At 39.6% G+C, this 57,671-nt stretch carries 52 protein-coding genes, 1 tRNA gene and 1 pseudogene (1 of these 54 running past the window's edge); 23 read left to right on the forward strand and 31 right to left on the reverse strand.

Going from position 1 to position 57,671, the window contains the following annotated elements; genetic code table 11:
* Window positions 1-217: 217 nt before the first annotated feature.
* Together ribH and ytxJ are read left to right on the forward strand one after the other, a co-directional pair.
* On the forward strand, window positions 218-712 hold the full coding sequence (gene ribH / locus Q8S11_RS06465; RefSeq protein ID WP_305661265.1) for a 6,7-dimethyl-8-ribityllumazine synthase: 495 nt from the start codon (window positions 218-220) through the stop codon (window positions 710-712).
* A gap of 265 nt (window positions 713-977) precedes the next feature.
* On the forward strand, window positions 978-1,307 hold the full coding sequence (gene ytxJ, locus Q8S11_RS06470; RefSeq protein ID WP_305661266.1) for a bacillithiol system redox-active protein YtxJ: 330 nt from the start codon (window positions 978-980) through the stop codon (window positions 1,305-1,307).
* A gap of 57 nt (window positions 1,308-1,364) precedes the next feature.
* On the opposite strand, the gene Q8S11_RS06475 is transcribed toward ytxJ, so the two are convergent.
* Window positions 1,365-1,775: an OsmC family protein gene (locus Q8S11_RS06475; RefSeq protein WP_305661267.1), complete on the reverse strand. Its 411-nt coding sequence runs from the start codon at window positions 1,773-1,775 to the stop codon at window positions 1,365-1,367.
* Between the two features lie 150 nt (window positions 1,776-1,925).
* Here Q8S11_RS06475 and lipA point away from each other — a divergent pair, with 150 nt between their 5' ends.
* Window positions 1,926-2,804: a lipoyl synthase gene (gene lipA, locus Q8S11_RS06480; protein WP_305661268.1), complete on the forward strand. Its 879-nt coding sequence runs from the start codon at window positions 1,926-1,928 to the stop codon at window positions 2,802-2,804.
* Between the two features lie 24 nt (window positions 2,805-2,828).
* Here the strand turns inward: lipA and Q8S11_RS06485 are convergent, their stop codons facing one another.
* The 3 genes from Q8S11_RS06485 to Q8S11_RS06495 form a co-directional block, all read right to left on the reverse strand.
* Window positions 2,829-4,334: an NAD(P)H-hydrate dehydratase gene (locus Q8S11_RS06485; protein WP_305661269.1), complete on the reverse strand. Its 1,506-nt coding sequence runs from the start codon at window positions 4,332-4,334 to the stop codon at window positions 2,829-2,831.
* A gap of 314 nt (window positions 4,335-4,648) precedes the next feature.
* Complete coding sequence (uvrA, locus tag Q8S11_RS06490) at window positions 4,649-7,498, reverse strand: excinuclease ABC subunit UvrA (protein ID WP_305661270.1); 2,850 nt, start codon at window positions 7,496-7,498, stop codon at window positions 4,649-4,651.
* A gap of 250 nt (window positions 7,499-7,748) precedes the next feature.
* Entirely contained in the window at window positions 7,749-8,573 is an 825-nt protein-coding gene (locus tag Q8S11_RS06495) for a lytic transglycosylase domain-containing protein (RefSeq protein ID WP_305661271.1), read from the reverse strand.
* A 219-nt stretch (window positions 8,574-8,792) separates the two neighbouring features.
* Between Q8S11_RS06495 and Q8S11_RS06500 the strand changes: the two genes are divergently transcribed.
* The 7 genes from Q8S11_RS06500 to Q8S11_RS06530 all read left to right on the forward strand — a co-directional run bounded on the left by Q8S11_RS06500 (window position 8,793) and on the right by Q8S11_RS06530 (window position 17,248).
* A complete protein-coding gene (locus Q8S11_RS06500) occupies window positions 8,793-10,193 on the forward strand; it encodes a pseudouridine synthase (protein WP_305661272.1) in 1,401 nt (466 codons plus the stop codon).
* A gap of 49 nt (window positions 10,194-10,242) precedes the next feature.
* Window positions 10,243-11,010 carry a TatD family hydrolase gene (locus Q8S11_RS06505; protein WP_305661273.1) on the forward strand — a complete coding sequence of 256 codons (768 nt, stop codon included), beginning with the start codon at window positions 10,243-10,245 and terminating at the stop codon, window positions 11,008-11,010.
* Window positions 11,011-11,099: 89 nt separating this feature from the next.
* On the forward strand, window positions 11,100-12,119 hold the full coding sequence (locus tag Q8S11_RS06510) for an asparaginase (RefSeq protein WP_305661274.1): 1,020 nt from the start codon (window positions 11,100-11,102) through the stop codon (window positions 12,117-12,119).
* An 87-nt stretch (window positions 12,120-12,206) separates the two neighbouring features.
* Window positions 12,207-13,862 (forward strand): sodium/sugar symporter, encoded by a 1,656-nt coding sequence (locus tag Q8S11_RS06515; RefSeq protein ID WP_305661275.1) that lies wholly within the window; start codon window positions 12,207-12,209, stop codon window positions 13,860-13,862.
* Between the two features lie 52 nt (window positions 13,863-13,914).
* Complete coding sequence (locus tag Q8S11_RS06520; protein ID WP_305661276.1) at window positions 13,915-14,889, forward strand: phosphotransferase family protein; 975 nt, start codon at window positions 13,915-13,917, stop codon at window positions 14,887-14,889.
* Window positions 14,890-14,946: 57 nt separating this feature from the next.
* Window positions 14,947-16,251 (forward strand): phosphopyruvate hydratase, encoded by a 1,305-nt coding sequence (gene eno / locus Q8S11_RS06525; RefSeq protein WP_305661277.1) that lies wholly within the window; start codon window positions 14,947-14,949, stop codon window positions 16,249-16,251.
* 55 nt (window positions 16,252-16,306) lie between these two features.
* Entirely contained in the window at window positions 16,307-17,248 is a 942-nt protein-coding gene (locus Q8S11_RS06530; RefSeq protein WP_305661278.1) for a sugar phosphate isomerase/epimerase, read from the forward strand.
* A gap of 415 nt (window positions 17,249-17,663) precedes the next feature.
* Here the strand turns inward: Q8S11_RS06530 and Q8S11_RS06535 are convergent, their stop codons facing one another.
* From Q8S11_RS06535 to Q8S11_RS06555, 5 genes are all read right to left on the reverse strand, one after another.
* Window positions 17,664-18,218, reverse strand: a complete 555-nt coding sequence (locus tag Q8S11_RS06535) for a RidA family protein (RefSeq protein ID WP_305661279.1) — start codon at window positions 18,216-18,218, stop codon at window positions 17,664-17,666.
* A gap of 34 nt (window positions 18,219-18,252) precedes the next feature.
* Entirely contained in the window at window positions 18,253-18,750 is a 498-nt protein-coding gene (locus Q8S11_RS06540) for a RidA family protein (protein WP_305661280.1), read from the reverse strand.
* Window positions 18,751-18,819: 69 nt separating this feature from the next.
* A complete protein-coding gene (locus Q8S11_RS06545; RefSeq protein WP_305661281.1) occupies window positions 18,820-20,202 on the reverse strand; it encodes a neutral/alkaline non-lysosomal ceramidase N-terminal domain-containing protein in 1,383 nt (460 codons plus the stop codon).
* 86 nt (window positions 20,203-20,288) lie between these two features.
* Complete coding sequence (locus Q8S11_RS06550) at window positions 20,289-22,019, reverse strand: FAD-dependent oxidoreductase (protein WP_305661282.1); 1,731 nt, start codon at window positions 22,017-22,019, stop codon at window positions 20,289-20,291.
* Between the two features lie 601 nt (window positions 22,020-22,620).
* Window positions 22,621-22,707: transfer RNA gene (locus Q8S11_RS06555), tRNA-Ser, on the reverse strand.
* Between the two features lie 177 nt (window positions 22,708-22,884).
* On the opposite strand from Q8S11_RS06555, the gene Q8S11_RS06560 reads away from it, so the two are divergent.
* Both Q8S11_RS06560 and Q8S11_RS06565 read left to right on the forward strand, forming a co-directional pair.
* Window positions 22,885-23,856 carry a polyprenyl synthetase family protein gene (locus Q8S11_RS06560; RefSeq protein ID WP_305661324.1) on the forward strand — a complete coding sequence of 324 codons (972 nt, stop codon included), beginning with the start codon at window positions 22,885-22,887 and terminating at the stop codon, window positions 23,854-23,856.
* Between the two features lie 2 nt (window positions 23,857-23,858).
* Complete coding sequence (locus tag Q8S11_RS06565) at window positions 23,859-24,908, forward strand: TerC family protein (RefSeq protein ID WP_305661283.1); 1,050 nt, start codon at window positions 23,859-23,861, stop codon at window positions 24,906-24,908.
* A gap of 365 nt (window positions 24,909-25,273) precedes the next feature.
* Here Q8S11_RS06565 and Q8S11_RS06570 read toward each other — a convergent pair whose 3' ends face one another.
* The 3 genes from Q8S11_RS06570 to recJ are packed head-to-tail and all read right to left on the reverse strand — an operon-like array spanning window position 25,274 to window position 29,256.
* On the reverse strand, window positions 25,274-26,782 hold the full coding sequence (locus Q8S11_RS06570) for a GH3 auxin-responsive promoter family protein (RefSeq protein ID WP_305661284.1): 1,509 nt from the start codon (window positions 26,780-26,782) through the stop codon (window positions 25,274-25,276).
* A gap of 24 nt (window positions 26,783-26,806) precedes the next feature.
* Window positions 26,807-27,541 carry an LPS export ABC transporter ATP-binding protein gene (gene lptB, locus Q8S11_RS06575; RefSeq protein WP_305661285.1) on the reverse strand — a complete coding sequence of 245 codons (735 nt, stop codon included), beginning with the start codon at window positions 27,539-27,541 and terminating at the stop codon, window positions 26,807-26,809.
* A complete protein-coding gene (recJ, locus tag Q8S11_RS06580) occupies window positions 27,538-29,256 on the reverse strand; it encodes a single-stranded-DNA-specific exonuclease RecJ (RefSeq protein ID WP_305661286.1) in 1,719 nt (572 codons plus the stop codon). The genes lptB and recJ overlap by 4 nt, the downstream gene beginning before the upstream one ends.
* A 57-nt stretch (window positions 29,257-29,313) precedes the next feature.
* Between recJ and Q8S11_RS06585 the strand changes: the two genes are divergently transcribed.
* The gene (locus tag Q8S11_RS06585; protein ID WP_305661287.1) at window positions 29,314-30,078 is read left to right on the forward strand and encodes an MBL fold metallo-hydrolase; all 765 of its coding nucleotides are present in this window, start codon (window positions 29,314-29,316) and stop codon (window positions 30,076-30,078) included.
* Between the two features lie 90 nt (window positions 30,079-30,168).
* On the opposite strand, the gene Q8S11_RS06590 is transcribed toward Q8S11_RS06585, so the two are convergent.
* The 7 genes from Q8S11_RS06590 to Q8S11_RS06620 all read right to left on the reverse strand — a co-directional run bounded on the left by Q8S11_RS06590 (window position 30,169) and on the right by Q8S11_RS06620 (window position 40,001).
* Window positions 30,169-30,750, reverse strand: coding sequence for a YceI family protein (locus Q8S11_RS06590; protein WP_305661288.1), 582 nt, complete (start codon window positions 30,748-30,750; stop codon window positions 30,169-30,171).
* A gap of 99 nt (window positions 30,751-30,849) precedes the next feature.
* Window positions 30,850-33,075, reverse strand: a complete 2,226-nt coding sequence (locus tag Q8S11_RS06595) for an ABC transporter substrate-binding protein (RefSeq protein WP_305661289.1) — start codon at window positions 33,073-33,075, stop codon at window positions 30,850-30,852.
* Between the two features lie 272 nt (window positions 33,076-33,347).
* Window positions 33,348-36,230: an aminomethyl-transferring glycine dehydrogenase gene (gene gcvP / locus Q8S11_RS06600; protein ID WP_305661290.1), complete on the reverse strand. Its 2,883-nt coding sequence runs from the start codon at window positions 36,228-36,230 to the stop codon at window positions 33,348-33,350.
* 158 nt (window positions 36,231-36,388) lie between these two features.
* Window positions 36,389-36,961: a hypothetical protein gene (locus Q8S11_RS06605; RefSeq protein WP_305661291.1), complete on the reverse strand. Its 573-nt coding sequence runs from the start codon at window positions 36,959-36,961 to the stop codon at window positions 36,389-36,391.
* A gap of 90 nt (window positions 36,962-37,051) precedes the next feature.
* A complete protein-coding gene (gene selD, locus Q8S11_RS06610) occupies window positions 37,052-38,110 on the reverse strand; it encodes a selenide, water dikinase SelD (RefSeq protein ID WP_305661292.1) in 1,059 nt (352 codons plus the stop codon).
* 83 nt (window positions 38,111-38,193) lie between these two features.
* Entirely contained in the window at window positions 38,194-39,216 is a 1,023-nt protein-coding gene (gene mnmH / locus Q8S11_RS06615) for a tRNA 2-selenouridine(34) synthase MnmH (RefSeq protein WP_305661293.1), read from the reverse strand.
* A 62-nt stretch (window positions 39,217-39,278) separates the two neighbouring features.
* Window positions 39,279-40,001 carry a pyridoxine 5'-phosphate synthase gene (locus Q8S11_RS06620; RefSeq protein ID WP_305661294.1) on the reverse strand — a complete coding sequence of 241 codons (723 nt, stop codon included), beginning with the start codon at window positions 39,999-40,001 and terminating at the stop codon, window positions 39,279-39,281.
* A gap of 99 nt (window positions 40,002-40,100) precedes the next feature.
* Between Q8S11_RS06620 and Q8S11_RS06625 the strand changes: the two genes are divergently transcribed.
* From Q8S11_RS06625 to Q8S11_RS06645, 5 genes and pseudogenes are all read left to right on the forward strand, one after another.
* Complete coding sequence (locus Q8S11_RS06625) at window positions 40,101-42,032, forward strand: ATP-binding protein (RefSeq protein WP_305661295.1); 1,932 nt, start codon at window positions 40,101-40,103, stop codon at window positions 42,030-42,032.
* A 93-nt stretch (window positions 42,033-42,125) separates the two neighbouring features.
* The gene (locus Q8S11_RS06630; RefSeq protein WP_305661296.1) at window positions 42,126-42,578 is read left to right on the forward strand and encodes a thioredoxin fold domain-containing protein; all 453 of its coding nucleotides are present in this window, start codon (window positions 42,126-42,128) and stop codon (window positions 42,576-42,578) included.
* A 100-nt stretch (window positions 42,579-42,678) separates the two neighbouring features.
* Window positions 42,679-43,182 carry a hypothetical protein gene (locus Q8S11_RS06635; RefSeq protein ID WP_305661297.1) on the forward strand — a complete coding sequence of 168 codons (504 nt, stop codon included), beginning with the start codon at window positions 42,679-42,681 and terminating at the stop codon, window positions 43,180-43,182.
* On the forward strand, window positions 43,170-43,907 hold the full coding sequence (locus tag Q8S11_RS06640; protein ID WP_305661298.1) for an NRDE family protein: 738 nt from the start codon (window positions 43,170-43,172) through the stop codon (window positions 43,905-43,907). Before Q8S11_RS06635 ends, Q8S11_RS06640 begins: the two co-directional genes overlap by 13 nt.
* Window positions 43,886-44,824: pseudogene (locus Q8S11_RS06645) on the forward strand (DUF6695 family protein). Before Q8S11_RS06640 ends, Q8S11_RS06645 begins: the two are co-directional and overlap by 22 nt.
* Window positions 44,825-44,961: 137 nt before the next feature.
* On the opposite strand, the gene ahcY reads toward Q8S11_RS06645, so the two are convergent.
* A complete protein-coding gene (gene ahcY / locus Q8S11_RS06655) occupies window positions 44,962-46,278 on the reverse strand; it encodes an adenosylhomocysteinase (RefSeq protein ID WP_305661301.1) in 1,317 nt (438 codons plus the stop codon).
* A 514-nt stretch (window positions 46,279-46,792) separates the two neighbouring features.
* Between ahcY and Q8S11_RS06660 the strand changes: the two genes are divergently transcribed.
* Window positions 46,793-47,203 carry a BrxA/BrxB family bacilliredoxin gene (locus Q8S11_RS06660; protein ID WP_305661302.1) on the forward strand — a complete coding sequence of 137 codons (411 nt, stop codon included), beginning with the start codon at window positions 46,793-46,795 and terminating at the stop codon, window positions 47,201-47,203.
* A gap of 61 nt (window positions 47,204-47,264) precedes the next feature.
* On the opposite strand, the gene cdaA is transcribed toward Q8S11_RS06660, so the two are convergent.
* Together cdaA and folP are read right to left on the reverse strand one after the other, a co-directional pair.
* Window positions 47,265-48,056 (reverse strand): diadenylate cyclase CdaA, encoded by a 792-nt coding sequence (gene cdaA / locus Q8S11_RS06665; protein ID WP_305661303.1) that lies wholly within the window; start codon window positions 48,054-48,056, stop codon window positions 47,265-47,267.
* Window positions 48,057-48,158: 102 nt separating this feature from the next.
* Window positions 48,159-49,025 carry a dihydropteroate synthase gene (folP, locus tag Q8S11_RS06670; protein WP_305661304.1) on the reverse strand — a complete coding sequence of 289 codons (867 nt, stop codon included), beginning with the start codon at window positions 49,023-49,025 and terminating at the stop codon, window positions 48,159-48,161.
* 54 nt (window positions 49,026-49,079) lie between these two features.
* Between folP and Q8S11_RS06675 the strand changes: the two genes are divergently transcribed.
* From Q8S11_RS06675 to Q8S11_RS06685, 4 genes are all read left to right on the forward strand, one after another.
* Window positions 49,080-49,619, forward strand: coding sequence for a DUF1599 domain-containing protein (locus tag Q8S11_RS06675; protein WP_305661305.1), 540 nt, complete (start codon window positions 49,080-49,082; stop codon window positions 49,617-49,619).
* Window positions 49,620-49,688: 69 nt separating this feature from the next.
* Window positions 49,689-50,504: a BT_3928 family protein gene (locus Q8S11_RS06680; protein ID WP_371135132.1), complete on the forward strand. Its 816-nt coding sequence runs from the start codon at window positions 49,689-49,691 to the stop codon at window positions 50,502-50,504.
* 24 nt (window positions 50,505-50,528) lie between these two features.
* On the forward strand, window positions 50,529-50,843 hold the full coding sequence (locus tag Q8S11_RS17815) for a hypothetical protein (protein WP_371135133.1): 315 nt from the start codon (window positions 50,529-50,531) through the stop codon (window positions 50,841-50,843).
* Window positions 50,844-50,947: 104 nt separating this feature from the next.
* Window positions 50,948-51,451, forward strand: a complete 504-nt coding sequence (locus Q8S11_RS06685; protein WP_305661306.1) for a shikimate kinase — start codon at window positions 50,948-50,950, stop codon at window positions 51,449-51,451.
* A gap of 70 nt (window positions 51,452-51,521) precedes the next feature.
* Here the strand turns inward: Q8S11_RS06685 and Q8S11_RS06690 are convergent, their stop codons facing one another.
* From Q8S11_RS06690 to pheS, 9 genes are all read right to left on the reverse strand, one after another.
* Window positions 51,522-51,824, reverse strand: a complete 303-nt coding sequence (locus Q8S11_RS06690) for a type II toxin-antitoxin system RelE/ParE family toxin (RefSeq protein WP_305661307.1) — start codon at window positions 51,822-51,824, stop codon at window positions 51,522-51,524.
* Entirely contained in the window at window positions 51,824-52,090 is a 267-nt protein-coding gene (locus tag Q8S11_RS06695) for a type II toxin-antitoxin system ParD family antitoxin (RefSeq protein ID WP_305661308.1), read from the reverse strand. Before Q8S11_RS06695 ends, Q8S11_RS06690 begins: the two co-directional genes overlap by 1 nt.
* A gap of 270 nt (window positions 52,091-52,360) precedes the next feature.
* Complete coding sequence (locus Q8S11_RS06700) at window positions 52,361-53,440, reverse strand: hypothetical protein (RefSeq protein WP_305661309.1); 1,080 nt, start codon at window positions 53,438-53,440, stop codon at window positions 52,361-52,363.
* A gap of 243 nt (window positions 53,441-53,683) precedes the next feature.
* Window positions 53,684-54,193 carry a phosphoribosyltransferase family protein gene (locus Q8S11_RS06705; RefSeq protein WP_305661310.1) on the reverse strand — a complete coding sequence of 170 codons (510 nt, stop codon included), beginning with the start codon at window positions 54,191-54,193 and terminating at the stop codon, window positions 53,684-53,686.
* A gap of 98 nt (window positions 54,194-54,291) precedes the next feature.
* Window positions 54,292-54,690 carry a hypothetical protein gene (locus Q8S11_RS06710; RefSeq protein ID WP_305661311.1) on the reverse strand — a complete coding sequence of 133 codons (399 nt, stop codon included), beginning with the start codon at window positions 54,688-54,690 and terminating at the stop codon, window positions 54,292-54,294.
* Window positions 54,691-54,735: 45 nt separating this feature from the next.
* Complete coding sequence (gene rlmD, locus Q8S11_RS06715; RefSeq protein WP_305661312.1) at window positions 54,736-56,145, reverse strand: 23S rRNA (uracil(1939)-C(5))-methyltransferase RlmD; 1,410 nt, start codon at window positions 56,143-56,145, stop codon at window positions 54,736-54,738.
* 321 nt (window positions 56,146-56,466) lie between these two features.
* On the reverse strand, window positions 56,467-57,042 hold the full coding sequence (locus Q8S11_RS06720) for a TetR/AcrR family transcriptional regulator (RefSeq protein ID WP_305661313.1): 576 nt from the start codon (window positions 57,040-57,042) through the stop codon (window positions 56,467-56,469).
* Between the two features lies 1 nt (window position 57,043).
* The gene (locus Q8S11_RS06725) at window positions 57,044-57,460 is read right to left on the reverse strand and encodes a hypothetical protein (protein WP_305661314.1); all 417 of its coding nucleotides are present in this window, start codon (window positions 57,458-57,460) and stop codon (window positions 57,044-57,046) included.
* A protein-coding gene (gene pheS, locus Q8S11_RS06730; protein WP_305661315.1) for a phenylalanine--tRNA ligase subunit alpha crosses the window boundary here: on the reverse strand, window positions 57,460-57,671 show its end. The gene runs 823 nt beyond the window's last position; 212 of the gene's 1,035 nt are visible here — the last part of the coding sequence; the start codon falls outside the window, past its right edge; its stop codon occupies window positions 57,460-57,462. Before pheS ends, Q8S11_RS06725 begins: the two co-directional genes overlap by 1 nt.

A 57,671-nucleotide genomic window follows, 5' to 3' on the forward strand; every position in this document is an offset into this window, starting at 1 on the left:
CTTTTTCTTAAAAAGTTAGGTTTGGTTTATGAAGAGAAAAAGGAATTAAAATCTGCACTGGATACTTACAAGAAAATCAAAACTGATTATCCGGAAAGTGTTGAAGCAGCCTCAGTGGATGCCTTTATTGCAAGGGCTGAAGCAAGATTATAATTAAAAACATTTATAATGGTTGTTACCGTATATTACAGGTAACAGCCATTTATTATTTAGAAGCATGGCCAGCATATTAAAAAATCTGTCGGATTTTTCACATATAGAGATACCCACCGGTAAAGATTATCGGATTGGTATTGTGGTCGCACAATGGAATGCAGAGATTACAGGTGCCTTATATAATGGCGCGTGTTCCTCACTGTTAAAAAACGGCGTGATTGAAGAAAATATTACTACGGTTCAGGTTCCGGGAAGTTTCGAATTATGCAGCGGCGCTGATATTTTGCTTTCTTCAAAAAAACTGGATGCGGTAATATGTTTAGGTTGTGTGATACAAGGTGAAACTCCACACTTTACCTTTATTTGTAATGCTGTGGCAAACGGGCTTGTAAATATTTCAATTAAACACAACAAACCTGTGATATTTGGCGTATTAACGACAGATAATCAGCAGCAGGCGAAGGATAGAGCCGGCGGAAAGCATGGGAATAAGGGTGAAGAGGCAGCAGTTACTGCAATTATGATGGCAGAGGTTCAGGCCAATGCCACTCTGTAAATATTTTGTTTGATTATTGAATTAAATTCAATAATTTTAAAAAACCTAAAGCATGAAAAGAGTAATTATAGGTGTAATAGCCTTATTTATAGCCACAACTGTATTACAGGCATGTTCTTCCAGACTATGCCCGGCTTATGGTACCTATCCTAAATCAAGGCGCTAATCCTTCTTTTTCCTGAAATCTTCAATTTGACCCGATGCTGACGGCTTGTCCGCGATTTTGTGGTATTTTTGCAGGCCAATCAAAATAGTATTTTCAATCATGAAATGGATCGATCTAAATAGTCAGGAACAACTACAGAATATCATTAATGCCGAAGGTTACAGCGTAATATTTAAGCATAGTACCCGTTGCTCGGTCAGCATGATGGCGAAAAGGAGGTTTGAACACGATTGGAGTGAAATTCCTGAAGGAACTCCATTGTATTATCTCGATCTGATCAGTCACAGGGATATTTCAAATGCTATTGCGAATACATTTAATGTGCATCATGAATCTCCGCAGCTTCTACTGATCAAAGGGGGTGAATGTATCTATGAAACCTCGCATAGCGAGATATCTGCAGAAGATTTAGCAGAACAGATCATTTAAGCTGATAGCCTATTACAAGCTAAAAGCCCAAAGGTTAAAGCTGAAAGCTGAATTCGTTTAATCTTTAAAATTAAAGACAATATTCTGAATCAGATCCGGGTGCAGACTCTTTGCAACAGGACAGTTTCTTGCTGATCTTTCCAGGATTGCCCGTTGTTTTTCGGTATAAATTATTTCAGGGAAATTGAAAGTTATTTGTATTTCACTTACCCTTCTCGGATCTGCTGCCATGATCTTGGTGATTGAACATGTGCTGCCATCAATATTAATCCCATGCTCTGTTGCGGCAATTCCCATAATGGTGAACATACAACTTCCCAAAGAAGCAGACATCAGGTCTGTTGGTGAAAATGCTTCTGCCTTACCCTGATTATCGAGTGGTGCATCAGTAATGATCGTGTTGCCCGAATAAACATGTTTTGCCTGGGTTCTCAGGTCTCCCTGGTAAGTAGTTTCTATAGTTGCCATTTTGCGGATTCTTATGCCCAAAAATAAATAAATTGTTGATTATCGCTGTAAAAGATTGGATAGCATCCGGTTTAAATACAGGTTATTGTCAAAAAATCGGATCTGGTCCATCCTGCCACAATTCTTGTTAAAATTCTTTACTTTTGCATCATGATCGAACTACCGGTTATTCCAGTAAATCAAATGCAGCGCAAACCTGATTGGTTGCGTGTAAAGCTTCCGGTTGGGAAGGAGTATGCACATGTAAGAGGTTTAGTAGATACCCATAAACTTCATACTATTTGCGAAAGCGGAAATTGCCCTAATATGGGTGAATGCTGGGGTGCCGGGACGGCTACTTTTATGATTCTGGGAAATATCTGTACCCGTTCCTGCTCTTTTTGTGCAGTTGCAACAGGGAGGCCTCTGGCCGTGGATACAGATGAGCCAAATCGCGTGGCCAATTCGGTCCGCTTGATGCAGGTAAAGCATTGTGTGATCACTTCAGTAGATCGTGATGACCTTAAGGATGGAGGTTCAACAATTTGGGCCGAAACCATTAATACAATTCGTAAAGAGAGCCCTGAAACTACCCTTGAAACCCTGATACCTGATTTTAGAGGGATCTGGGAAAATCTGGACAGAGTACTTTTAACAAGACCAGAAGTAGTTTCACATAATCTGGAAACAGTTCGCCGCTTAACAAAAGAGGTTAGAATTCAGGCTAAATATGATCGCAGTTTAGAATGTCTTCGCAGAATCAATGCAGCAGGCTTACGGACTAAATCAGGCATTATGCTTGGTTTGGGAGAAACTGAAGAAGATGTTTATGAAGCTATGGCCGACCTTTTGGAAGCCGGAGTACATATTCTTACCCTTGGTCAATACCTTCAGCCGAGCAGAAATCATCATCCTGTTGTAGACTGGATCACTCCAGAACAATTTGCGAAATACAAAGTTCGCGGACTTGAGATGGGTTTCAAATACATAGAAAGCGGCCCGCTGGTGCGCTCTTCATACCATGCTGAAAAGCATCTTTTTGAGTTCTAAGCAAAGAACAGTCGCGATTTAACTCTAATAAGCCTCACAGAAACCCTGAATCATTTCTGGCAGCAAGAGTGTAAGTTCCCCGGGCGGAATACTATACATTCCCATTTCCTGATTTAATACATCACCGGTTTTTCCATGGATATAAGTAGCCAGTATTGCCGATTCTTTTGCGTTATATCCCTGTGCTAAGAATGCCGCGATCATCCCGCTTAATACATCTCCCATTCCACCAACAGCCATAGCCGGGTTACCCGTAGGATTGATCAGGATATCGCCCTCAGGCAAGGCAATAAAGGTGTATTGGTTTTTTAAAAGGATGATCAGGTTTAGTTCTTTCGCTTTTTTTTCTGCTAATGCTACCCGATCCCACCAGGTTGATGAAGTGCCAAACAAACGGTCAAACTCTTTCATATGCGGACAAAGAATAGTCTGCTCCGGTAATTTATGCAGTAGTTCAGGATTCGCTGCAAGAATATTCAAAGCATCTGCATCAATAAGCATTGGAATTTTAAACTCCAAAGCCTGTTTTACAAGTTCTATTTCGCCCCGATTCGTTCCTAATCCGGGCCCAATGGCTATGGAATTAAATTTGCCGGAATTTACTTCAGATTTCAATTCTGTTCTTTGCAGGGTCATCACTTCGGGCGCATAGGCATTTAAAGCCGACATGCCATTTTCAGGGATACAGGCGGTAGTTAATCCAGCCCCGGAATGCAGGCAGGCATCTGCGCAGAGCAGCGCAGCTCCCATTGTTTTGGTATTACCTGCAATTATGAGTGCATGGCCATAGCTGCCTTTATGACTGAATGGTTTTCGGGTTTTGATCAATCCTATCAGGTCTTTTTCTTCAATGAGTTTCCATGGACCAGGCAGGGATTGAATATAGGCCTCATCCAGGCCAATGTCCGCTACAATAAAGCGTTCAGTAGCATTTACTGATTCAGGAAAGAAGAAATTGATCTTTGGGCGCTGGAATGTGATGGTCAGTGTTGCTTTCAGTATTGTGGCGCCCGGGTCAATTATTCCCTCTGCTGGGAAGCCAGTGGGAACATCAACTGCAATTTTATTTTTCTTTAATTTATTGAGATGATTTATAAGCGTCTTAAGGTCACCTTCCAAAGCTTTATTGAGCCCTGAGCCAATTAATGCATCAATAATAACTGAAGCATTTTCTGTAGGAAGATTAGTGGCATTTGATAGTTCAGAAAGAGGTATTCCTGTTAATTTCAGACGATCCAGGTTTACTTTAAAATCGGGACTTTCATTCGGACTGAATCGTACGATTTTTACCGAAATACGATCATAGCCTTTTTCTTTTAAGAGGCGTGCAATGGCTAATCCATCGCCTCCGTTATTTCCTGTTCCGCAATAAATACTGATCAGGGTATCCCTGTCTGGTACTTCCTCCATAAAGACTTTAACAAATGCCACCGAAGCTGATTCCATCAGATCAATTGAGCTGATGGGTTTGTTTTTAATCGTATAGGCATCCGCTTCGCGGATTTGGGGAGATGTAAGTAATTGGAGCATGTATAAATTTAGGAAAAGGAGGTGGTATTTTATGAGAAGTTCCTGGAAATGGAATTTCAAGTGGTCGGTGATAACACCGACCACAGGGAAATTATAACTCAGCTTTATACTCAATACTATGTCATTGCGAGGCACGACGAAGCAATCTTATGACATTTAGTAATCTTATTGATGAGATTGCTTCGCTGCGCTCGCAATGACAGGTCCTCCTCGCAATTGTGAAAGTTTAATAATTCGCGGACAAAACGTTTGTCATTGCTCTTCCAGAGTTCTTAAATTTTACCACTCGGAAATAACGGGTCGTTAATGACGGGCTATTTAGCAGCTGCCATCTCTAAGGCAAGAAATTGCCCTGTATGGCTATTCTTTACTTTGATCAAATCTTCAGGACTACCTTCAAACAGAATTAGTCCACCTCCTGAACCACCCTCCGGTCCGAGATCGATTACCCAGTCGGCTACTTTAATTACATCCAGATTGTGTTCAATAACCAGAATAGTATTTCCATGATCAACCAGGCGGTTCAATACACCCAGGAGCACATTGATATCTTCAAAATGGAGACCTGTTGTAGGCTCATCCAGAATGTAAAATGTATTTCCTGTATCTTTTTTGGAAAGTTCGGTTGCTAATTTAACACGTTGTGCTTCTCCCCCCGATAAGGTAGTGGAAGATTGACCAAGGCGGATATATCCCAGTCCGACTTCCTGTAATGTTTTGATTTTGCGATAGATAGCCGGAATCGGTTCAAAAAAAGCAACTGCATCCTCAATACTCATATCCAGCACATCGCTGATTGATTTGCCCCTGTATCGAACTTCTAGCGTTTCACGGTTATAGCGTTTGCCATTACATTCCTCACAAGGCACCTGAACATCAGGCAGAAAATTCATTTCAATCAGCTTCATGCCGGCACCCTGACAGGTTTCGCAGCGTCCGCCCTTTACGTTGAAAGAAAAACGACCCGGTTTATAGCCTCTTATCTTAGCTTCCGGAAGCATCACATACAGGTTTCGTATGTCTGAAAATACACCGGTATAGGTTGATGGATTAGATCTTGGAGTACGTCCGATAGGTGTTTGATCGATCTCAATTACCTTATCAATATGCTCAAGGCCTTCAATCTTTTTATAGGGCATTGGTTTTTTCTTTGCCCTGAAAAAATGATGATTAAGGATTGGATAGAGTGTTTCTGCAATTAATGTTGATTTTCCGCTGCCAGAAACCCCGCTCACACAAATTAGTTTTCCAAGTGGAAATTCGACAGAAACATCTTTCAGGTTATTACCACTGGCATTCCTGATGAACAGAGATTTTCCATTTCCCTTTCTTCGTTCGGCCGGTATAGCAATCTCTTTTCTCCCGCTGAGGTAATCATTTGTTAGAGTTTTAGCTTTTGAGAAATTTTCCGGACTTCCCTCGCCAACAACTTCCCCTCCATGTTCTCCAGCTGCCGGTCCCATATCAATAACATGGTCGGCATGCATGATCATGTCTTTATCATGTTCAACGACCAGAACGGTATTACCTATATCCCTCAGGTTTTTTAATGCTGAAATCAGGCGTGCATTATCACGTTGGTGTAAACCAATACTGGGTTCATCAAGAATATAAAGAACATTCACCAATTGTGATCCGATCTGGGTAGCCAGTCGGATGCGCTGTGCCTCACCGCCTGATAATGTTTTGGCAGTACGATCCAGCGTCAGGTAATTTAATCCGACATCTAATAGGAAACCTATTCTTGAACGAATCTCCTTTAATATTTCACGGGCAATGGTATTCTGGCGTTCATTCAATCGGGATTCCAGATTGTCAAACCATTCAAAAAGCTGTGAAATATCCATACAGGCCAGCTCATAAATATTCTTTTCATTTACCTTGATGTGAAGTGACTCTTTTTTAAGTCGTGCACCATGACATTCAGGACAGGTTTTCAGTACCCTGTAATTTTCCAGGTCTGCGCCAACCTCATCTCCTCGGCGCTCAGTTTGCTCCTCCAGCATTTTGATGATTCCATCAAACGAAATCTGATAATTCTGAACGTTCCATTTATTGTATTCAACCGGTACGGTAATGATATCATGTGAGCCATTTAAAATAATATCCAGAATTTCTTCCGGAAATTTTTCCAACGGAGTGGATAAGGAAAAATTATATTTTTTTGCGAGTGCTTTTAATATCTGGAAAACCCAGGTCTCGCGGTATTCGCCAAGCGGAGCCAGTCCGCCCTGCATAATGCTTAATTTCGGATTCGGGATGACGGAGTGCCTGTCGACTTCAAATATATAACCCAAGCCATTGCATCGCTCACATGCTCCATAAGGTGAATTAAAGGAAAAGGTGTTAGGTTGTGGTTCATCATAGGAAATCCCTGAAACTGGATCCATCAGGAATTTGCTGTAGAAGAATTCCTTGTTTTCCTTATCACTGATTTTTATAATTCCTTTTGAAACTTTTAAAGCTGATTGAATAGAGTCATAAAGCCTTTTTTTATCGTCTGAACTGACCATAAGCCTGTCGATCACCATCTCAATATCATGGATCTTATAACGATCGAGCTGCATTTTAGGGCTGATATCCAGAATTTCACCATCAACCCTTACTTTAAGATAGCCCTGTTTGCGGATCTGTTCAAAAAGCTCACGGTAATGTCCCTTACGGCCTTTTACTACAGGAGCCAGAATATTTACTGCCTGACCTTCAAATTTTTCAAGGATATTTTTCAGAATCTGATCCTCTGTCATGCGTTCCATTTTCTCGCCGCTGACATAAGAATAGGCTTCACCTGTTCTGGCAAATAGTAGACGCATGAAATCATAGATTTCAGTGATGGTTCCTACTGTTGAGCGGGGATTTTTGCTCGTGGTTTTTTGTTCAATTGCAATTACCGGACTTAATCCGGAGATTTTATCCACATCGGGGCGCTCCATGCCTCCAAGAAACTGTCGGGAATAAGCGCTGAAAGTTTCCATGTATCGGCGCTGTCCTTCGGCATAAATCGTGTCGAAAGCAAGCGATGATTTTCCGCTGCCACTCAGTCCGGTTATTACAACCAGCTTATTCCGGGGGAAAGAAACATCAATATTTTTTAAATTATGAACCCTGGCACCGAAAACTTCAACTTCACTTTGCTCTCCAAGGTCAGGATTAGATTTATTCATAAATTGAATATGCGCTCAAAAATTTATGCAAATATGCGATTTTTTCTGCTGTGATATGACTTACGAATTTACCTGAGCGTCATGCAAGATAAATTCGTCATTCGCCCTTCATAGCATGTGACTGTCGAAATCAACTTTCCGCTCTCCTAGGTGATTTTGCAAGTCAGTGATTTCGCAACCCGATTGCTATCGGGTCTTTAAACAGAAAAAGGCCGGATAAATCCGACCCTCTCTGATTGGTTTATTATGGTTAGTTCTTTAAAATTTGGGGATAAGACGTGTTTTTCCTTCCTGCATTGGCATCAAAAAGTGATTTACTTTCTGCATTCGCATTAGCTAAAAGCCTGCTTGCTCTGTTATTGTATCCGTAACGTATAGGGTTTTCAATAATCTCCTTCATTGAAATCAGTTTGTAAACATAAGAAGCTGTTTCTCTGTTGAGCTTCATTTTATAGTAGTTATCTTGTCTTTGCTTAAGCATCTGGCGTTTAAGACTGCCCTCGCCAATATTATAGGCAGCGGCAGCCAATGTCCAGCTATCAAACTCACGATACAAAGATTTAATGTATTTGGCAGCAGCAATACTTGATTTACGAATATTTTGCCTTTCATCAAGTTCATCGTTTACCTTAAGACCAAAATCCCTGGCAGTTTGTGGCATAAATTGCCAGTAACCTGATGCCCCTTTCGGTGAAGTTCCCCCCTGAAGTCCGCTTTCAACTAAAGGCACGTATTTAAAATCAGAAGGAATTCCGTATTGTTTTAATATTGGTTCAATAATTGGGAACCATTTTTCTGCCTGACGGTGAAGTTTTGAAGTCTGCAAGGCCTCATAAGAATGAGCCTTTAAACTAGCATTCATTTTCAGCTTGATCCGCTGATCACCTAAGGGTAGGGTTTCATTTGCGAAACTCAGTGTATTGAAATAAGGTTCTATCGAAATTTCTTCGTTTTGAGCCTCCTGGATCGCTTTTAAGTAATTATTAAAAGGAGCAGGGGTATTAAATATAAACATCTTGGCAGTTAACAGCAAGCCCAACATCACAGAACACGTTATCAAGTGTTTCTTTATCATTTTTATCTCTTTTTTTAGTTTCAAATAAGCATATTTTGGTCAAAGGTATATAATATATATCTAATTATCAAATAGTTATGAAATTGCCCTTGAAATGGAGGATTTTTTACAGCAATTTTTAGCTCTGTTTTACTGTCTGATTTTCAATATATAATCAGCTCTGTTTCCGTATTTTTGCTTACATTTGTGGTTCTCTTTTAAGGAGATAAAAAGCGTATCATGCCATTCAAAAGTAAAAGGAACAGTCGAGACGACAAATCCGAAAAGTCTAAGCGTCCTGCAAAACCGGCTTCAGGCTCTGGTCAGAAAAGTAACACTTACAAATCTGACCGTCAGGAAAGTACAAGCAACACAAAAAAGAAATTATTTTCTGAAGATCCAAAGAAGCCATTTAAAAGTAGTTTCAGGAGTTCTGATGATAAATCTGGTCCCAGCTTCTCCTCAGAAAAGAGAAGCCCGAAAAGTTTCGGACGCTCGGATGACCGCCGCCCAGCTTCGGATCGTTCAGAGAGGAAACCTTTCGGCGATAAAAAGCCATTCGGCGACAGACCCCAGACCGGAGACAGAAAACCTTTTTCTGACAGATCTCAGACTGAAAAAAGACCATATTCAGATAGAAGCGAGAGTGGTAAAAGATCTTTTACCGAAAAACCCCAGGGAGATAGAAAACCCTATTCAGGATCTAAGGATACAGATAGAAAACCGTTCCAATCCCGCGATAATAAATATGCAGACAAAAATGCACCCGTAAAAAGGTTCAATGATAAGCCGTTCAAATCGCGGCAGCCCAGTGAGCCTACCGCATTCGAACGTCCTAAATACAGAACTGATGATAGAAAGTGGAGCTCAGAAGAGCATTTAGGTAATAAGCGCAGTAAAAAGCCTGCACCAGTAAAAGATGACGGACTAATCCGTCTGAATCGTTTTATTGCCAATGCCGGTATTTGCTCCAGAAGAAAGGCCGATGAACTGATCGCAGCGGGAGTAGTATCCGTAAACGGGGTTCCAGTTACTGAGCTCGGATTTAAAGTTGATCCTGCAAAGGATTTAATCCGTTACAACGGAGAGAACCTGAAAAGGGAGAAAATGGTTTATGTATTATTAAACAAGCCTAAAGATTATATCACTACCACAGATGATCCTCAGGAACGTAAAACGGTAATGAGTCTGGTTGAGAAAGCTTCACGTGAGCGTATCTATCCGGTAGGACGTCTTGATAGAAATACAACCGGATTATTACTGATGACCAACGATGGGGATCTTGCTGAGAAATTATCCCACCCCCGAAATAATATTACAAAACTTTATCAGGTTGAATTGAACAAAAGTCTATCTCAAGGTGATTTGAATAAAATCCAATTTGGGGTTGAACTTGAAGATGGCCTGATTAAACCTGATCAAGTTAGTTATGTTGCCGGAGGAAGTAAAAAGGAAGTTGGGATTCAAATCCATAGTGGTAAGAACAGGGTAGTCCGGAGAATCTTCGAGAGCCTGGGCTATGAAGTAGTCAAACTTGACCGTGTTGTCTATTCTCAGTTGACTAAAAAAGACCTCCCAAGAGGTCGCTGGAGATATCTCGAAGAAAAAGAAATCATTCAGCTTAAACACCTGATTAAATAAGATTTAAAGCCTTTGGGATTACCTGAAGGCTTTTTTGTTAATTTGCAGCATGATTCTGACAGATACCCATACCCATTTATATTACGAAACAGATCCCGCAAAACTGACAGAACTGATGCAAAGGAGTCTGGATAATCAGGTTAGCCGACTCTTTTTGCCCAATGTTGATTCCAAATCAATACCCTTGGTTTTCGGACTGGCAGAACAATTTCCGAAGAATTGTTACCCTATGCTGGGTTTGCATCCCTGTGATGTGAAGGAAGGTTTCAGGGAGGAATTAGCCCATATTTATAAAGAAGCAAACATCAGAAAGATCTATGCCATTGGTGAAATAGGAATCGACCTTTACTGGGATAAAACTAGCTTAAGCATACAACAGGAGGCTTTTCGGACTCAGATCGCCTGGGCAAAACAAATGAGCCTTCCCATCGTGATCCATTGCCGTGATGCATTTGATGAGATCTTTGCGATCCTTGATGAATTAAAGGATGATAAACTCAGGGGGATATTCCATTGTTTTACTGGTGATGCGGCGCAGGCAGAAAAAGTAATTGGGCTTGGGTTTTATCTAGGCATTGGTGGAGTGCTTACCTATAAGAATTCAGGTTTGGATAAAGTTATTCAGTCTATTTCTTTAGAGCACCTTGTTCTTGAAACTGATTCGCCATACCTCACACCTGTTCCGTTCCGTGGAAAACCAAATGAAAGTAGTTATCTGGTTTATGTGGCTCAAAAGCTTGCCGATCTGAAGCAGATTCCGATTGAAAAAGTTGCAGAAATAACTAGCAGGAACTCTGAAAAGGTCTTTGGGATTTAGTTATGGAATTGTAATAACACCCAATTCAGGGAATGATTTCATTTACCTTCTTTTTCTATCTTTACAATCCAGCTAACAATTAAAACGCAATGACCAATGTTCTGATAATATATACCGGAGGTACAATAGGTATGATCAATGATCCTAAAACCGGGGTATTGGTGCCATTTAATTTTGAGCAGATTACCGATCATGTACCTGAACTTAAGAGGCTCAAATACAAGTTGACAGTACACTCTTTTGATCCCCTGATCGATTCATCCAATATGAGTCCGGAGATCTATAAAGAACTTGCATTGCGTATCCAAAGGGATTATGATCAGTACGATGGTTTTGTGATTTTGCATGGTTCAGATACCATGGCTTATACTGCATCAGCCCTGAGTTTCATGATCGAGAATCTGGATAAGCCTGTAATTTTTACCGGATCTCAACTGCCTGTGAACGGAATTCGTACCGATGCGAAAGAAAACCTGATTACCGCTTTGGAGATTGCGGCCGAAAAAAGAAAGGGCAAGGCTATGGTGCCCGAGGTTTGTATCTACTTTGATTATAAATTATTCAGGGGAAACCGCGCCTTCAAGTATAATTCCGAAAAATTCGAAGCCTTCAGGTCACCAAACTACCCCATACTTGCTGAAGCCGGTGTTTATCTGAAGTTTAACAGAAATTATATCCTTAAGCCAAATTCCGAACCGGTGAAATTTCATACAAAGCTGGATAGCGCGATTGGAATTCTGAAACTATATCCTGGCATAAGTCCGGCAATTGTTAAAGCTGCTCTTTCAGCAGAGTGTAAGGCAGTGATTATGGAGACTTTCGGATCAGGCAATACATCCACTCAGAAGTGGTTTCTGGATCTGTTGCGGGAAGCTATTATGAGCGGCAAATTGATTTTGAATATTTCCCAGTGTAAGGTTGGTACGGTAGAACTTGGACGTTATGAAACCAGCAGGGAACTCAGGGAAATGGGGGTAGTCAGCGGTTATGACATGACCTTTGAAGCTGCAGTAACGAAATTAATGTATCTGTTGGGTAATTATAAGAGCAATAAAAAAATCGCAGAATATCTGGAAACTGACTTGAGGGGTGAGCTAACAGTTTATTAATCTCATTACCTACAACTTATTACTTAATACTTACAACTTAAAATTCCATTTTTTTTAATAGGTTTATTTTATCAATCTGTTAAGCGTATGCAAACACCTGACTATATCGTATTCTTTATTTATTTTATTATAGTTAGTATTTATGGATGGTACGTTTACAAGCGAAAGAAACATGAAGACTCAAAGGATTATTTCCTTGCCAAAGACTCCTTAACCTGGTGGGCTATCGGTGCTTCGCTGATCGCCTCAAATATATCTGCCGAACAATTTATTGGAATGAGCGGCTCAGGCTTCACCATGGGGCTTGCTATCGCAGCTTATGAATGGCTCGCAGCCGTTACTCTTATTGTGGTTGCGGTATTTTTCATCCCGATCTATCTCAAGAATAAGATCTATACCATGCCTCAGTTTCTCAAAACGAGATATAATGAAACTGTAGCAATGATAATGGCCGTTTTTTGGCTTTTATTATATGTGGTGGTTAACTTAACTTCTATCCTCTTTTTGGGTGCTTTGGCGATCAGTAGCATCTCAGGACTTAATTTTGCTGTGTGTATGGCCGGACTGGCCTTGTTTGCCATTATTATTACCCTTGGTGGGATGAACGTAATCGGTTATACCGATGTAATTCAGGTGGTGTTCCTGGTGCTGGGCGGTTTGGTAACTACTTATCTTGCGCTGGATATGGTGGCTCAGCATTTTGGATCAGAGGGGCCGATCAATGGCTTCAACCTGCTTACAGAAAATTCTGGAGATCATTTTCAGATGATCTTTGAAAAGGATGACCCCTATTTTATTGATCTCCCCGGACTTGCAGTACTTGTTGGCGGGATGTGGATAGTCAATCTGAATTATTGGGGCTGTAATCAATACATTACTCAGAGAGCTTTGGGTGCGGATCTTCAAACAGCCCGCAGCGGAATCCTTTTTGCAGCTTTCCTGAAACTATTAATGCCTATAATCGTGGTTCTTCCGGGTATTGCCGCCTATGTTTTGTATAAAGAGAATGTTTTCAGGGATGAAATGATGCTGAACGGAGAGCTTATGCCTGACAGGGCCTACCCTGTATTATTGAATTTATTGCCTGTTGGATTAAAGGGTCTGTCTTTTGCCGCCCTTACCGCCGCTGTGGTAGCTTCACTCGCCGGTAAAGCCAATAGCATTGCCACTATTTTTACGCTCGATATTTATAAGAAAGTATTAAATCCTGTAGCGGATGAGAAGAAGCAGGTAGAAGTTGGGCGTTGGGTTATTGTGATCTCCATGATCATGGCTGTAGTTATTGCACCTTATCTTGGCATTGATAAAAAGGGAGGTTTTCAGTACATTCAGGAATATACAGGATTCGTTTCTCCGGGGATTCTGGCGATGTTCCTGCTTGGATTTTTCTGGAAAAAGGCCACCTCCAATGCGGCATTATTTGCTACCATTGGCGGCTTCCTGCTTTCAATACTGTTTAAATTCATGCCCAACTTTGTAGATCTGCAATTCCTGTATTCTACCGGATTTTCAGTTGCGAATGCGGAAGGAATTTATGAGATTCCATTTATAGATCGTATGGGATTTGTTTTCATTATTTGCGTACTGGTTATGTATCTGATCAGTATCTATGAAAACAAAAATGGAATTATTCCAAATGCTTTGAAAGTTGATAACAGCATGTTCCGTACGACACAGGGATTTGCCGTTGGTGCATTATTCATAATCGGGATAATTGCAGCATTGTATGGAATTTACTGGTAGAATCCGGTTAAAATATTCAGGTTTATTTTAAGAAACCAATAGTCACATTGACATGATACTTGATCGTAAGGAAGAGGTAATTAAATATCTTAATCAGGAAGGGCTTATAACAGGGAATGATGATCCACTGGTAGAGCATCTTTCAGGGGGTGTATCATGCCGGGTATGGAAGATCAGTGTGAATTTTGACCGCTGGGTGATTAAGCAAGCACTCGAAAAACTTGATGTAAAGGCAGACTGGTTTTCGGATGTAGAGCGAATCCATCGTGAGCATGAGGTGATGAAGCAACTGGAGCTGGTCATACCTGAATGCAATATTCCTAAGATTCTGCATGTCGATTATGTCAATCACATTTACCTGATGACCTGTGCTGAAGAAGGAGTTCATACCTGGAAAGAATTGTTAATGGATGGGATATTCAATGTTGATACTGCTAAAAGTGCCGCCGAAATCCTCAGCCAGATTCATAGCCAGAGTTATAAAATTGATGAGCAGGTGAAGCTTGGGTTTAGTGATCAGAAATATTTCATTCAGCTTCGGGTTGATCCTTTTCACCGTTTCTTAATTAGTAAATATCCGAAGCTTTCTTCTGAGATCAATGGCTTGATAAAAGAATTGACTGAACAAAAGACATGTTTGGTTCATGGAGATTTCTCTCCTAAAAATATGCTGGTTGAGAAGATCGGTAGTATCGTGCTGATCGATTACGAAGTGGCACATTGGGGAAATCCGGTATTTGATATTGCTTATTGTCTGGGTCACCTGATGTTAAAAGCCTGGCATTTGAATAAGCCTGCTGAGCTACTTAAACTGATAAGCGGTTTCATTACAAATTATAAAGGCCAGGTTAGTAATCTGCTGCCCCATCTTGGTTTGATGCTGCTTGCCCGAATGGATGGTAAATCGCCTGTGAATTATATTCAGGATGAAAAATTAAAGCAAATTATCCGGGATAAAGCTATTAACTGGATCAGAGGAGGAGACTCTGGCTTGCATGTGCTCGATGCAATTAAAAAGCAATTCTGAAACCATTTCTTTTAATATTTTTACCTCCTGTATGCACATTTATTCCAATAATATATCATGTCAAAAATAAAAGATCTAAAAGCCAGGGAAATTTTCGATTCACGTGGTAATCCCACTGTTGAGGTTGATGTATTTCTGGAATCCGGTATCATGGGAAGAATGATGGTTCCCTCAGGTGCATCAACCGGACAGTTTGAGGCGTTGGAACTTCGTGATGGTGGAAACAGGCATAGAGGAAAAGGGGTGGGTAAAGCCGTAGCGAATGTCAATAAGGAAATCAGAAACACATTGATTGGTCAGGCCATTGAGGATCAGGATCATCTGGATAATCTGATGATCGAACTGGATGGCACTCCCGAAAAATCCAGGCTTGGAGCGAATGCAATACTTGGCGCTTCTTTTGCCTGCATTCATGCGGCAGCGAATGAAGCATCTGAACCTTTGTTCAGATACCTCGCTAAGAAATATCTTCCTGCCGGTGATGCGGTTTCAATGCCCGTCCCAATGGTAAATATCATCAGCGGGGGATTGCATGCCGGTAAGAATATTGATCTGCAGGATTTTCTGATCATACCCGTATCGCCCAAAAACTATCCGGATGCACTCGAAATGATCTATAATGTGTACTGGAAAACAAGGGAAATTCTGATTAAAAAAGGATATAATGCCTATCTGCTTGCGGATGAAGGCGGTTTTGGACCTGCTTTACCTTCGAATGAGGCAGCCCTGGAGGTTTTGGGGGAAGTATTTCATGCCTGTGGATATAAACCGCATACGGATGTTGCCATAGCATTAGATGTTGCCTCCTCTCATTTCTACGATGAAGCAAAAGGTATATATCATCTGCATTCAGAGGACCGTTCCTTAAGTTCTGAGCAAATGATTGATATGCTTGAAAAGTGGACCATGGAGCATCCGGTAATCTCGATAGAGGATGGACTGGCTGAAAATGACTGGGAGGGATGGCAGGCTTTAACTCAACGATTGGGCAAACATGTTCAGTTGATTGGGGATGATCTCTTTACTACAAATAAAGTACGTTTACAGAAAGGCTTTGATCTGAAAGCAGGAAATTCAATTCTTGTGAAAATGAATCAGATCGGGACATTGACTGAGACGGTTAATACACTCCGGATGGCAAAGAATGGGGGATTCAGTACAGTGGTTTCGGCCCGTTCTGGTGAAACGGAGGATGCTACACTGGCCGATCTTGCCGTTGGATTGAACGGTGGGCAGATCAAGATTGGCTCGGTGGCCGGATCTTCGAGGTTATCCAAGTATAACCAGTTGCTAAGAATCGATGAAGAGGTTGGTGCTAATTATGCAGGTAGTTCTGTTTTTAAATCTTTTGGTTTATATTAAGTTTAATTATAACTTAAATTTCACTTTGCCTTTTGAAATATTTTAATCCTAAGCTATGGAACGTAGAAAATTTATTTCCCTGGGAGTAGTTGCGGGTATCGCTGCAAGTGCCATACCCGGTATTGCTGTTGCGGAAATTCAAAAGAAAGAGAAAAGGTATCAGAAGGGGAAGAGTCCCTGGCCGGTTTGTCTTGATACAGCTACCATCAGGCCAGCTTCTTTAAAGGAGAAGGTCAGGATTGCAGCAAAAGCCGGATATGATGCTATTGAACCATGGGATGGTGAATTGCAAAAGTTTGAAGCAGATGGAGGTAACCTGAAAGATCTGGGTAAAGAAATAAAGGACAGTGGTTTATTCGTACCCAGCGTAATCGGGCTTTGGAATGCGATACCACCAACTCAGGAATTATGGGATAAGTCTCTGGCCGATACCCGTAACCGGATGCGTATGGCTTCAGATATCGGGGCTCAGCATGTTCAGACCATACCGAATACCATAGGCCAAAACTATAATCAAAAGTGGGCTGCTGATCGATACCGGGATATTATTGAAATGGGAATCAATGATTATAAACTGAATCCGGCATTGGTTTTTGTGAAGTATTTTCCCATTAAAACAATGGGTCAGGCAGTTGGTATTGCCCTGGATGCCAATCATCCCAAAGCTATGGTCATTCCAGACGTTTACCACATGTATATCAGCGAAGGTGGTTTTGAGGGTATTAAATTACTCAGAGGTGATATGATCGCCATTTTCCAGTTTAATGATGCTCCTGCAGCTCCGCCATTGGATCAACTTAATGATTCGCACAGGGTTTATCCCGGAGATGGAATTTTGCCTTTGCCACAAATCTTCAAAGATCTGAAAGGTACCGGGTATAAAGGATGTATTTCACTAGAAATGTATAATCCGGAGTATTGGAAGGAAGATCTGATGATGGTGGCGCAAACCGGGCTCAGAAAAACATTGGAAGTTTTACAAAAGGCTGGAGTGTAAGCGTTTCTATTTTAACGTGAACTTGACATAATATTTGAAACCACATAGAAACATAGCATTATATAGCCGCCAGCCTTCATTTTAGACACAGATAGCCTTGAAGCTTCCCTTCAATCTATGTGATTTACAATCTATGTTTCCTTTAAAGCATAATAAATTCAATCTATGTGGTTAAATATTAATCTTTAGATAGTTTAATGTCGAAATCCCGTTATTTTAAGTAACAGAATAGGAGGTACCCAACCAAAAAAAGGGTCAGGATGTAAATAGATCCTGACCCTTTTTATTTACGGGTTTTTCGATATCAATAGCCTTCAGCTTTAACTGCAGGTATTTGATGATTTATGATTTTGAGTGGGCTTTAGCCGCTTGCAATTGTAAAATTTCACCAGAGCATTATCATTATACCCGGGTATTAATCTACATAAGCAATACAATCAATTTGTACAAGAATCCCATCTCTGCCCATCAAATCAGTTCCGCATCCTGTGTATGAACGTACCGGTGCCGGATCAGGAAAATATCCGCGGTAAGCTTCATTGAGTGCAGCTATGTTCTTATTGGGTTCAGCTACAGTCATGTGTACTTTAAGCACATTAGCCATTGATGATCCTGCTCCCTCAAGCACCTCTTTCATGGTGTCTAATGCACTGCGTATCTGCACCTGAATATCTCCCGGCTCCTTACGTCTTTCAGCATACCAGCCTCCGATTCCTGAAAGGAATAAGAGATGCCCTGAACGGATACATCCCGACAAGACTCCACCCGGTCTTGGGGCTCCGCCTGCTGCAGGCGCAGCTACGGTTGGATTTGTATTGCCTCCGCTATTGCTCCGCCGGATTACCTCTTTTTTGGGAGTCCATTGTCCTTTTTTCTTTTTGTTTTGAGCATTGACTTCTGTAGGAATTGCTGCTGCAGCCCCTGCCAAAGGTAGAAGACTGAGACTTTTTAGAACCTTTCTGCGATCCATAATATTTTATTTATTGAGTTTTTAACTATTTAAATTAATCAACATAAGCGATACAGCTCACCTGGCAAAGGATACCTTCCCTGCCCATCTGGCTCGTTTTTGATCCACTGTAGGAACGTACAGGTGGATTTTCAGGAAAAAATTCAGCATAGGCCTCATTAAGTTTTGCCATGTTTTTGTTTGGTTCTGCTACAGTCATCTGAATCTTCAGTACATTAGCCATTGATGATCCTGCCCCTTCCAGAATCCCCTTCATGGTAGTCAGAACACTGCGTATCTGAACCTGGATATCTCCCGGCTCTGCCCTCTGGTTAGCATACCATCCTCCGATACCACCAATGAATAATAAGTGACCAGAACGAAGGCAGGAACCTGCGGGTGTTTTAATCAGTTCTTTCTTTGGTAGCCATTCTTCAGCTGCTACTGCCGCTGATTCAGCATCGGTTCCGGCATGGTGCTTCGCAATAGCAGCACTTGCAACTCCCGCCAGTGGAATGATGCTAAGGCCCTTTAATATTTCTCTGCGTTTCATCGATTTTATTTGTGTGTTACTATGTCTAAATATAAAAAAAAACTGAAAGGAATATTGATCAGTACCTGATTATTTTGATTCCGGAATCGCAATTCCTATCTCCTCAGCTAATTTTAAAACTTCGCCCATGATCAAAGGCTCGATTGATTCTTTCCATTTTGCAGGCAATCCGAAGGCCATTTGGGAAGTATGACCTTCATATCCGCCTTCCCGCAAAATTTCTACAGTTGGAATATAGGCCATCACATCATTGGAGTAACCCATCACGAATAGTTCAGGGCCAAAGATTTTTTTAAGATTGATCGCATAATCTACAACAGGCTCACCACCAAGAGCAACCACCGATTGGTCGCCCAATTGCCAGAACTGTACAGGATAAGGATACTTGCTTAATATGCGCTCGCCTTTTTCATATTTCCGGATCATTTCAAGAGCCCAGTTCCTGATGTAACCGCTTTCTTTGGTAAGCATTTGGTTTAACTCTTCCTTACCGGGAGGGTTTTCAAATTCAATATTCACTTCTGAATAGGCGGTACTCAAACGTGGTTCCAGTTCCCGCATTTCCCCTTCCAGCACGGCCTCCACAGCCAATGCAAGCTCCTGCCCATATTGTTTGGCCAAGGGGACTGATTTGCGCGGTATAGCATTCTGGTTACCTCCGCAGCCCTGAAAAAATAAAGCTGTGGCTCCTGGATGTACTTTTTCTACCTGAATCTGAGCATATCCTGCATAATCTCCCGACCATTCATAACCATGTAAAACCGTGTTATGACAGGCATATCCAAAAGCGATGGCCAATACTTTTCCCTGTTTATCACTTACCCTGATTACCGGGACAGCATAATCACTTGGCCCTTTCAAATCAGTCTGGGCATCAATTTTGGTTTCAATATTATTCCTTCTGTTCACCGCAAAGCGGCTGATTCCATTTTGAGTGGAAATTATAACAGGCTTCAGTGAACTTAAGGCCTTTTTAACTAAATCTTCAATTTGACCTTCAAATTTTAAAGTGTAAATCCTGACATCTTCTTTTTGCTGCTCATTGAGCGGATAAAGTGCATGCAGCGCATCCTGCAGCACCGGACCTGAATGGGTATGGGAAGTGTTGAAAATGATCTGACTTCGTGAAAGCTTAAAACTTTTTTCGAGACGGTTACGGATATTATCTGAAATACTTTTTGGAATGCCTGAAAGATCAGTGGTGATTAGTACCGCTTTTTTTCCCGCAGCATCTTCGAATACCAGAGCTTTTGCCCAAAGTTCATGAAGTTTTCCTTCCGATGGACGGGTACGGGCAGCAAATCCTGCCATCCACATCGATTTCTCCGGAGTAATAATTACACTTGCTACCCCGGCTTTCCAGCCAGCCTGATTATTATCTCTGGCGGATATGTTTGGGGCGAAGATAATAAGCAGAGTAAAAAAAGTGATTAGAAAGATAATTTTTTTCATAGCATGAGAAAAGCAAAGAGCATGTATTAGTATTCGCAATTTATAATTTTAATGAACAGAAGATGAGGATGAAAATTTTTATAACACTATTGAAGTACCTGCTTATACTTCAATAGATCTGCTTCCAATTCTTTGTATGGAACATCCTGTACACTGTAATTCTTATCGATAGCAATACTGGCGGCAATTGCTGCCGATTGACCAAGCACCATAAAGACCGGCTCCATACGAATGGATCCAAAGGCAATATGGGTTGCAGACAGGCATGCAGGTGCGAACAGATTGTTTACTTCTGATTTTTTTGGAACAATTGATTTGTAACTTATCGGATAAGGACTTGCAACATGTGCTTCAACATTACCTTCATTTTTCACAAAGCCATTCACATCCACATAACGTTTGATGTTGTGTGAATCCATGCCATAAGCACCCATTCCAACCGGATCATCAGCAACAACCAGGCGCTCGCAATTTTTTTGTGTCATCACATAATCACTGATCATGCGTCTTGCTTCCCTGATATATAATTGCCCCTGCCAGCCGTCTTCCCTTTCATATTCATCCTTGCAGGTACCCCATGTAGAAACCACATCACGCACTTTTTTAGGAATGCGGGGATGATAGGCCAATGACCACATTAAACCCTGCTGATATTTTCGGTGTCGTTCAGCTATCTTTTCGCGCTCTTCATAACTTGCTTCGGGGTAGTCATAATTCTGACCTATAAAATCAGTAGAAAATCCTTTCTGGTTATTGGTATCTGTTTTACGGTTAGGCATATCCGAATTTATCCAGGGCACCAATGGGTCGCCATAGTCGTACATTTTTTCGATGGGACCTTCGGCGGCTTCATAGTTTCTGAATAATAATTCATAGTCCAGTTCTTTATAACCTGCAGGTTTGGCAAAGGGAATTCTATTATCAGGATGATTGGTTAGGGTCATACGGAAGCAATAGGTCTGTATTTTATTGTCCCCTTTTCCATCAATACCAGGCTTACCCGCTGTGATAAAGGGAAGCAGGCCGCTTGAAGGATCCCCCTTTTTAATATAGGGATCTACACCTTCAATGAAGTTATGATTATAAGTGTTCATTGAGATTGTTCGGCGTAGTGTCAGGCCAATTTTGTTTGCCTGAATGCCGTTCAATGATTCCCCATACTGAGCGTTGGATTCACGGCCAACCGTATAACTTACGCCGGCAGCTGCCATTAAATCTCCTTCATAGCTCGCATCGATAAACATCTTGCCCTGGTAAACCTGACCGCTTTCCATTTGTATGGATATTATTTTTCCGGAGGTTTTTTTGACTCCGGTCTTACGGTTTAAACGCTGATTATATACCAGACTGATATTTTTTTCCTTACTCAACATCTCCTTGAAAATCTTCAAGGCCGCCGAAGGTTCAAAGGTCCACATCGCATCTTCGCTCGCCGCGCTGGTTGTTTGTCCGCCATCTTTATAGCTTTCTCTTTTTTGCCAAATCCAGTTTTCAGGCTTTTGATAATAGGCTTTTACCTGCTGATAGAACTCCCTTGATAATCCCCCGATTGCCTGTTTGTTCCCAATGTCCGTCTGCCCAAGTCCTCCTGTTGTAAGTCCACCAATTCTGTTCGTTGGCTCAATTAATATCACTTTTTTTCCCATTCGCGAACTTTGAATGGCTGAGCTGATCCCGGTTGAAGTGGCGCCATAGACCACGATATCATAGTTTTGAATGGTTTGGCTGAAAGTGGTATGAATCCCGAATGGAAGCAGAATTATAAGCAGAATGCCGATTTTTTTAATGGACTTCGGAGTAAAACTCATTATATACATAAAATCTGTTTTAACAATATTGAAATACAACTCAACTAAAACTAAGGAAATATTTATATTTTTTGAATAATTTGTTTTGAGTACTTTCCCCTGTGGCTGGTACTATTAGTGATAAGGTAAATATCTTGCGTATAGGCTGGGATTAATTTCATTGATCCCTTTAGGGGGGAACCGTCAAGTCAAATGCTGCCGCTGCGCTTGTCGGCATTTTTATTTTCCGACCATTCAAGCGAGCTTGATGCTCTCCAAATATAAAATGCCGCTCCACCAAAGGTGTAACAGCATTTGACTTGCGGAGAGTGTGGGATTAATTTCATTGATCCCTTTAAGGGGGTACCGTCAAGTCAAATGCTGCCGCTGCGCTTGTCGGCATTTTTATTCCCTGTGGTCGGTGTTATCACCGCCCACTTAAGCGGGCATTAAATTTAGCTTAACATGTGGGATTAATTTCATTGATCCCTTTAGGGGGGAACCAGCAAAGAAATGCTGTCGCTTCGTTTCACTCCGCTTTGTCATTTTTTGTTCCATGCTTATACGAGCTATGCTCGTAACGCCTGAAACAAAAAATGCCATCCGCCTAAGGGCGGACAGCATTTCATTGCGGAGAGGGTGGGATTCGAACCCACGGTACCATTGCTAGTACACGAACTTTCCAAGCTCGCTCGTTCGGCCACTCTGACACCTCTCCGGTTCTGTGGCCTTTCCTTTCAGAAGGGATGCAAAAGTATCAAATTTCTGTAAATATTGCAGGATTTTACAAATTTAAAACCAAAGTTGAATGTTACTCCCTTCATTTCGTGCTGAATTAATCCCGCATTTTCAATATGTTTGCAGAATTATTCATATTTACCAGCAACCACAATTAATGCTGAATCTCGAAGAGATTAAAAAGCCTATCGCCGCAGAACTTGAAACTTTCGAAGCAAAGTTCAAAGCGTCTATGCAGAGCTCTGTCCCTCTTCTTGATCGGATTACACATTACATCGTTAAGCGAAAGGGTAAGCAAATCCGCCCGATGTTTGTGTTTCTTTCAGCCAGCCTTTGTGGCGGAATTACAGAAGCTACGTATCGTGGTGCAGCTTTGGTCGAGTTATTGCATACTGCAACATTGGTACATGATGATGTGGTCGATAATTCATATGAACGCCGTGGGTTCTTTTCAGTGAATGCTTTATGGAAAAATAAGATTGCGGTTCTGGTGGGTGATTTTCTTTTATCAAAAGGCCTTTTACTTTCAATCAATAATGGTGATTTTGGTTTGCTTAAGATTGTTTCTGATGCAGTAAAGCAAATGAGTGAAGGTGAATTATTGCAGATTGAGAAGGCACGCCGACTGGATATAGATGAAGCCGTATATTATGAAGTGATCCGGCAGAAAACAGCCTCATTAATTGCATCATGTTGTTCATGTGGTGCTTCTTCTGCTGGTGCTGATTCTGAAATAGTCGAGAAAATGCGCCTCTTCGGAGAAAAGGTTGGTATTGCTTTTCAGATTAAGGATGATCTCTTTGATTTCGGAACAGATGATGTAGGTAAACCTCTGGGAATCGATATCAAAGAAAAAAAGATTACACTTCCCCTGATCTATGCTTTGAATAAAGCCAGCAATTCCGAAAAGCGAAGAATCATTAATCTGGTAAAGAATCATAATGAGGAGTCGGATAAAGTTTCTGAAGTAATTGATTTTGTACGTAACAGCGGGGGACTAGATTATGCCCAAAGCCGGATGGCGGCCTATCAGGAGGAAGCTTTTGCTATTTTAAATGATTTACCTGATCACAATTCGCGCAATTCCTTGCAGCAACTTGTTCGGTTTACCACTGAACGTAAAAAATAAACATGTCAAACGAAATTATATTTTTCGGCAGCTTTCTGCTTTTTATTGTGCTGATGCTAGCCATTGATCTTGGTCTCTTTAACAAGAAGGATCATAAGGTCAGTATGAAAGAAGCGGCTATCATGAGTTCTATCTGGGTGAGTTTCGCGATTGGTTTCTATTTCCTGCTTTTAAAGGAAGGTGAAATATTGCATGATATTACCAATTTTTCTATACTTCAGGAGGTTACAACCAAACATCTTCATAATATTACCCTTATCCCCGGAAATTTTGAAGCAAGTTTGGCGCTTTACAAACAAAATCTGGCACTTGAATTCCTTACGGGTTACGTGATAGAATACGCTTTGTCGGTTGATAATATCTTTGTCATGGTCCTTATTTTCTCTGCTTTTGGAGTAGATGAGCGGTATTATCACCGGGTGCTGTTCTGGGGTATCATTGGCGCAGTTCTGATGCGATTCATCTTTATTTTTCTGGGCTCTACCCTCATTAATGAGTTTGGCTGGATTTTGTATGTTTTTGGGGCATTCCTTATTTATACAGGTGTAAGCATGTTTCTGAGCAGGGAGGAGGAAGAAAAAATCGATACTGAGAATCATAAGGTCGTGCTTTTTGCATCAAAATATTTTTCTGTTTATCCGGAATATGCAGGCAATAAATTCTTTATCAAAGTCGATGGAAAGAAAATGGTTACACCCCTTTTCATTGTTCTGCTGATAGTAGAATTTACCGATCTTATTTTTGCAGTGGATTCTATCCCGGCAATTTTTGCAGTGACCAAAGATCCTTATATCGTATTTTTCTCTAACATTTTTGCCATTCTGGGTTTAAGATCAATGTTCTTCCTGCTGGTGAATGTGATCCATAAATTCCACTACCTGAAGGTAGGATTAGCCTTTCTCCTGGTATTCATCGGAATCAAAATGCTTGCCCATCATTGGTTAACTTTATGGGGTTTTACAACCTCGCACTCACTCTTAATAATATTGTTTATTCTAACAACAAGTATTGTGGCATCGTTAGTGTTCCCCAAGAACGTGAATAAGGAATAAGGAGCAAGGAACAAGGATTTTGGAAAATCTCAGCCAGGAATTGAGAACTGGGATTTATGGTGTTGTCACCCGAAAGCTATCGGGTTTTCGGTTGTCAGTTTTCAGTAAATTGAAGTAAATGTCAAATGTGCAGCTAATGTCTTTAATCCTTTCTCTTTGCTCTTTGATCAAATTTAATGTTACCGGTTGTCGGTTACCTGTTGTCAGCAAATAGTACTAAATTTCAAATGAAGTTTTAGTGTCTTTATTCTTTGCTCTTTAATCTTTTATCTTATTACAAAATCTCAAGCAAACCGGAATTTATCTTGACCCGATAGCTATCGGGTCTTGGCTCTTGATTCTTGGCTCTTGATACTTGCTACTCCTTAAAGCATTTTAAGTATCTCATCCACATAAACCCGGTCATTTGCCAGTCGCGGTACCTTATGTTGTCCACCGAGTTTGCCACGTTTTTTCATCCATTGATAGAATGTACCATCCGGTGCAAGATGCAGCAATGGTCGGCGTAATGCCATATCCTTATAACGTTTGGCATCGTAATCAGAATTCACTTCCCTTAAGGTTTGATCGAGTAGATCAGTGAATCGTTCGATATCATCGGGTTTTTGCTCAAATTCGATGATCCATTCATGTCCGCCAACCTCGTCTCCTTCAAAATAAATCGGACAAGCTGTATAATCACGGATGATTGCATGTGTTTCCAGACAGGCTTTCGCAAGCCCTTTTTCAGCATTGTCTATGATGAGTTCTTCGCCAAAAGCATTGATGAAATGTTTGGTTCGTCCGGTGATTTGAATACGATGCGGCGAGAGTGAGGTGAATTTAATGGTATCGCCAATCATGTATCTCCACAATCCGGCATTGGTTGAAATGATCAATGCATAATTTTTGTTCAGCTGCACCTGGTCAAGACGGAGGGTTATTGGATTCTCAGCATGCAGATCCTCCATTGGTAGAAACTCATAATAAATACCATAATCGAGCATCAGGAGTAGTTCCTCTGAATTAGGCTGATCCTGGATTCCAAAAAAACCTTCCGATGCATTATAGGTTTCCAGATAATACATATCATCAGAAGGAATTAGTTTTTTAAACTGCTCGCGATAAGGATTGAAATTAACCGCTCCATGAAAGTAAAATTCAAGATTTGGCCAAACTTCGAGCAGATTGTTTTTTCCTGTAATTTCAAGAATGCGTTTTGCAAGTACCAGATTCCAGGTAGGTACCCCTGCAATATTGGTTACATTCACATCAATGGTAATCCTGGCTATTTTTTCTACTTTTTCCTCAAAATTATCCATCAAGGCAATTGACATATCTGGTGTTCGATAGAACTCAGCCCAGAAAGGTAAATTCTTGATCAATACTGCCGATAAGTCACCAAAACAGGAATCTGTATTCAAGTGGTTGATCTGATGGCTTCCCCCCAATACCAGGCATTTTCCGGTAAATATTCTGGCGTCGGGCCGGTTATCACAATACATAGATAGGAGGTCTTTGCCGCCTTTAAAATGGCACTCCTCAAGTGATTCTTCACTTACCGGAATAAACTTGCTCCGGTCATTTGTTGTTCCTGATGATTTGGCGAACCATTTGATCTCAGATGGCCAGAGCACGTTCTGCTCACCGCTCATCATTTTTTCGATATAAGGTTTCAGTGAATCATAGTTTTGAATTGGAACACGCTCCTTAAACTGATCCTGGTTATAAATGGATGAATAGCTATATTTTTTGCCCCATTCAGTATGTTGGGCTGTGGAGATAAGCGACTGAAACCATTCATCCTGAACATCATATGGATATTTTATGAAAAGCTCGATCTGATGCATCCGCTTTTTCATGATCCAGTTAAAGATGGAATTTACAATTGTCATTCTGCTTTAGGGCTTATTTGAGGCTCAGTGCTTCTTTTTTCTCAGCTCAAAATTCTGACCAAGATAGAATTTTTTGGCCATTTCATTATTTGCAATCTCCTGCGGCGTACCTGTGAGCATAATTTTACCTTCTGCAAGCAAATAAGCCCTGTCGGTAATGGAGAGTGTTTCCTGTACATTGTGATCGGTAATCAGAATTCCGATATTTCTTAGTTTAAGTTTTGCGACGATACTTTGAATCTCTTCAACTGCGATAGGGTCAACCCCCGCAAATGGTTCATCAAGAAGGATAAATTTTGGATCGGCAGCAAGTGCTCTTGAAATTTCAGTTCTTCTTCTTTCCCCTCCCGAAAGCAGGTCGCCACGGTTCTTCCTTACTTTGTGCAGGCTAAATTCATCAATCAATTGTTCAAGCTTGTCTCTTTGTTCTTCCTTACTGAGTTTGGTCATCTCAAGGACAGCCATGATATTATCCTCAACCGATAATTTCCTAAATACTGAAGCCTCCTGTGCAAGGTAGCCAATACCTTTTTGCGCCCTTCGATACATGGCATCTTCAGTGATATCCTGATCATCCAGAAATACATGACCTTCATTTGGCCTGATCAGCCCTACGATCATGTAGAAGGAGGTTGTTTTTCCTGCGCCATTTGGCCCAAGTAATCCTACGATTTCACCCTGCGAAACATGAAATGATACATTATTAACAACAGTTCGCTGTTTGTATTTCTTTACCAGGTTCTCAGCTCTTAAAATCATTGTCCCTGGTTTGGAAGAGCTGCCCGTATCCCCTTGATATTCAACTGTATCGATTTTTTCTCTTTCCATGTATTCTCTTCAATAGTATAACAAATGTCAAATGCTCTTCCCGAATTGATCAGGTTCAGGTATTCTCCCAGACCAAAACCAATGCAATTATAATTGCTCTGATTATCCTGATGCACACACATTTTCAAATGATTGCTGCCAACAATTGTTGCCGCACCGTAAGTATAAACATTTCTGCTAACAAAAACAGGCACCATGTTTTGCGGACCGAATGGTTCAAACTGTTTCAGGATCCTGAAGAATTTCGGATCAATTTGTTTCAGTTCAATTTCTGCATCGATATTTATCGCCTGTACGAGCAATTCTTCAGGTATGCTGGCTGCAACCACCTCTTCAAAGCGCTGCTGAAATGCAGGAATATTCTCTGTTTTCATAGTCAGCCCCGCGGCATATTTATGACCACCAAATTGTATCAGCAAATCACTGCATTCGCATAATGCTTCATAAAGGTCAAAGCCGGCAACTGATCTTGCCGAACCCGCCGCATAACCGTTTGAATTGGTCATAACGATGGTTGGACGATAATATTTTTCGGTAAGCCTTGAAGCTACGATTCCGATTACACCTTTATGCCAATCTGCACTATATACCACCGTTGTTTTTCGACTGATCATAAGGGGATCCCCGTCAATCATTGCTAATGCCTGCTCTGTAATATTGCTGTCGTGTTCTTTACGTTCCGTATTTTTTGTGTTGATGATCTGGCTGTTTTCGAGTGCAATGGCCTCGTCCTCAGCGATCAGTAAGTTTACTGAATGCTTCGCATCGTCAATTCTACCGGCAGCATTGATCCTCGGACCAATGGTGAATACCACATCCATGATGCTTAGGTTTTCTTTTCTTCCGGAAATATTCATAAGGGCCGATAAGCCCTTGCATGGGTCTGTATTCAATTTCAGAAGACCATACCAGGCAAGTATCCGGTTCTCGCCAGTGATCGGTACGATATCTGAGGCGATACTCACTGCTACCAGATCCAGATAAGCGCTTACCTGCTCAAAAGCAATATCATATTCAAGGGCATAAGCCTGGATCAGCTTAAAGCCGATACCACAGCCTGATAATTCTTTGTAGGGATAATTGCAATCCTTGCGTTTAGGGTCAAGCACAGCTATTGCAGCAGGCAGCTGATCGCCGGGAAGGTGATGGTCACAGATAATAAAATCTATACCACGTTCATTGGCATAATCAATTTTATCGACTGATTTAATGCCGCAATCCAGTGCGATTATCAGTGAATAACCATTTTCAAAAGCATAATCTATTCCTTGGGTAGAAATACCATAACCTTCCCGGTAACGGTCGGGTATATAGAAATCAATTTCTGAATAAAGTTTTTTTAAGAAGCTATAAGTGAGGGCGACAGACGTGGTTCCATCAACATCATAATCACCATAAATAAGAATCTTTTCGTGTGAGGTAATTGCCTGATTGATACGGGATACTGCGCGTGCCATATCCTGCATCAGGTAAGGGTCGTGAAGTTTGTTGAGTTCAGGCCTGAAAAAATCTCTGGCTTCATCGTAATTAGTGATTCCTCTCTTAACCAAAAGACTGGCAAGAACCCGGTCAATTTTCAGTGATTCCTGCAATTCCGCTATCACTGCAAGGTTTTCAATCTCCCGTTCCACCCACCTTTTTTGCATATCTTTGCCTTAGTTATGCGTAAAAATAGAATATAACAAGATAATAAACAAAGAACATTGAAAGCTTTCGCCTTATATGAAGGATCTTATTCTGTAGATAGTTCCAAGACCTTTATTCCTTTTGATCCTGCAATTCATAATCCGAAAGATCGGCCTGCTTCCCTGTTTATTTATGTGCAGCCTTTTCTTGTTGAAACTGGAAATGATCTGATCATATTGGATACCGGACTTGGTTTTCATAATGAGCAGGGTGAATTAATTATTCATGAGAATATTCGAAAAGCGGGATACGATCCTTCAGATGTTAATCTGGTTCTGATGTCTCATCTGCACTACGATCATGCAGGTGGAATGGTTAATACTAACAATGGTCAGGTATCATTGAGTTTTCCGAATGCGGAATATGTGATTCAAAGAGGGGAATGGGAAGCAGCTTACAGTATGCCCTCAAGATCTTACAAAACAGAGATCTTTGATTTTGTTCAGCGCAGCGGCTCAGTCCATTTTATTGAAGGAAGCGGACAATTTAACAGGGAGATTGCATTTGAATTAACGGGTGGCCACTGTGAATACCATCAGGTTTTCCTGATAAGGGAGGAAGAAGAAACTATATTTTTTGGAGCAGATATTCTCCCTGAGCCTGAACAATTGCTAAGAAAATTTATAGCCAAATATGATTTTGATGGCAGAAAATCTATGGAATTAAGACTGGAATACGGGAAACGGGCTGCTGAAGAGCATTGGGAATGCTTGTTCTATCATGCTAAAAGCAGGGCGAATGCTAAAGTGGCGTTTGAAAATGAAGCGTTCAGGATAGTTTAGCAGGGATAAAAGAACAAGGATAAAAGAGCAAAGACTTTTTGAAATAAATGTAAATGTCCTTGATCCTTAATCCTTGTTCTTTGTTCTGATCTAGTTTTTCTTCGCTGTCAGATTGATGTTCAGCTCAAACTCATCATCAATAGCTTTGTCGCCAATATCGCCGAAAAAGGTTTTTGAACGAAATTTTATATCATATTTTGTACGGTCAACCCTAATGCCTGAGGCTGCTGCCACTACCACTCCTTTTTCCTGTTTAACTGTTGCAGGAAAAGTCAGGGGGTGGGTAATTCCTTTGATGGTTAGATTCCCGGTAATATTAACGCGTTCCTTTCCGGCTTCGGTAACTTTTGTGATCTCAAACTTAGAGGTAGGACTTTTTTCTGCAGAGAAGAAGTCGGGTGATTTTAAATGGGTTGTAACCCGGGCATTATCTGAGGTTATACTTGACATATCCATAAGAAAAACACCTTTTTGCAACGATTTTCCATTATAAACCAAACTACCTTCTGTGATCCTGACTGTGCCAGTATGACCACCTCCAACTTTTTTTGCTGACCATCCGATAGAGGAGTTTGAAACGTCAACTTTGTAAATTTCTTCTTTAATTGGGTTAAATGCCATCATCAGGATGGTACCCGCCAGGAAGGTAGTAAAAGAGAATAATTTGTTCATTTTTTATATATAATTGATCAATAACTATAAATATATTCTAAATATATTTTTGTTTGTCTGTTTAATGGACTGTCACTGATAATTTACCTGAGGCTGACATTAAGCCAAAGCATTTCTCTGTTTTTTGAAATAGATGCAAAAGGTCGTACCTACATCAGGCAAACTCTCTACCTCAATCTTACCATCCATAGCTTCAATCTGAGATTTGATAATATATAATCCCAGGCCTTTCCCTTCAATGTTCGAGTGGAATCTCTGATATAGGCCAAAAATTTTATTCCCGTACCTATCCAGATCAATGCCAATGCCATTATCACTAAAAAAAAGTTGCGTAAAATCCTTGCTTTCACGTGTTTTTAATGAGATCACCAGCTTCCTTTCCTTAGATTTATATTTGATCGCATTGGTGAACAGGTTAATTAGTATACTATGAAGGTAATGCCTTGGAAATTGGATCTTTAAACCCTGTGGAAAGTTTACTTCTATTTTAGCTCCGGAACTTTTTATTTGTTTATCTATTGTTTTCATGATGATACTAAGTTCAGTTTGAAGTTCTAAGTCTTCACTTTTAGCCGATTTTCCTGATTTACTGGCAACGATCTCAACCAGATCATTCAGGGTATTATCCAGTTGCCTAACACATTCATGGATATTTTGGCGGATTTCGTCCTGCATACCCTGAGAAAGGTTGGTCTCCTGTTGCATCTCTGCCAGGCTTATAAGATTCACTACAGGTGCACGTAGATTATGGGAAGTGATATATGCGAACTTTTCAAGTTCATTATTCTTCTTAAGTAATTCCTTTGTAATTTCTTGTAATTCAATCTCTTTTCGTTTGATGAAGTCGATATCCAGAATTGAGCCTATAACTATATTACCAGTACCGCTACCATCAGAATTTGTCATTTTACTAAATGAAAGGAACCATTTCCAGTCGCCATGGGTTGTTCTAACACGATAGGTAAGCTTATTGTATTGATTTTTACCCTTTCTAAGCGCTGCTGTAGCTAGTTTCACATCTTCCTGATCATCCGGATGAATGGATTCGATCAGTTTATCATGTTCCAAAAATATATCCGGGTCGATGCCCTGGTGCCTGAACCAGTTCTGGTCATAAATCAATGTATTTGTATCCAGGTCCCTGCTCCAGATACTAAGTCCTGCAGCTTCGATTGCGATCTCCAACCGTTGTTCTGCTTTTGTGCGGTTCATGATCTCTTTTTGAAGGTCTGAAGTTCTCTTTACAACTTGTTTTCGAAGTTGCCAGGTGCCGGTAAGAATCACTATAAACAGTAATCCAGCTCCACCAATTACATAAAGCAGGTAGTCGAAGTATTGCAATTTTTTCGTATTTGGGCTAACAAATAATAAACCTTCAATTGTTGAATTTTTATCGGCCAATCCAAGTTGCTTATAATTACTGAGCATGTTCTCCCAGCGTCCCGGATTCATATGTCCGATTTCTACAAGCTCAGGAAGAATCAATTTTTTCATTTCTTTGGCTTCATAAAGCAGCTGTTCTTTTGTAATACCCCGACTTTTTACACCCGGAAGACCAAGAATATATTCTGCCAATTCCTCAGGATGGCTCATCGCATACTGCCAGCCTTTTAGACTGGCTTCATTAAATTTTTCTACAGTTTGAGCATGATTATTTGCCATATCAACTGTAGTGAAAAGTAGATCACCGTAAAAGTCAATACCATAATTTATGGGATTGATTATGCTCACTTCATGCCCCATTTTACGCAAAAGCTGCGGTTCAACACTAATGTATGCACTTTGGGCATCAACTCTTCCCTTGATGAGATCCTGTACCTGCCAGCTATGATTGATGATTTTTACAGAATCGATTGGGATTCCTTCTTCTAATAGCAGGGCTTTGAGTAATCTTCCACCCTGATCTTCTGATACCATAATGGTCTTCCCTGCAAGATCTGATGGGGAATTTATTCTCTTGTCAGCCAGGGTCATAAAGATGTAAGGGGAGTGCTGAAAAATTACAGAAACAACCACTACAGGTTTATTGATGATAAAGGAATTTAAGATATCAGATCCGGTTACACCAAAGTCGGCTTTGCCTTTCAGTACATTATCTACAGGCGGATTTAAAGCATTGCCTTGCAATATTTCTACATCGAAGCCGGCATCTATATAAAAGCCCTTTTCTTTTGCGGCATAATAACCAGCAAATTGAAATTGATGGAGCCATTTTAGCTGAAGTTTTATAGGTTTTAACTCTTGAGAAATAGCCTGGAGAGGAAAAATCAGGCATAGCAATATCAGAGCAGCATATTTTAAAAGCATATGAAAATTTATTTTCATTTTGAGACTCATTAATTACTCTTTTTCAGAAGAACCAATCAAGGGTAAAATTACTGATTTCCAAGCGGTTAATATCACTTTATAAGAATATTGATTCGGGCCTGTCAATTCGTGTTTCTCTGACAGGAATTTATTTTTACGACAATTTTAAGAAATTGTTTTACGGTTAATAAATTTAACCAGAGAATAATGCAGATAAATTTAATTTAATAAAAATACCCTGCTGTTGGGCAGGGTATTCAGAGTACCAGGTATTTTAAAGGATAAAACTTTTATGCAACTTCCTCAGCATAAGATTCTATTGGAGGACATGAACAAACCAGTGTCCTGTCTCCATGAGTATCATTAACCCGACCCACTGAAGGCCAGAATTTAAAAGCAGCGACATATGGCAATGGAAATGCAGCTGTTTGTCTGGAGTATGGATGGGTCCAATCATCTGTTGTTACAACAGCAGCGGTATGCGGTGCATTTTTTAATGGGTTATCTTTAGTATCCAGATTTCCGCTTTCGACTTCTGATATTTCGGAGCGGATCGCTATCATCGCATCACAAAAACGGTCTAGTTCATGTTTAGGTTCTGACTCTGTCGGCTCGATCATCACCGTACCGGCAACCGGGAAAGAGACGGTTGGTGCGTGGAAACCATAATCCATTAATCTTTTGGCAATATCGGTCACTTCTACTCCAAATGCTTTGAAAGCACGGCAGTCAAGAATCATTTCATGTGCACAACGTCCCTGGCTTCCCGAATACAGAACCGGGTAGGAATTCTCCAGCCTTGCTTTAATATAATTGGCATTCAGAATCGCATATTTTGTCGCATTGGTCAATCCCTCGCCGCCCATCATCGCAATATAAGCATGTGATATGATAAGAATTGAAGCAGATCCCCAAGGTGCTGATGAAACGGCAGAAATAGATTTTTCATTACCCATATTCACAACAGCATGTCCGGGCAAAAATGGCACCAGATGCTTCGCAACACCGATAGGCCCCATCCCGGGTCCACCCCCACCATGTGGGATACAAAATGTTTTATGCAGATTCAGGTGACATACATCGGCTCCGATTGTTGCCGGACTGGTGAGTCCAACCTGAGCGTTCATATTTGCTCCATCCATATAAACCTGTCCGCCATTTTTATGAATGATCTCACAGATCTCGATAATTGATTCTTCAAATACACCATGAGTAGAAGGATAGGTAACCATCAAACAGGAAAGATCAGATGAATGCTCCTCTGCCTTTGTCTTCAGATCTGCTACATCAATATTGCCTTTTTCATCACATTTTACAATTACAATCTTCATTCCTGCCATGGCTGCCGAAGCAGGGTTTGTTCCATGTGCAGAAGAAGGAATCAATGCAATATTCCTATTATTATCACCTCTGTCTATATGATAGGCACGAATGACCATAAGTCCGGCATATTCGCCCTGCGCACCTGAATTAGGCTGTAAACTCATAGCTGCAAATCCGGTTATTTCACTCAGCCATTTATTCAGTTCATCAAAGATCTGCATGTAGCCACCAACCTGATCGGCTGGGGCAAATGGATGGATCTTACTGAATTCTGCCCAGGTGACCGGAATCATTTCTGTGGTGGCATTAAGCTTCATAGTACATGAACCTAATGCAATCATGGAATGGCAAAGCGAAAGATCCTTTGCTTCCAGTGATTTTATATATCTGAGCATTTCATGCTCTGAATGATATGAATTAAATACAGGGTGTGTTAAATAAGCAGATTTCCGTTGTAATTGGGAAGGAATATGACTACTGATCTCTGATTTGATCCGATCCAGATCCATTTCATGAGCATTTTTACCCATAACTTTTGCAAAAAAACGGATAATTGTATGAACATCATTAAATGTAGTGGTTTCATCAAGTGTTATGCTAACAAGAGAGCCTTGATAGTTCAGATTCACTTCATTATTAAGCGCTTCGGCATGAATAGGGTTGATCAGATTCCCTAGTTCTAATTTGATGGTATCAAAGAAAAATTGATTTTCCTGTTTATATCCAAGGCTTTCTAGGGCTTGAGATAAGAATACACTTAGTCCGTGGATTCGTTCAGCAATTTGCTTAATTCCCTCAGGGCCATGGTAAATGGCATACATGCCCGACATAATTGCCAGAAGTGCCTGTGCAGTGCAAATGTTTGAGGTTGCTTTGTCTCTTCTGATATGCTGCTCACGGGTTTGAAGCGCCATACGGAGTGCATAGTCTCCGGCACTATCTATTGTTACCCCGATAATCCTGCCCGGTAATGAACGCTTATATTCTTCTTTAGTAGCAAAGAATGCCGCATGTGGACCGCCAAAACCCATTGGAATACCAAAACGCTGGCTTGATCCAACTACGATATCGGCACCCCATTCTCCCGGAGGACTCAATAGAGCAAGTGCCATAATATCGGCAACGACTGTGAGTTTAATTCCTTTCTCATGAGCCTTGCCTGCAAAACCTGAATAATCATAAACCAGACCTTTAGCAGCAGGGTATTGAACTATAGCACCGAACATGGTCTCGTCCAGATTTACTGTTTCATGACTGCCTATAAGTATCTGAATACCATAAGGAGCTGCACGGGTTTGAAGTATATCTATGGTCTGAGCAGAAACCTCTTCAGAAACAAAAAATATTTTGGCAGTCTCGTTCTTGCGAAGACTGTATTGCATGAACATTGCCTCGGCTGCCGCAGTTCCTTCATCCAGAAGCGAAGCATTGGCAATTTCCATTCCGGTGAGATCCATCACCATGGTCTGGAAATTCAACAAGGCCTGTAAACGCCCCTGTGCGATTTCTGCCTGATAGGGCGTATATTGGGTATACCATCCTGGATTTTCCAGAATATTACGTTGAATGACACCCGGTACAATCACATCATGGTAACCCTGACCTATGTAAGATTTGAATACTTTGTTTTTGGATGCAGTTTGTTTCAGGTCATTCAAGTATTCTGCTTCGCTTTTTGCAGCCGGCAGCTTAAGATTATTTTTCAACCTGATATTAGATGGTACTGTTTGACTGATTAATTCATCAATGGAATTCACACCAATGGTACCTAGCATTTTTGCAGTATCCTGCTCATTTGGAGCAATATGACGGTGCTCAAATTTTTCCTGATAATCTATATTAAGCTTCATTAAAAAGAGGGGAGTTTTTATGAGGCAAAAATAATGATTTTCAGCACATTATTTAATGGAGGGAATAATTTGACTGAAATAAAACCGGTAATAATTTTAGTGATCCATTAATCTATTAAAAAAGCCTTAAAACTAAGATTTTCAACCTTTTTTTATATTTATTTTTCACCGGAAACTACCCAACCTTCGTTTTTCTTATGTCTCAGTTTATAGGTTTTGGTAATAAACTCGCTGTTTGAACCTTTGTTGTTATCAAAGGGATAGAAGTCTGTCTCAGCCTTAACTAAAGTAACTGTCACTTTTGCAGAATTGTTATTGGTTTTAACAAAGTTTACAGGTTTATCATTGTCCATTTCATAAATTATAGTTTTGACCTGGGCTTTGTCTTTCTTTTGCTCCAGAACAAAAGGTGCTGATTTCTCTGTCAATTTGATCAAATAAACAAATGAACTGTCTTTTGAAAGAAAAACCTTCTTTTCCTCCTGCATGCTCATGCTGATATAACCGGATTCTTCCAGTACTTTGTATTTATTAAGGTCTTCCTGGTCTTTAATTTGTCTGAATTTCATTTCACCGAAAGTGAAATTGGCTGTTTTATATTCCGGGTTTTCGGCCAGATAATTTGAGATTACTGATGTGGCTTCGTCAGCATTAATTGTTGTTTCATTTCCACATCCATTGATGAAGGCAAATCCCAATACAATGAATAAATAGATAAATGGTCTTTTCATAATTGTGTTTATTAAAGGTAAGCAAATACCGTGCAAATGTTTTTGAAAATTTAGCCAAATTGCTAGCTCTTTGTGCAGTGTATGCTTTCTTTATATTATTTCTATCAGAGAATCTCCGGCCTTAAACTTTAACGATCCAAAGCTTACAATATTTGATTCGGAAATACCATTTGAGCGAAGTACTTCTTCAAATTCTGCTGCTTTTGATTCTTCCACTGCAACCAACAGTCCTCCACTGGTTTGTGGGTCAGCAAGGATTATAGTTTTCCGGTTCAGTGATTTATTACCTGAACCGATCTTATGTCCATAACTATTCCAGTTTCTGTTGGTGCCACCCGGGACTGAATTTTGATCGAGGTATTCTTCAATCACGTCAATTTTTGGAACTTTGTCGAATTCTATAACTGCCTGTAAATTACTTCCTTCGCACATTTCTGACAGGTGCCCGAGTAGTCCGAAGCCTGTTACATCAGTCATTGCTTTTACGTAATCCAATTTGCCCAGTGTTTCACCAATCTTATTCAGCATCGACATACTTTTTGGGGCTATATCTGCATGTTCAGTTTTAAGAATTCCCTTTTTTTGCGCTGTGGTCAGTATGCCTACACCGAGTGCTTTGGTCAGATATAACCTGCATCCTACCTGAGCTGTGGAATTTTGTTTAAGGTGCTTAATATCAACAATACCGTTGACAGAGAGGCCAAACACAGGTTCCGGACAATCAATGCTATGCCCTCCTGCAAGGGTTATACCTGCTTCAGCACAAATGGCCCTTGAACCCTCGAGTACTTTTTGTGCAACCTCAGGTGATAATTTATCAATTGGCCATCCTAAAATAGCGATCGCTAATACCGGCTTTCCGCCCATCGCGTAAACATCGCTGATGGCATTGGCTGAGGCTATCCTGCCAAAGTCATAGGCATCATCTACAATTGGCATGAAAAAATCGGTTGTTGAGATGAGTGCAGTCCCATTGCCCAGATCGAGTACTGCCGCATCATCACGGGTATTGTTCCCTACCAGTAAGTTGGGGTCAGCGGTGTGTAAAACTGGACTGTGCAGGATAATATCTAAAACTGCCGGACTGATTTTACAGCCACAGCCTGCACCATGTGAATATTGAGTTAATTTTATTTCTTCGGGATTCATTAAAATAGTATTGAGTATTGAGATGTGAGTATTGAGATATGAGTATTGAGACAGGAGAACTAATTTAAGTATAATGTTATTTCTTAAAATTGAGACTGAATGGCTGCATTAATAATTCGTTTTGATTTAATGTGATTCAATAGTAGTTTGCAGTTTTCTTCTGCATCTGTACTGCTGCATTGAATGATATGGATGCTTTCTTTTTCCCTTTTTCCCTGGCCATTGGCATAGGTTTTATCATAATAAACCAGCACAATTTTTATGAAATCATCCATTCGGTTTTCCCTGATAGCCAGGATCGCATCCCGGGTTTGTTCAGGGCCTATTCTTTTTCCGATTCTTAAGGTACTTTCAATCAGAAACTCTTTATCAAGCACTCCGTATTCCTTTACAAGAAAATTGACTCTTTCCTGAAAAGGAACTAAAAGCTTCATAACCGGAGCCTGGCGCATCTGCTGGAATATGGGGTTTGGAATAAAGCATCTCCCTATTGATAAACTTTCATCCTCCACCCAAAGCGGAATGCTTTTATCTATTTTATTCAATTTTCTGGCGAGTAAATTTTCGAATTGTTCCTGACCGGGCTGAATGAACTTGCCCATAGACCCAAAGGAAGATCCCTGATGTTGCGCAAGATCTTCGAGGTCAATAACCTGCTGTGATAGCTCTTTGAGCTTATTGAGAGTCTTTGTTTTCCCTGATCCAGTCATCCCACCCAAAATAAGTATGGAATAAGTTTCTTTAAATTGATCCAGCACCCAGTTACGGTACCTCTTGTAACCGCCTTCCAAAAGAAAAACTTCAAAGCCATAAAGGTTTAATGCCCAGGCCATTGCGCCACTTCGCATCCCTCCGCGCCAGCAATGAACCAGTATTTTTTTTTCGGGGGCAATCCTGAGAGCCTCTTTTATAAAACCGGACCATTTTGGTCCTGTCAGGTCAAATCCGAGTAAAATTGCTTTTTCCCGGCCTTTTTGTTTATAAGTTGTTCCAACTTTTACCCGCTCTTCATTTGAGAAAATTGGAAGATTATGTGCACAGGGAATATGGGCATGTTCATACTCAAGCGGAGTTCTGACATCAATCACCTGGACAGTTTCAGACATTTTCAGAAATTTATTAATGTCCAGTGTTTGAATCATAGAAAGGAATAATATCGATTATGAAATTAAATATTTTTTAGCTCCCTCAGGTACATCTGGATTGTATTTTCCAATCCTAAATACAGAGAGTCGCAAATAAGTGCATGCCCTATACTTACTTCGAGCAATCCGGGAATATTTTTAGAAAAGTAATTTAAATTATGCAAATCAAGATCATGGCCTGCATTAATACCCAAGCCTAATTTGTTTGCAAGATGGGCAGCTGCGATATAGGGTTTAATTGCAGATTCCTTGTCAGCATGATAATTGCTGGCATATGCTTCGGTGTAAAGTTCAATACGGTCAGTTGCTGTGTGCTTTGCAGCTTCAATCATTTCTTCAGCCGGATCAACAAAAATGGAAACACGAATGCCTTCGGATTTAAACTCAGCAATAATATCTTTCAAATAGCCCTGATGTTTAATCGTATCCCAACCATGATTGGATGTTAACTGACCCTCAGCATCAGGCACCAATGTAACCTGCGCCGGCTTATTGGCTAAAACCAACTCAACGAATTTTTGTTCTTTGGGATTACCCTCAATATTAAACTCGGTTTGAATCACCTTTTTCAGGTCGAACACATCCTGATAGCGGATATGCCTTTCATCCGGTCGGGGATGTACGGTAATTCCCTCTGCACCGAATCGTTCGGCATCCAGTGCAACTTTAATCAGATCAGGGTTATTGCCACCTCTTGAATTACGAAGTGTAGCTATTTTATTGATGTTAACAGAGAGTTTAGCCATAATGTAAAGGTAAGTGAAGTGCCCAGATTATTTTCTTTAAAAAATGAAAAAAGCACATGGAACTAATGAAGCAATTTTTTATAGTTTTACGAAATTCCTATGAATAACCGCTTACTCTGCTTCCTGGTATTTAAACTGGCTTTTATGTCCACGGGATTCTCTCAGGAATCATCAACAGGGATATTAAGAGCAAGGATTATGAACTATCCGGCACCTCATGATACCGGGTTAGTCAATCTATTGAATTCAATATCAGCGGAATACATGCTTGTTAAGCCAGATAGTATGATCTATTTCGCCAGCAAATCCATTCAGCTTGCACGAAGAATAAAATATCCTTTAGGGGAAACAAGGGCGATAGGCAATATGGCCAAAGCATATTATGTTAAAGGTTCTTATGATCTGTCTCTTAAACATGCTATCTCCGCGAAAAGTGCCAGCGAGAAGATTAATGACAGGCTCGGACTAGCTTATGCATTGAACAGTATTGGCTTGATTCATCTAACCCAGAATAAAAGTGCAGAGGCTATACAGGATTTTTTAAGGGCATTAAAACTGGCTACTGAAGTAAATAATGTGAAACTTCAGGCTTCTGTATACATAAATCTGGGTCTTGCCTATACTGAAAACAATCGCCCGGATATAGCTCTGAAATATCTTGGTATTGGCCTTGAACACTGTAATAAGTACAGTCTGAATAGCTATTCTGCAATGTTACTGAACCGAATGGCCGAGACATACTATTCCCTTAAAAAATATGAAAAAGCTCTGGAGCATTATCGTTTAGTCCTTAGTAAACCTGAATATGAAAATAGCTGGGAATATAGTTTAGCTTACTCAGGAATTGCACGCATACAGCTTGAGAGAGGACTCTCTGCAGATGCCATTGAAAATGCAGAGAAAGCATTGCTTTATGCCAGAGAGGTGAATGCGAAATATGACATTTCACGCGCACTTAAAATTCTTTATTCTGCTCATCAGAAACAGAACGATTATAGTAATGCTTTTAAATACCTTGAACTTGAAAGGATATATAGTGACAGCTTGTTTAATGAAGCGAAAGAAAAGGAAATTAATCGCCTTAATCTTCAGCTAAAACAAGCAGAAAATATTCAATTGCAAAAGCTGAATGAACAAAACAGGGAGCAATTGAAGTTTATCAGGAAGGTGACCATCGTAATTGCAGCACTGGCTTTTTTTCTCCTGATTAAGACGATTTTGATTTTCAGGGTTTCCCGGCAAAAAAATAAATTGAATCATGATTTAAAACTTAAATCTCAGGCAGTAGAAGAGCAAAATCAATTGATTCTTAAGCAAAATGTTCAATTGGAGAATTTAAATCAGACTAAGGATCAGTTATTCTCAATTATCGGACATGATTTGCGGGCACCCTTTGGATCTATCATTAAGGCCATGGAGATGATGAGGGAAGGCGGTATGTCGGATACTGAGCTAAAATTCTTTCTGGATGGTTTCTATGAAAAGTTGAGGGAAACATCCGACATGCTGGATAACCTGGTAACATGGGCAAGCAGTCAGCAATTTGGTATCAAGGCCAGGCCGGTGAACATCGATCTTGGCAGGCAGGCAGATGAAATACTAAGTATCTATGATACTCTTTTAAAAGAAAAGAATATTGAACTTAAGCATGTTCGTGTGCCGGATACAAATGTCTTTGCAGATCCCGACCATGTCAGGATTATTATTCAGAATCTGATTGCCAATGCAATAAAATTCACCCCGCAAGATGGTAAAATATCTATTTTCTATAGTGCAGATGCCGATCGAATAGCAATTCACATTACGGATTCAGGTATCGGAATTTCTGCCGGGAAGATCAGTAAATTATTCAACCTGGCCGGTAAGGAGATTAGTACTTACGGTACAAAGAATGAGAAGGGGATAGGAATTGGACTTTTGCTTGTTAAAAAGTTTGCCGATGAAAATGGGGCGCAGATTAGCATTCAAAGTAAAGTAGGTGAAGGTTCAGAATTTACAGTCCATTTTGGCAGGAGAGGGCCCGGGGAATAATTATTTATGGGCAAAACACTAATTGTGTTGTAAACGTATATTATGCTATAATGCATTTAAATTGGGTTAATATTGCTTTAATAGCGTTCAACTATGAAAAAGGCCTTAATAATATTTTTATTTTTAGCGGCTTTTGAGCTTGTCAAAGCAGATTTAACGTCTGAATCATCCACCGGGCTCAAGTTTCGGAAAAATACATTTTCTGAAGCCCTTCAACTGGCTAAAAAGGAAAAAAAACTCATCTTTTTATATTTAAACACCTCCTGGTGTGGACCATGTATTAAGCTTAAAATGACCACATTCAGAAGTAAGGCAGTTGCTGATCAGTATAATCCTTCATTTATTAACATTTCTCTGAATGCCGAAAAGGGGGATGGTCCGGACCTGGCGCTAAAGTATCAGATTCGGGGATATCCAAGCTTTTTATTCATCAACCCAGACGGTAAGGTAATTTATAGAACAGATGGATTTTTCAATGCTAAAAGCTTTACAGAACTTGGTGAAAAAGTATATAAAATGAATCAAAGAGCCGTAAAAATGAGATAATATCTATCTTGTCAATCAAAAATGAAGTATATACCGTATATAGTATACTAATCTTAGTAAAGAACAAAATTTCCGGATAGAATTATCTAACACCCGTAATATGATTAGCTACTGCAAGGAAAACTTAGAGCAAATAAAGAACTTGATTGCCTCTCTGGAAGAGGAAAAGTACCAGTATAAATCACAATTATTATCTGATACAACAATTGGTCAGCATGTACGTCATATTTTGGAGTTTTATTTGTGTATAATCAATGGTGTAAGTCGTGGATTGGTCAATTACGATAGCAGAGAAAGAAACATTGAATTGGAGCATAATCCAGTACTTGCGATTTCCTGTATTGATAAGATATGTGATGATATCGAATGTCTCAGCACTTATCAGGAGATTAATTTAGTTGGCAACTTTTCTACAGAAGGTGAAACTTTAAAAACTATAAGAACATCAATAGATCGTGAGTTGGCCTATTGTCTTGAACATAGTATTCACCACCAGGCATTAATTAAAATTGGTTTGATCGAGCAGAAAATGGATCATTTAATTAATGAAGGTTTTGGGGTTGCACCTGCAACGATCAGACATAAGCAGCAATGTGCACAGTAAGCTACATACCGCTTAATAATGGTTTTGTTCTTACATCCAGCAGGGATGAAGTGACATTACGTGCCACACTAAAACCGCAAATTTATACAACGCGAAACAACACTATGGTTTATCCCAAAGATATAGTGGCCGGAGGGACCTGGATTGCGGCAAATAACAAAAAGCAAATTGCCTGTCTGCTAAATGGGGCCTATCAAAGCCATATTAAACAAACTGTATATTCCAAAAGCAGGGGCCGTGTTTTATTGGATAGTTTCGACTTTAGCTCCCATTCTGAATTCATGGCCGAAACCAATCTGGATAATGTTGAGCCTTTCACACTTCTGCTCCTTGATTACTCTAATGAACCTGAATTTAATCAAATGGTTTGGGATGGCGAAAAAAAGTATATTCAAAGAATTGATCAGAATGTGCCGGCTATCTGGTCATCGGTTACTCTTTATTCTGTTGCCGACAGGGACCTGCGAAAAGCCTGGTTTAAGAACTGGCTTAGTAAAAACATTGAATTTGAGGATTCAAATATTCTGGATTTTCATACTGCAAACCATAATGATATCAGCAGGGTTAATATATTAATGAAAAGAGAAAACGATCTTCAAACCTTAAGCATTTCTCAATTCAGGATAATTGACAAAACTGAAACATTCAATTATCATGACTTAGGGGATAATAGTCTGACAAGTATTGATTTAACTGATCTTAAATGCATACAGGTTTTGCAATAAGTATTGCATGGCCGGAAACCTTGTGTAAACAAGCCGGCGCATGGTATGATTCCTTGATGAATACTTTGGGGTTTAGTAAAAACAATTATTACAAAGTAGGCCATGCAGCAGTTGTACTGGTAGAGATACAAACAGGGAATTGCTATTATTTTGATTTTGGCAGATACCATGCTCCATTTGGACATGGCAGGGTCAGAGATAGCGAAACTGACCATGATCTGCAGATTCATTCAAAGGCTCTGGTTTCAAATTCGAGTAATGAATTGCAGAATTTCAAAGAAATTTTACTTGAACTTACTGAAAATAAAGCTTGTCATGGCAGCGGAACTCTTCATGCATCCTATACAAGAATTAATTTTCAAAAAGCTTTTTCCCTTGCAAAAAAAATGCAGGATATGAGTCCGTTGAAGTACGGCCCATTTGTTATTCAGGGGACAAATTGTTCGCGTTTTGTGCGGACTATCGTTTTGTCCGGAGACCCTCCAATTTTTGACAAGCTAAAATTATTTGTTCCTATAACCATTTCACCCAGTCCCATTGGCAATGTGAAAAGTTTGAGGAATAAAATTGCTTTAATTCAAGACCATTGATCGATATGGGGAGATTTTATGAAAACCAAGCAGCACCTCTATACTACACTCAGCGCTCCAGCAAAGACAGAAAGTATCCCTGAAAATAGCCAATGGCTTGCCGGGGAAGGGGCAGGTTCATGGTTTTCTATTGAAATTGAAGGAAGGGATTATAGAATTAACAGATACAATTCAGAAGGGAAAATTGAATGTTCCGGACTTTTTAACACTTTACCGGAATCAGATTTCAATATTAATGCTCCATTTGAATTTGTGCATCTCTCTCATTGCAAAAGTGTCACAATCAGGCAGATGCTTAAGGTATTGAAGTTTCACAGGGTTAGTTAAAGTTCCCTTGAAAATATCGGGGCAAAAAAAATGCTTACCCTGGAGCAAGCATTTTTATAAAATTTGTTAGAAAGTTTTCTTTAATAGTTACCTGCTAACAGATAATTATCAACTATCAACTGTCAATTATCAACTATTTAGTATCTGTAAGTATCCGCCTTGAAAGGACCTTCAACAGGAACACCAATATAATCAGCCTGATGCTGATCTAATGTTTCAAGTTCAACACCAATCTTTGCAAGATGTAAACGGGCAACTTTCTCATCCAGATATTTAGGAAGAACGTAAACCTTGTTCTCATACTTATCAGTGTTTGTCCAAAGCTCTAATTGAGCTAAAGTCTGATTAGTAAATGAATTGGACATAACGAATGAAGGGTGACCAGTTGCACAACCTAAATTCACTAAACGGCCTTCAGCAAGTACAATCACATCTTTACCATTAAGGGTATATTTATCAACCTGTGGTTTGATCTCAACTTTAGTATGACCATAGTTTTCATTTAACCATGCCATATCGATCTCATTATCGAAGTGACCGATATTACAAACGATGGCTTTGTCTTTTAAAGCCAGGAAATGCTCGCCACGAACGATGTCACAGTTACCGGTAGTAGTTACCACAATATCTGCTTCTTTAATTGCGGTAGCTAATTTCTTTACTTCATAACCCTCCATTGCTGCCTGTAACGCACAGATAGGGTCAATTTCAGTTACAATTACACGAACTCCCTGAGAGCTTAATGAAACTGCAGAACCTTTACCAACATCACCATAGCCACAAACAACAGCAACTTTACCAGCCATCATCACATCAGTGGCACGGCGGATCGCATCAACCAATGACTCACGGCAACCGTATTTATTGTCAAATTTAGATTTGGTAACTGAATCATTTACATTGATTGCAGGCAAGTGCAATGTTCCGTTTTTCATACGCTCATACAAGCGGTGAACCCCGGTAGTAGTTTCTTCAGAAAGACCCTTGATACCTGCAATCAGTTCTGGGAACCTGTCAAATACCATGTTTGTTAAATCGCCACCATCATCAAGAATCATGTTTAATGGTTTGCGATCCGGACCGAAATGTAAGGTTTGCTCAATACACCAGTCAAATTCTTCCTCATTCAGACCTTTCCAGGCATAAACCTGAATTCCTGCAGCAGCAATTGCGGCAGCAGCATGATCCTGGGTTGAGAAAATATTACATGATGACCAGGTAACTTCAGCTCCTAATTCAACAAGAGTTTCAATTAAAACAGCTGTCTGGATGGTCATGTGTAAACATCCTGCAATACGTGCACCTTTAAGAGGTTTTGATGCACCAAATTCCTCGCGAAGTGCCATTAATCCCGGCATTTCTGCTTCAGCAAGACCGATCTCTTTACGGCCCCATTCTGCTAATGAAATGTCCTTAACTTTGTAAGGAACATAATTCGTCTCTACTGATGACATAGTTTTTTGTTTAAATGCGTATTACCGCACGATAAATGGATAATTATTATTTTCTTAAAAGTAAATAAGAAAATTGTTTGCAAAGGTAATTATACTTTGGTCAATTCAAAAGGTTTGGAGGTGAATAAGGTAAGAGGCATTGGTTAGAAGCTTCGGTGACCGGTTTTAATATTTTTGAAGATGATTTTAGTAAAGATATGTTTAATGAAAGCAAATTTTGTGGTTCCTGGGATAAGATAGTCCGGCTCTCTGCTATAGTTTTGGCTATAAAATGGGGTTAATTATTCGAGTTTTTAGAAGCCAAAAGCTGCCGCTTCGATCCGGTTTATTTATTTAGGCTTTATGGATTGATCTCGAGACAGTAAACCGTACTTTTGTTACTTATAACCTACAACCAATAACTTACAACTCCCTTAGTAATCTAAACGTCAAACGATTTCAAAACACATCATATCATTTAGAAATAATTAACTTTGTATATAATTCAATTTTTACTGATTAATAAATTTAAGATATGTATCCAGAATATTTAGTTGCTCCAATGCGTCAGGAACTTGTAAATGCAGGTTTTCAGGATCTGAGAACTGCTGAGGAAGTTGAACAAGCCATAAAATCAGATGGAACGGTATTGGTTATGGTCAATTCTGTTTGCGGTTGCGCTGCTGCTAATGCACGTCCTGCTGCAAGGATTTCTGTACAGCATGAAAAACACCCCGATAAATTTGTAACTGTTTTTGCAGGAATGGAAAAAGATGCTGTCGACACGGCAAGGGCATTTATGTTGCCTTACCCTCCTTCCTCTCCGGCAATTGCATTATTTAAAGATGGTAAACTGGTTCATATGATTGAGCGTCACCAGATCGAAGGCAGGCCGGCACAGATGATCGCGGATAATCTGCAACAGGCTTTTGATCATTTTTGCTGAGGAGATTTTAATTATTATTCAAAATCCTGCATTCAATGCGGGATTTTTTTTGTCTTAAATTTTAATAATCTTTATTCAGAAGTTTTTCCAATTCCGAAAAACTGAGATTCATTTTAACTCTCCCTTGTTTGGCATAGGAGATTTCTCCGGTTTCTTCGGATACAATTATAGCCACAGCATCACTCATTTCAGTAATTCCTATTCCTGCCCTGTGCCTGAGTCCGAACTGAGGTGGCAGCTTATCGTTTTCTGTAAGCGGTAAGATACTGCTGGCGCATTTGATGCGGTTTTCAGAGATAATTACTGCTCCATCATGCAGCGGACTTGTTTTCTGGAAAATGCTTTCCAGTAGTCGCCGGGAAACTTTTGCTTCAATAATTTCTCCGCTATTCTGGTAAAATTGTTCATCAAAGTATTTAGCAAATACAATTAAAGCACCAGTCCGGCTCTTCTGCAGACTCTTACAGGCATCGATGATTGGCTTAATCCGTATAGAATTATTTTTAACAATTTCTTTACTGCCAAAAAGAAAGGACCACCAGGCTTTATTTTTCTGTAGCGATGCATTTCTGCCAATGAGCAGAAGGAATCGCCTGATCTCCTGCTGGAATACCACAATTAATGCAATAAATCCAACGCTTACAAATGCCCCCAATAATTCAGTGAGTAATCGCATTTGCGCCTGTTTGACCAGAATGTAAACGGCATAAATTATTACCAGTCCGAGCAATATATTCAGCGCAATTGTACCCCTGATCAGGTTGTAGATATAATAAATAATAAGCGCTACCAAAACGATATCAAGCAGGTCGAGAAAGCGCAGATTAAGGAAACTAAAGTCAAATCCTTCCATTCTATAAATGTAAATAATAATTGCGATTTGGTTTAGTACTTGGTATAGAGTATAGAGTATAGAGTATTGAGTATTGAGAAATCGGTAGGAATAAAATTTGCCTTATTTATGATGAATATTTAGTTGGTTAACTATTTTGAGGGCTTCAATGGCTGCTTTAACGTCGTGGACACGAAGAATGTTGGCTCCTTTTAACAGAGCGATCGTATTAGCTGCAGTTGTGCCATTAAGGGCGTGTTCTGCATCGGTCTCCAGCAGTTTATAGATCATCGATTTGCGCGAAAGTGCTGCAAGAACCGGATGACCGACAGATTTTAAGTGTTCCAGATTAGCCAGAAGTTCATAATTCTGTTCCAGATTTTTCGCAAAACCAAAACCCGGATCAACAATCAGATCATTGACTCCCAAATTTTTTAATTTTTGGATTCTGGAGGCAAAGTATTGACAAACTTCTGTTGTAATATCTTCATAATCATTCTCTGATGCCATTGTTTGAGGGTTTCCTTTCATGTGCATCATGATGTAAGGCACATTGAGTTCAGTAATGGTTTGAAACATTCCGGGATCCATGGACCCGGCTGAAATATCATTGATAATTGCAGCACCTTCATTCACCGCTGTTCTGGCAATTTCAGATCTGAAGGTATCAATTGAAAGTATAGCATCCGGAAATTCGCTAACAATAGCCCTTAATACAGGTATCAAACGCTCTGATTCAGTTTTTTCAGAGATATGATCTGCACCCGGTCTGGATGAATAAGCTCCAATATCTATCAGGTCGGCACCTTCCGATAATATTTGTTCAGTCTTTTTCAGGGCATCATTCAACTGGTTATTTTTGCCTCCATCATAAAAGGAATCTGGTGTAAGATTCAGGATGCCCATTATTTTGGGCTTTGATAGATCGAGGAGGCTACCCCGAACATTTAAAGTAGATTTTTGCTGAAAAACTGTATTTTTACCCGCCATGTACTGGCAAAATACCGATTAATTCATGGTTCTAACAAATAAAAAATAAAGGCTTTGATTAATAAAACTTCAGCAGAATACGATAGTGTCATCAAAGTTTGCAGAGAACTTTTTCTAAAAAAAAGTAGCGATTATGGAACTGCATGGCGTATTCTCAGGATATCATCCATAACTGACCAGATTTTTATCAAGGCTCAGCGAATCCGGACTCTTGAAGAAAAGAAGGTCTCGAAAGTAGGAGAGAATATTACTTCAGAGTATATTGGAATAGTTAATTATTGTATCATTGCGATGATGCAGATGGATCTCGAAAACGATGATAGAACAGAACTTCCGCTTGATGAAGTGGAGATGTATTTTGATAAAAGAGTAAATGAGACTAAAGAACTTATGTTTGCCAAGAACCATGATTACGGAGAGGCATGGCGGGATATGCGGATTAGTTCATTGACTGATCTTATATTAATGAAAATTCTCAGGGTTAAGCAAATTGAAGATAATGCAGGACAGACTCTGGCATCGGAAGGGGTCAGGGCCAATTATCAGGATATGCTTAATTATTCTGTATTTGCATTAATCAAACTCGGCATTTAAGAATCCGGTTCCAATAGGGTGGATTATATTTCGGTCCTCCCTTATTTATAAACCTTGAATTTTATTTCAATGAAGAAAGCCTTATTACATTTGCTTAGAGCGATTGTTGGATTGCTCTTTATCTTTTCAGGACTGATCAAGGCGAATGATCCGCTTGGGTTTGGCTATAAGTTGCAGGAGTATTTTGAAGTTTTTCACATTGCTTTTCTAAATGATTATGCAACCGTATTTGCAATTTTGCTTTGTACCATTGAAATTGTTCTCGGGGCTCTGCTGCTGCTCGGTATCCGTTCCCGAAATGTCGCTTCAGGCTTATTGTTAACCATCATTTTCTTTACCTTTCTGACCTTCTACTCGGCCTTTTTTGAGGTAGTTACATCCTGTGGCTGCTTTGGCGATGCTATTCCACTGACTCCCTGGCAGTCTTTCTCAAAGGATATTGTGTTGCTGATCATGATTCTGTATATCTATAAAAAGCGCATTGAGATCATACCTTTGATTAGCAGTGAAAGAGTTCAAAACTGGATCTTAGGATTTGTAGTTCTGCTCTCACTCGGATTTGGTTTGTACACCTATAGTTTTCTGCCTATTCTTGATTTTTTACCTTATAAAGTCGGAAATAATATTCCCTCATTAATGATCATGCCTCCGGGAGCTCCACAGGATGTATATCAGATCACCTATATTTTAGAGAATAAAAGTACAGGCGAGACGAAATCATTAACTGATAAAGAATATCTGAGTTCAGGAATCTGGAAGGATAAGAATTGGGAAATTACCGGAGATCCTGAGAGTAAACTGATTAAAAAGGGCTTTGAAGTAAAGATTAAAGACCTGAAAATTACTGATAGTGGAGGGACTGATTACAATGCTGAGTTTCTCTAGAACCCGTTCTATAATCTGGTGATCGTGGCTTATGACCTATCAAAGACCAATTTGATCGGGATAGGTAATTTGAATGCACTTGCAATCAATGCAGCAGAGAATTTCAACGTCCGGACCGTATTTCTAACCTCTGGTTCCCCCCGCGATGCAGAGGCCTTCAGCAAAAAAAATAAACTGGTAATGGAGATGTTCTATGCGGACGCCATTCCGTTGAAAAGCATGGTTAGGGCTAACCCCGGTGTATTATTATTGAAAAATGGGACAGTTGTCAATAAATGGCATTTTCAAAACCTGCCATTCTTTGATGAACTGTCAGTAAAATACTTTAGTGTAAATTAAAAATCAGTACATCAAAACTGGTCAATTTTATAAACAATCAATAGCTCAATGCATTAACAGATGTTATTCGCTCTGTGGTCAAATATTAAAGGAGAAAAAATTTTATGAAGGTATTCCTGATTGGATTTATGGGTAGTGGAAAGACAACCATTGGAAAAAAACTAGCTAATTATTTAAAATATGAATTCATCGATCTCGATAAGTTAATTGAATCTAAGGCAGGGTTGAGTATCGTCAATTATTTTGAACTTCACGGTGAAGGGGCATTCCGCGCTTTGGAGCGTGATGTTTTGCAAAAATCTGAATTTCCTGAGAATGTTATTATCGCTACTGGTGGAGGAGCGCCCTGCTTTGGGGATAATATGGAATGGATGAATAAAAATGGGTTGGTGGCTTATCTTTCCCTGTCGCCGAAGGCTCTGGCAAGTCGCCTGGAGCATTCTAAAATCGATCGTCCATTAATCCGCCATTTGAAAGGGGCTGAGCTCATCGAATTTATAAGCAGCAAGCTTCAGGAGCGTGAAGTATTTTATAATCAGGCTAAGTATGTGGTTAGCGCCAGTGACCTTACTGCCGAGCGTTTATCTTTTTATTTGAATTTGGGGTAAAATGAATCTGGAATTCTTAGCCTAATCTTGGTTCAGGTTTAGGTAGAGACATTCAAACAAATGTATAGGCTTATTTTTCTTTGATTCTGTTCTTTAAATCCATTTGTCCATGGAGAATCCGTATGATTTCTATTTTATTGCCTTCAATCCTGCGGTAAAAAATGATATGTCTCCCGGCTTTGATACCCAATAGGTTTTGGGTTATTTCTGAATAGTCTTTGCCTAAACTGGGTTTTCTTGCAAGCTCCTGGCAATTCTCCAAAAGCATATTATAATAGATGTCTGCTTGATTTTCAGACCATTTATTAATGGTATAATTCCAAATCTGAGTTAGGTCTTCAACTGCTTTATTTGTAAATCTATAACCGGACATTACGGTTTGTCTACCTTAACTTGATTCAGGGCAGTTTTCATTTTTTCTAAATGTAATACAGGATTGAAATCATCAGCAATGCCGCTCTCAATCCCTTCCTGAATGGCTGTTCGAAGAGCAAAAAGCTTATTTTCTTCTTCTTCCAAAAGCCTTAATCCCGCTCTGACTACTTCACTTACATTTTTATATCGCCCGGAAGATATCCTGCTTTGAATAAAATCATCAAAATAGTCTCCTATTGATATTGAGGTGTTTCTATTCATCATTTATTATTTTTTATTAAAGTTACCAATAATTGGTATAATGTGATAAGATTTAAATTAATTGGGCTAGTAAAATTTCAATTCAGGTATTTTTTAACGTTTGGCATCTACAAGCAGGCAGGATAATTATACGCCTGAACTTATTTAGGCTCCCTGACATTTATACCTTATGTCTTATAGGATGGTAATATTAGAAACCACCAAAGACGGGATTTAAATTGGCATGTTCAAAAATGAGGTAGCCCTAAAGCTACCCATATTAGCATCCTTTGCTTAATATCTCGTTTTTAACACTATTTCACCCAAATCTTTTATTTCATCCTGAGATGTAAAAAACACTCGGCCTTTCTTTGCTAATACTTCCCATGCGATTTTGCTTGTAATATCCTCAATAGCATCTTGATTAGCCCTGTCATCTGTCAATTCGAAAGTTCTGTCACTTGTCATTATTACAGGCTGGGAAAAGTCTTCATGAACTATTAATAAATCACCACGACCATCAATCGATGCCTGATAGATTTCTTGTAAATCAGTCAAAACTGCAGCACCAGCAATTGCTTCTTTGATTTCAGAAATTGCTTTGCTTCTTCGTTCTGTTTGCAGGGATTTTATGATCTCCCATGCCTGTTTCACGAGTTGGTGATTAGCTATATTGTTATAATCAATAGCTGCATAACCAATGTACATGGATGGCTTGTCAGCTACTTGTTGCAAACGGCTATAGTTGTCTCCAGTACAAATGACGAGACAATTTAGCTCTGTTTCATTGTGGACTTTTACAAGTGCTTTGTCTACTTTATTTAAATATTCACGAACCAAATCGTCTAAATATTTTGGGTCACTGCCTTTGCCGGAATGTGTGTTATAATGTGGGTTTTCAGCAAAAGGAAACTCTTCGGTTCTTATTTCCTGTACAAGTTCATCATTCAAAGCTTCATACAATTGCACACCACTTTGTGAGAGCATCATCAGTAAATAATTCTCACTTCTATTATACGATTTGATAATAGAACGTAAAGCGAAACTGCTTGATATTTGCACACCTTCATTACTTGTTTTCCAGGAAGATTTTATTATTTCTTTAGTTTGGTTTGATAAAAAGATATGCAAACTGTCAAAGTTATGGTTTATATCTATTTCCTTAGCTAGCTCTTCAATTTTTTCTAAAAGTGCGGCAACGGGTCTTTTTCCAAAACCGGCAATTACTCTTTCTTCGGCCTCTTTTAAAAGATTTTTCAGCATTACTTCATCCTTGACATTGTCAGGATGAGTACGGTGAGTGTTGAGCGAAATACTTACACATGGTTGGTTTTTCTCGGCTGCTAATTTTTGTAACTGGTCTTTAATTGTCATAACGTATTTTTTTTAATATTCACATCTTACAGCTTTGTTGAATTTTCAAAATACCTGAATTTGAAATATAGGATATTGTTGGACAACAATGCCCTAAACACATAATATACCCTTTTTTAACTAAAAATGCAAGCATTTTTGAGATTATTAAAACAGGATCGTCAATAATCTTAAAAAGAAGAATAGCCCCCTGACAGGAATTCTGAATTTTAGAAACGGGGGCATTCAGAATTATTGACTAATTCAACTCAAATAAACCGCATCATCCTTTGATTTATCATTCATCACCACCTCAATATGCTCCTTGACAAGTGTGGACATTTCCAAACCCGTGAAATCAGAAGATATAGGAAAATTGCGGTGACTACGGTCGATCAGGACCAGTGTTCTTAATTTTTTTAAGGGGATGTCGATGAATACTCCAAGTCCGTAAGCTAATGTACGACCGCTGTTTAGTACATCATCAACCAGAATAACAACCTTATTTTTCACCATATTGATATCGATATCCGAACTGGCCTGAAGGTGGGAACTGTCTTTGTCAATATCAATCTTCATCAGGGTAACTTTAATTTCTGAAATAGATTCAATGACTTTTTTCAACCGTTTGGCAATGATGTAACCTTGTTCTATGATTCCTGCAAGAACAATTTCCTTTTCATTCAGGTTATCCTCCAGAATCTGATAGGCCATCCGATCGATCTTCTGCTTAATCTGTGTATTAGTAAGTACCAGTAATTTTTTAACAGCCATTTTTTTTTCTCAAATTTCGATATAAATTACATATTCCTGTGTAAATCTTACTATTTATTCTTTGAATATTTTTTTAAGAAACCAATCAAAATCATATTCTATTGATATGGAAAGAAAATAAAGTTGGCTCCTTCAGGAACAATGACAAAGACGCACATAAATTTGTATGGGTCTTTATATTGTTTGATGAACCTTTCCTTTTTATCAGCCTGAATAAGTCCTTTTTCAGAAAATTCTTCCACTGTGGAAGCATGAATGCTCCAGCCGGTATTCAGTTCATTTCGGTCTAAAATTGGTTCACCCAATTTTACTTCATGCTGATGGGCAATAAAAATCGGAAATTCTGAAATGCCTTCAACCATGATTTCGATGGCTACTTCTTTAAGCGACTCATTGTAAAACTTCAGATCAGTTTCAAGACTCTTTAGCGGACTTTCTTTTGGTTTATTATTCCCTTCACTGTTTTCTTCAGGATTAAGCAGGTCTTTGATTTCCATTGCAATTTAATTTATTGTGCCTGGTAATTTAGGCTGTCTTTTGATCTATTCCTTAAATGTAAGCAGTACTACATTCTCTACATGTTGTGTATGCGGAAACATATCCACAGGTTTGATTCTTCCCACATCGTATTTTGCTTTGAGTAATTCAATATCCCTTGCCTGTGTTGCTGCATTACAGCTTACATAGACTATTTTTTCAGCTTCCACCTCAAGCAAACGTTTTACCACATCAGCATGCATACCTGCACGAGGGGGGTCGGTAATCACCACATCAGGTTTGCCATGAGTTTTGATAAAATCTTCGTTCAGAATATCTTTCATATCCCCGGCAAAAAAGCTGGTGTTTTTAATTCCATTAATTTCGGAATTGATCTTTGCATCTTCAATCGCGGTAGGAACATACTCAATACCTACTACCTCCCTTACTTTTCCGGCAATGAAATTGGCAATGGTGCCAGCACCGGTATAGAGGTCATAAACAAGTTCATCACCTTTAAAACCGGCGAAATCACGTGCTATTTTATAGAGTTCAAAGGCCTGTGCAGAATTGGTCTGGTAAAATGATTTCGGACCAATTTTAAATTTTAATCCGTCCATATTTTCAAAAATATGATCTGCTCCTTTGTAGGTATGGATGTCCTGATCGAATATCGTATCGTTTTTTTTATGATTAACGATGTAAAGTAAAGAGTTAATGGTTGAGAACTCTGAAGCTATGAATTTCATCATTCCCTCAATTTGTTCTTCATCCGCATAAGCAAATACAACAATTACCATTAATTCACCTGTGCTTGAAGTGCGAATGATCAGATTTCGGAGCGCTCCCTCATGATTTCTCAGATTGTAAAAAGAAATTTCAGCTTTAAGCGCGTACTCCCTCACCTTGTTTCTGATCTCATTCGATGGATCAGCCTGCAGATAACAATGATTAATATCCAGGATCTTATCAAAACGTCCGGGAATATGATAACCCAGCGCATTCATTTCCATGGTTTCATCACTCCGCATATCACCATCCATCAGCCAGCGTTTATTTGAAAATGTATATTCCAGTTTATTCCTGTAATAGCGTGACTCTGCAGATCCCAGAATTGGTTCCATGTTGGATACATCTACTTTGGCCAGCCTTTGTAATGCATCACTCACACTCTTTTGCTTAAAAAGCAGTTGTGCATCATAAGTCAGGTGCTGCCATTTACAGCCTCCACATACACCAAAGTGTTCGCAAAAATGCTCGGTACGATGAACAGAAGGTTTGACGAGATTATGGATCTTTCCCTCGTAGAATTTTTTCTTTCTTCTTATTAATTCAACATCAACAAGGTCACCGGGAACAGCTTTATCAATGAAAATAACCAGATCATCTGATTTACCTACACCTTTACCCTCTTCGGCAATATCAATTACCTCTATATTCTCCAAAAATTTTTTGTCGGCCGGAATTTTTTTCATGAGCGGCAAAATTAAAGATTTTTATCTTAGGAAAGGGGCAGCAAAATATATTGACATAGGATTTTCAAGAGCCATGCATATAGCTGGTTCAAATCAGAAAGATTAACTTGATGAAAACAATATCCCGGGATATCTAAGGGCAGGACTTAAAATTCAAAAAGTTCATCAATTAAATCGGATAATATTAAAATTTCACGGCTCATGGATGATAATTGGTTATTAATATCCAAAATTAAAATATTTTGTACCAAAAACCAAATCGGTATTTAAGTTTAAAATTAAATTTACTTTAAAGCAACAATGCCTACAGGAGCTTAGGAATTATTTAACTGCTGCCTTAACTAAATACGGGAGAATTTCTTTTTGGAATGAGATGAAATTTTTGCGAACGTCAGAATCACTCACGGAGGTGAAAGCAAATGAGAAAACTATACTTTTACTGGCTTTGATCAAAAAGCGGAGGCGTGCTATATAATCATCAGCTTTGAAGAGTTGTGTTTGGTTGAAAGATTGGATAAGCAGCATCTCAAGATCATCAGATAAAGTTTTAAGAAATTCCTGGGAATTGGCCGACTCACGTATAAATTCCCATCCAATAAATTCATTACATACCGTATAAGATAAGCGGCTGGTTTTTAGGATGATCATGCTCAGGTAGGCTTCTTCATCCAGTTCTTCGGATGAATTATGAATAATTTCCTGAACACTTTGCTGAATATATTCCATCAGGATAGCCTGAAGCAGCAATTCCTTGCTTTCAAAGTACTTGTAAATAGTAGCTTTAGCAATCTTGGCACGCTTGGCAATTTCATTGACACTGGTTTTATGGTAGCCGTATTTCCGGAATAAATCCTGAGCTGCTTTCTTTATACTTTCCTTAATTTTATCGACTTCCATATCAGTTCAGTACCGAGATTTCAAAATTACTAATAATTACTTTATATTCCTTAAGGGGTCTCTTTGCGGGTGCTTTAGCAGGTGAACCATCAAATAGTGAAAATTTTGCTCCGCTGCATGGGTCTGTAGCCGTCAGGTTGGGATCATCAGGTACTACTGCACATCTCGCCTGGGGATTAACAGAACTGCAACGGTCAAAAGCTACGTAAGCATTGTCTGCCCTGCGGTAAATAATGAGTCCGGCAACTCCTGTGTTATCCATTTTATTAACCAATAGCAAACCATTTTTGTTTTTAATATTAAACTCCTGAATAGTTATTCTATAATTTACATAGGCTTCAGGAATCCGGTCTAAACTATCCTTGTTACAGGAGTTTAAAGAAAGTATTAATAGCACTATTAAAATTATTGCTCTCATCAGATCATTTCTGATTGGAATTGCTTTAAAAACCGAATATCATTCTCTGAAAATAGCCTGAGATCTTTAATCTGGTACTTCAGATTTGTAATCCTTTCAATTCCCATACCAAAAGCATAACCTGTAAATTTCTTACTATCAATATTGCAGTTTTCCAGAACATTCGGGTCTACCATGCCGCAGCCCAGAATTTCAACCCATCCGCTGTGTT

This window comes from Daejeonella sp., from assembly GCF_030695525.1.
Taxonomy (GTDB): Bacteria; Bacteroidota; Bacteroidia; order Sphingobacteriales; family Sphingobacteriaceae; genus Daejeonella.

Bases quoted from the DNA above. Each gene is read 5' to 3' on its own strand.
- ribH (WP_305661265.1), top strand. From the start codon at position 218: ATGGCCAGCATATTAAAAAATCTGTCGGATTTTTCACATATAGAGATA.
- ytxJ (WP_305661266.1), top strand. From the start codon at position 978: ATGAAATGGATCGATCTAAATAGTCAGGAACAACTACAGAATATCATT.
- Q8S11_RS06475 (WP_305661267.1), bottom strand. From the start codon at position 1,775: ATGGCAACTATAGAAACTACTTACCAGGGAGACCTGAGAACCCAGGCA.
- lipA (WP_305661268.1), top strand. From the start codon at position 1,926: ATGATCGAACTACCGGTTATTCCAGTAAATCAAATGCAGCGCAAACCT.
- Q8S11_RS06485 (WP_305661269.1), bottom strand. From the start codon at position 4,334: ATGCTCCAATTACTTACATCTCCCCAAATCCGCGAAGCGGATGCCTAT.
- uvrA (WP_305661270.1), bottom strand. From the start codon at position 7,498: ATGAATAAATCTAATCCTGACCTTGGAGAGCAAAGTGAAGTTGAAGTT.
- Q8S11_RS06495 (WP_305661271.1), bottom strand. From the start codon at position 8,573: ATGATAAAGAAACACTTGATAACGTGTTCTGTGATGTTGGGCTTGCTG.
- Q8S11_RS06500 (WP_305661272.1), top strand. From the start codon at position 8,793: ATGCCATTCAAAAGTAAAAGGAACAGTCGAGACGACAAATCCGAAAAG.
- Q8S11_RS06505 (WP_305661273.1), top strand. From the start codon at position 10,243: ATGATTCTGACAGATACCCATACCCATTTATATTACGAAACAGATCCC.
- Q8S11_RS06510 (WP_305661274.1), top strand. From the start codon at position 11,100: ATGACCAATGTTCTGATAATATATACCGGAGGTACAATAGGTATGATC.
- Q8S11_RS06515 (WP_305661275.1), top strand. From the start codon at position 12,207: ATGCAAACACCTGACTATATCGTATTCTTTATTTATTTTATTATAGTT.
- Q8S11_RS06520 (WP_305661276.1), top strand. From the start codon at position 13,915: ATGATACTTGATCGTAAGGAAGAGGTAATTAAATATCTTAATCAGGAA.
- eno (WP_305661277.1), top strand. From the start codon at position 14,947: ATGTCAAAAATAAAAGATCTAAAAGCCAGGGAAATTTTCGATTCACGT.
- Q8S11_RS06530 (WP_305661278.1), top strand. From the start codon at position 16,307: ATGGAACGTAGAAAATTTATTTCCCTGGGAGTAGTTGCGGGTATCGCT.
- Q8S11_RS06535 (WP_305661279.1), bottom strand. From the start codon at position 18,218: ATGGATCGCAGAAAGGTTCTAAAAAGTCTCAGTCTTCTACCTTTGGCA.
- Q8S11_RS06540 (WP_305661280.1), bottom strand. From the start codon at position 18,750: ATGAAACGCAGAGAAATATTAAAGGGCCTTAGCATCATTCCACTGGCG.
- Q8S11_RS06545 (WP_305661281.1), bottom strand. From the start codon at position 20,202: ATGAAAAAAATTATCTTTCTAATCACTTTTTTTACTCTGCTTATTATC.
- Q8S11_RS06550 (WP_305661282.1), bottom strand. From the start codon at position 22,019: ATGTATATAATGAGTTTTACTCCGAAGTCCATTAAAAAAATCGGCATT.
- Q8S11_RS06560 (WP_305661324.1), top strand. From the start codon at position 22,885: ATGCTGAATCTCGAAGAGATTAAAAAGCCTATCGCCGCAGAACTTGAA.
- Q8S11_RS06565 (WP_305661283.1), top strand. From the start codon at position 23,859: ATGTCAAACGAAATTATATTTTTCGGCAGCTTTCTGCTTTTTATTGTG.
- Q8S11_RS06570 (WP_305661284.1), bottom strand. From the start codon at position 26,782: ATGACAATTGTAAATTCCATCTTTAACTGGATCATGAAAAAGCGGATG.
- lptB (WP_305661285.1), bottom strand. From the start codon at position 27,541: ATGATTTTAAGAGCTGAGAACCTGGTAAAGAAATACAAACAGCGAACT.
- recJ (WP_305661286.1), bottom strand. From the start codon at position 29,256: ATGCAAAAAAGGTGGGTGGAACGGGAGATTGAAAACCTTGCAGTGATA.
- Q8S11_RS06590 (WP_305661288.1), bottom strand. From the start codon at position 30,750: ATGAACAAATTATTCTCTTTTACTACCTTCCTGGCGGGTACCATCCTG.
- Q8S11_RS06595 (WP_305661289.1), bottom strand. From the start codon at position 33,075: ATGAAAATAAATTTTCATATGCTTTTAAAATATGCTGCTCTGATATTG.
- gcvP (WP_305661290.1), bottom strand. From the start codon at position 36,230: ATGAAGCTTAATATAGATTATCAGGAAAAATTTGAGCACCGTCATATT.
- Q8S11_RS06605 (WP_305661291.1), bottom strand. From the start codon at position 36,961: ATGAAAAGACCATTTATCTATTTATTCATTGTATTGGGATTTGCCTTC.
- selD (WP_305661292.1), bottom strand. From the start codon at position 38,110: ATGAATCCCGAAGAAATAAAATTAACTCAATATTCACATGGTGCAGGC.
- mnmH (WP_305661293.1), bottom strand. From the start codon at position 39,216: ATGTCTGAAACTGTCCAGGTGATTGATGTCAGAACTCCGCTTGAGTAT.
- Q8S11_RS06620 (WP_305661294.1), bottom strand. From the start codon at position 40,001: ATGGCTAAACTCTCTGTTAACATCAATAAAATAGCTACACTTCGTAAT.
- Q8S11_RS06625 (WP_305661295.1), top strand. From the start codon at position 40,101: ATGAATAACCGCTTACTCTGCTTCCTGGTATTTAAACTGGCTTTTATG.
- Q8S11_RS06630 (WP_305661296.1), top strand. From the start codon at position 42,126: ATGAAAAAGGCCTTAATAATATTTTTATTTTTAGCGGCTTTTGAGCTT.
- Q8S11_RS06635 (WP_305661297.1), top strand. From the start codon at position 42,679: ATGATTAGCTACTGCAAGGAAAACTTAGAGCAAATAAAGAACTTGATT.
- Q8S11_RS06640 (WP_305661298.1), top strand. From the start codon at position 43,170: ATGTGCACAGTAAGCTACATACCGCTTAATAATGGTTTTGTTCTTACA.
- ahcY (WP_305661301.1), bottom strand. From the start codon at position 46,278: ATGTCATCAGTAGAGACGAATTATGTTCCTTACAAAGTTAAGGACATT.
- Q8S11_RS06660 (WP_305661302.1), top strand. From the start codon at position 46,793: ATGTATCCAGAATATTTAGTTGCTCCAATGCGTCAGGAACTTGTAAAT.
- cdaA (WP_305661303.1), bottom strand. From the start codon at position 48,056: ATGGAAGGATTTGACTTTAGTTTCCTTAATCTGCGCTTTCTCGACCTG.
- folP (WP_305661304.1), bottom strand. From the start codon at position 49,025: ATGGCGGGTAAAAATACAGTTTTTCAGCAAAAATCTACTTTAAATGTT.
- Q8S11_RS06680 (WP_371135132.1), top strand. From the start codon at position 49,689: ATGAAGAAAGCCTTATTACATTTGCTTAGAGCGATTGTTGGATTGCTC.
- Q8S11_RS06685 (WP_305661306.1), top strand. From the start codon at position 50,948: ATGAAGGTATTCCTGATTGGATTTATGGGTAGTGGAAAGACAACCATT.
- Q8S11_RS06690 (WP_305661307.1), bottom strand. From the start codon at position 51,824: ATGTCCGGTTATAGATTTACAAATAAAGCAGTTGAAGACCTAACTCAG.
- Q8S11_RS06695 (WP_305661308.1), bottom strand. From the start codon at position 52,090: ATGATGAATAGAAACACCTCAATATCAATAGGAGACTATTTTGATGAT.
- Q8S11_RS06700 (WP_305661309.1), bottom strand. From the start codon at position 53,440: ATGACAATTAAAGACCAGTTACAAAAATTAGCAGCCGAGAAAAACCAA.
- Q8S11_RS06705 (WP_305661310.1), bottom strand. From the start codon at position 54,193: ATGGCTGTTAAAAAATTACTGGTACTTACTAATACACAGATTAAGCAG.
- Q8S11_RS06710 (WP_305661311.1), bottom strand. From the start codon at position 54,690: ATGGAAATCAAAGACCTGCTTAATCCTGAAGAAAACAGTGAAGGGAAT.
- rlmD (WP_305661312.1), bottom strand. From the start codon at position 56,145: ATGAAAAAAATTCCGGCCGACAAAAAATTTTTGGAGAATATAGAGGTA.
- Q8S11_RS06720 (WP_305661313.1), bottom strand. From the start codon at position 57,042: ATGGAAGTCGATAAAATTAAGGAAAGTATAAAGAAAGCAGCTCAGGAT.
- Q8S11_RS06725 (WP_305661314.1), bottom strand. From the start codon at position 57,460: ATGAGAGCAATAATTTTAATAGTGCTATTAATACTTTCTTTAAACTCC.